Source organism: Marinilabilia salmonicolor (assembly GCF_003003035.1).
Taxonomy (GTDB): domain Bacteria; phylum Bacteroidota; class Bacteroidia; order Bacteroidales; family Marinilabiliaceae; genus Marinilabilia; species Marinilabilia salmonicolor_A.
This window is the reverse complement of the sequence record NZ_PVTS01000014.1, coordinates 1-57,671: the sequence shown is the minus strand read 5'-3', so window position 1 is coordinate 57,671 and position 57,671 is coordinate 1. Positions and strand designations below refer to the sequence as shown.

The 57,671-nt window shown below is 42.1% G+C and carries 33 protein-coding genes and 1 CRISPR repeat array (1 of these 34 running past the window's edge); of the genes, 6 read left to right on the top strand and 27 right to left on the bottom strand.

Features of this window, described 5'->3' with window-relative positions:
- On the top strand, positions 1-700 hold the end of the coding sequence (locus BY457_RS13855; protein ID WP_258176739.1) for a glycoside hydrolase family 95 protein. It extends 1,784 nt beyond the left edge of the window; the window shows 700 of its 2,484 coding nt (coding positions 1,785-2,484); its start codon lies off the left edge, out of view; it ends in the stop codon at positions 698-700.
- A 205-nt stretch (positions 701-905) separates the two neighbouring features.
- Here BY457_RS13855 and BY457_RS13850 read toward each other — a convergent pair whose 3' ends face one another.
- The 15 genes from BY457_RS13850 to BY457_RS13770 all read right to left on the bottom strand — a co-directional run bounded on the left by BY457_RS13850 (position 906) and on the right by BY457_RS13770 (position 26,434).
- Complete coding sequence (locus BY457_RS13850) at positions 906-2,375, bottom strand: potassium/proton antiporter (RefSeq protein ID WP_106153925.1); 1,470 nt, start codon at positions 2,373-2,375, stop codon at positions 906-908.
- 404 nt (positions 2,376-2,779) lie between these two features.
- On the bottom strand, positions 2,780-3,865 hold the full coding sequence (locus BY457_RS13845) for a phosphotransferase enzyme family protein (protein WP_106153924.1): 1,086 nt from the start codon (positions 3,863-3,865) through the stop codon (positions 2,780-2,782).
- Between the two features lie 402 nt (positions 3,866-4,267).
- Complete coding sequence (locus BY457_RS13835; RefSeq protein WP_106153922.1) at positions 4,268-7,525, bottom strand: glycoside hydrolase family 2 TIM barrel-domain containing protein; 3,258 nt, start codon at positions 7,523-7,525, stop codon at positions 4,268-4,270.
- 104 nt (positions 7,526-7,629) lie between these two features.
- Complete coding sequence (locus BY457_RS13830) at positions 7,630-9,114, bottom strand: Gfo/Idh/MocA family protein (RefSeq protein WP_106153921.1); 1,485 nt, start codon at positions 9,112-9,114, stop codon at positions 7,630-7,632.
- A gap of 99 nt (positions 9,115-9,213) precedes the next feature.
- The gene (locus BY457_RS13825; RefSeq protein ID WP_106153920.1) at positions 9,214-10,806 is read right to left on the bottom strand and encodes a RagB/SusD family nutrient uptake outer membrane protein; all 1,593 of its coding nucleotides are present in this window, start codon (positions 10,804-10,806) and stop codon (positions 9,214-9,216) included.
- A gap of 12 nt (positions 10,807-10,818) precedes the next feature.
- The gene (locus BY457_RS13820) at positions 10,819-14,157 is read right to left on the bottom strand and encodes a TonB-dependent receptor (protein WP_106153919.1); all 3,339 of its coding nucleotides are present in this window, start codon (positions 14,155-14,157) and stop codon (positions 10,819-10,821) included.
- Positions 14,158-14,298: 141 nt separating this feature from the next.
- The gene (locus BY457_RS13815; protein ID WP_106153918.1) at positions 14,299-15,324 is read right to left on the bottom strand and encodes a FecR family protein; all 1,026 of its coding nucleotides are present in this window, start codon (positions 15,322-15,324) and stop codon (positions 14,299-14,301) included.
- Positions 15,325-15,763: 439 nt separating this feature from the next.
- The gene (locus BY457_RS13810; protein WP_106153917.1) at positions 15,764-16,333 is read right to left on the bottom strand and encodes an RNA polymerase sigma factor; all 570 of its coding nucleotides are present in this window, start codon (positions 16,331-16,333) and stop codon (positions 15,764-15,766) included.
- 306 nt (positions 16,334-16,639) lie between these two features.
- Entirely contained in the window at positions 16,640-18,184 is a 1,545-nt protein-coding gene (locus BY457_RS13805) for an alpha-N-arabinofuranosidase (RefSeq protein ID WP_106153916.1), read from the bottom strand.
- A 245-nt stretch (positions 18,185-18,429) separates the two neighbouring features.
- Positions 18,430-19,764: a family 43 glycosylhydrolase gene (locus BY457_RS13795; RefSeq protein ID WP_106153914.1), complete on the bottom strand. Its 1,335-nt coding sequence runs from the start codon at positions 19,762-19,764 to the stop codon at positions 18,430-18,432.
- Positions 19,765-19,843: 79 nt separating this feature from the next.
- Positions 19,844-21,514, bottom strand: coding sequence for a ribulokinase (locus BY457_RS13790; protein ID WP_106153913.1), 1,671 nt, complete (start codon positions 21,512-21,514; stop codon positions 19,844-19,846).
- 180 nt (positions 21,515-21,694) lie between these two features.
- Entirely contained in the window at positions 21,695-22,384 is a 690-nt protein-coding gene (gene araD / locus BY457_RS13785) for an L-ribulose-5-phosphate 4-epimerase (protein WP_106153912.1), read from the bottom strand.
- A 14-nt stretch (positions 22,385-22,398) separates the two neighbouring features.
- On the bottom strand, positions 22,399-24,189 hold the full coding sequence (locus BY457_RS13780; protein ID WP_106153911.1) for a sodium/sugar symporter: 1,791 nt from the start codon (positions 24,187-24,189) through the stop codon (positions 22,399-22,401).
- Positions 24,190-24,213: 24 nt separating this feature from the next.
- Entirely contained in the window at positions 24,214-25,716 is a 1,503-nt protein-coding gene (gene araA, locus BY457_RS13775) for an L-arabinose isomerase (RefSeq protein ID WP_106153910.1), read from the bottom strand.
- Positions 25,717-25,741: 25 nt separating this feature from the next.
- Positions 25,742-26,434 carry an NUDIX hydrolase gene (locus tag BY457_RS13770; RefSeq protein WP_106153909.1) on the bottom strand — a complete coding sequence of 231 codons (693 nt, stop codon included), beginning with the start codon at positions 26,432-26,434 and terminating at the stop codon, positions 25,742-25,744.
- 448 nt (positions 26,435-26,882) lie between these two features.
- On the opposite strand from BY457_RS13770, the gene BY457_RS13765 reads away from it, so the two are divergent.
- Positions 26,883-27,992, top strand: coding sequence for an aldose epimerase family protein (locus BY457_RS13765; protein WP_106153908.1), 1,110 nt, complete (start codon positions 26,883-26,885; stop codon positions 27,990-27,992).
- A gap of 102 nt (positions 27,993-28,094) precedes the next feature.
- On the opposite strand, the gene BY457_RS13760 is transcribed toward BY457_RS13765, so the two are convergent.
- From BY457_RS13760 to BY457_RS13750, 3 genes are all read right to left on the bottom strand, one after another.
- Positions 28,095-29,951, bottom strand: coding sequence for a right-handed parallel beta-helix repeat-containing protein (locus BY457_RS13760; RefSeq protein WP_106153907.1), 1,857 nt, complete (start codon positions 29,949-29,951; stop codon positions 28,095-28,097).
- A gap of 32 nt (positions 29,952-29,983) precedes the next feature.
- On the bottom strand, positions 29,984-31,849 hold the full coding sequence (locus BY457_RS13755; RefSeq protein ID WP_106153906.1) for a right-handed parallel beta-helix repeat-containing protein: 1,866 nt from the start codon (positions 31,847-31,849) through the stop codon (positions 29,984-29,986).
- A gap of 689 nt (positions 31,850-32,538) precedes the next feature.
- On the bottom strand, positions 32,539-34,170 hold the full coding sequence (locus BY457_RS13750) for a glycoside hydrolase (protein WP_106153905.1): 1,632 nt from the start codon (positions 34,168-34,170) through the stop codon (positions 32,539-32,541).
- 286 nt (positions 34,171-34,456) lie between these two features.
- Between BY457_RS13750 and BY457_RS13745 the strand changes: the two genes are divergently transcribed.
- Positions 34,457-37,336, top strand: a complete 2,880-nt coding sequence (locus tag BY457_RS13745; RefSeq protein ID WP_106153904.1) for a hypothetical protein — start codon at positions 34,457-34,459, stop codon at positions 37,334-37,336.
- Between the two features lie 82 nt (positions 37,337-37,418).
- Here BY457_RS13745 and BY457_RS13740 read toward each other — a convergent pair whose 3' ends face one another.
- The 7 genes from BY457_RS13740 to BY457_RS13710 form a co-directional block, all read right to left on the bottom strand.
- The gene (locus tag BY457_RS13740) at positions 37,419-38,741 is read right to left on the bottom strand and encodes a DUF5125 domain-containing protein (protein WP_106153903.1); all 1,323 of its coding nucleotides are present in this window, start codon (positions 38,739-38,741) and stop codon (positions 37,419-37,421) included.
- Positions 38,742-38,759: 18 nt separating this feature from the next.
- Positions 38,760-40,253 carry a glycoside hydrolase family 30 protein gene (locus BY457_RS13735; RefSeq protein ID WP_181256488.1) on the bottom strand — a complete coding sequence of 498 codons (1,494 nt, stop codon included), beginning with the start codon at positions 40,251-40,253 and terminating at the stop codon, positions 38,760-38,762.
- A gap of 187 nt (positions 40,254-40,440) precedes the next feature.
- On the bottom strand, positions 40,441-41,955 hold the full coding sequence (locus BY457_RS13730; RefSeq protein ID WP_106153902.1) for a RagB/SusD family nutrient uptake outer membrane protein: 1,515 nt from the start codon (positions 41,953-41,955) through the stop codon (positions 40,441-40,443).
- A gap of 12 nt (positions 41,956-41,967) precedes the next feature.
- Positions 41,968-44,955, bottom strand: coding sequence for a SusC/RagA family TonB-linked outer membrane protein (locus tag BY457_RS13725; protein WP_106153901.1), 2,988 nt, complete (start codon positions 44,953-44,955; stop codon positions 41,968-41,970).
- Positions 44,956-46,013: 1,058 nt separating this feature from the next.
- Positions 46,014-46,397, bottom strand: a complete 384-nt coding sequence (locus BY457_RS13720; RefSeq protein WP_106153900.1) for a response regulator — start codon at positions 46,395-46,397, stop codon at positions 46,014-46,016.
- 36 nt (positions 46,398-46,433) lie between these two features.
- Entirely contained in the window at positions 46,434-48,386 is a 1,953-nt protein-coding gene (locus tag BY457_RS13715) for a sensor histidine kinase (RefSeq protein ID WP_106153899.1), read from the bottom strand.
- A gap of 449 nt (positions 48,387-48,835) precedes the next feature.
- Complete coding sequence (locus BY457_RS13710) at positions 48,836-49,642, bottom strand: M48 family metalloprotease (RefSeq protein WP_106153898.1); 807 nt, start codon at positions 49,640-49,642, stop codon at positions 48,836-48,838.
- A gap of 224 nt (positions 49,643-49,866) precedes the next feature.
- Between BY457_RS13710 and larE the strand changes: the two genes are divergently transcribed.
- Entirely contained in the window at positions 49,867-50,715 is an 849-nt protein-coding gene (gene larE / locus BY457_RS13705) for an ATP-dependent sacrificial sulfur transferase LarE (protein WP_106153897.1), read from the top strand.
- A gap of 50 nt (positions 50,716-50,765) precedes the next feature.
- Here the strand turns inward: larE and BY457_RS13700 are convergent, their stop codons facing one another.
- The gene (locus BY457_RS13700; RefSeq protein WP_181256487.1) at positions 50,766-51,599 is read right to left on the bottom strand and encodes a T9SS type A sorting domain-containing protein; all 834 of its coding nucleotides are present in this window, start codon (positions 51,597-51,599) and stop codon (positions 50,766-50,768) included.
- Between the two features lie 452 nt (positions 51,600-52,051).
- On the opposite strand from BY457_RS13700, the gene BY457_RS13695 reads away from it, so the two are divergent.
- A complete protein-coding gene (locus BY457_RS13695; protein ID WP_106153895.1) occupies positions 52,052-53,218 on the top strand; it encodes an ATP-grasp domain-containing protein in 1,167 nt (388 codons plus the stop codon).
- Positions 53,219-53,234: 16 nt separating this feature from the next.
- Here the strand turns inward: BY457_RS13695 and BY457_RS13690 are convergent, their stop codons facing one another.
- Positions 53,235-53,723 carry a hypothetical protein gene (locus BY457_RS13690; RefSeq protein WP_146130990.1) on the bottom strand — a complete coding sequence of 163 codons (489 nt, stop codon included), beginning with the start codon at positions 53,721-53,723 and terminating at the stop codon, positions 53,235-53,237.
- Positions 53,724-54,413: 690 nt separating this feature from the next.
- On the opposite strand from BY457_RS13690, the gene BY457_RS13685 reads away from it, so the two are divergent.
- Positions 54,414-55,475, top strand: coding sequence for an endo-1,4-beta-xylanase (locus tag BY457_RS13685; protein ID WP_258176738.1), 1,062 nt, complete (start codon positions 54,414-54,416; stop codon positions 55,473-55,475).
- Positions 55,476-55,587: 112 nt separating this feature from the next.
- Positions 55,588-57,528: direct repeats of the CRISPR family, unit length 46 nt; unit sequence GTTGTGAATTGCTTTCAAAATGTATCTTTGCAGTAGCGCTGACAGC.
- Positions 57,529-57,671: the final 143 nt, after the last annotated feature.

The following is a 57,671-nucleotide window of genomic DNA, read 5'->3' as shown; positions in this document are numbered from 1 at the left end:
TTCACACCTTTACGGATTGCATCCCTCCAACCAAATTTCACCCTATTCCTCCCCTGAGTTATTTGAAGCAGCCCGCACAACCCTGAAACATCGTGGTGATGTATCCACCGGATGGTCCATGGGCTGGAAAGTAAACTTCTGGGCCCGCATGCTCGATGGTAATCATGCAATGAAGCTGATTCAAGACCAGCTCACGCTTGTTGGAACTGACAACAACTCCGGTGAAGGTGGTGGTACCTATCCCAACCTGCTGGATGCCCACCCTCCTTTCCAGATTGACGGAAACTTCGGATGTGCAGTCGGTATTGCGGAAATGTTGTTGCAAAGTCACGACGGCGCCATTCACTTTCTGCCGGCCCTGCCCGATGACTGGCAAAACGGGGAAATTACCGGTTTGAGAACACCCGGCGGTTTCGAAGTCAGTTTCAAATGGTCAAATGGTCACCTAATTAAAGCAGAAATCAAATCTACACTGGGTGGTAATTGCAGAATCCGGGTCCCCAATGAAATGAAAATTTCCGGTAACATTACTTTAGAAGGAGCAAAAGAAGAGAATCCCAATCCGTTCTTTGAAAAACCGCAAATAAAAACACCTCTTATCTCAGAAAAAGCTCCTCAAAAAGCTGTCTCATTGCCTGAAACCTTTTTATACGATTTTAAAACAGAGAAGAATCAGGTTTATTCACTTAGAATTAAGTAAAAGAGAAAAAAGCAATAATTTAAGGATACATTTCTGTCATTTGAGGTTTCTTCGTGCATAGCCCCCGCAACAACCGAATCTCCGAATGAGAGAGTGAAGATTGGCGGATTGCAGAACGGCTCAACGGTCCTGCAATCTGCCAATCCCATTCCATTAAAATAAAGTGCGTCATTGTTGGCAAAGCAATCTTTTGTTAAGAAATCACTTACTTCCCGGGTTTTGTCAGATAATCCTGAATATTTCTCAGGCTCTTTTCGTCATCCGACAAGATCAATAACGTATCATTTGGTTCGATAACCGTTGAGCCACTCGGAGTGATATACCTGCCTCCCCGTTTTATCATAGCAATAATAGTGCTTTTAGGGAAGCCCAAATCCACAATACGCCGGTCAACAGCATAACAGGCAGGCGCCACGGAAATTTCTTTCATGGCCGATTTTGGTATTTCTGAAATAAATTTTTCTGTTTCGGAGATGGGCTTTACCCGTTCGGGCAGGGCGACACCCAACCATTTGGCAACCACCGTCAGGGTAGTGCCCTGAATCATCACAGAGGTAACAGAAATAAAAAATACGATATTAAAAATCATTTCAGCCTGATCGATACCTGCAAGCAGTGGATAGGTAGCAAAAACAATAGGTACAGCTCCTCTGAATCCTACCCACGAGATATATAAGCGTCTTCGGATCTTCATTTTAAAAAACATCAGGCTGATGAACACACTTACAGGACGAGCAACAATAATTAAAAAAAGAGAAACCAGCAATCCGATCCCCATCACTGGAAAAACATGGGATGGATAGACAAGCAATCCTAATGTCAGGAAGAGTATTATTTGCATCAACCAGGCCAAGCCATCATACATCTTCATTATGGTTTTTTTATGTATAAGATCCTGATTGCCCAAATAAACAGCACTGATATAAATAGCTAAAAACCCGTTACCTCCCAAGGCATCAGTGGTGGAGAAGGTAATAAACATCAAAGCAATCATCAGCACCGGATATAATCCTTCAAAAACAAGCTTGATCTTATTGATCACAAACTTGCTTATCCGGCCAAACAAAAAACCGGCGATAGCACCCAGTATCATTTGCTGAAAAAACATGGGGATTATGGAAATCAGACTTTTATCCTGATTTACCACCAGGGACAAAAAGGCAATGGTCAGAACATATGCCATTGGATCGTTACTTCCGCTTTCAAGCTCCAGGGTGGGACGCAACTTAGCTTTAAGGGCCAGGCTTTTGGATCGTAAAATAGAAAATACAGCAGCTGCATCGGTCGAAGAAACAATGGAACCAAGCAAAAGACTCTCATAAATGGAAAAATCGGTCAGGAACCAAACAAATGTCCCCAACAACAACGCTGTCAGCAACACCCCCAACGTGGACAGAGCAATTCCCTGCCCTAATATGGGTTTTACCGACTTCCAGTTGGTGTCCAACCCTCCCGAAAACAATATGAAGTTAAGAGAAACAACGCCAATAAACTGAGCAATTTGAGGATTGTCGAAATGAATCCGACCAATCCCGTCGGAACCGGCAAGCATCCCGATGGCCAGGAAAAGCAACAGTGTAGGGATGCCAAACCGGTAGGAGGTTTTTCCGGCAATAATGCTCACAAAAAGCATCAAAGACCCTATTAGCAGTATATTCTCTATTGTCAAAAGCATCTGAGTTCCCTTTCCGTCCTGGTTATTAACTACATATAAATGGAGACCCTTTATTCCCCCGGGAAGAGCTTGGCAGGCCTCTGCTAAATTAACCGTAAAATAAACTTTTTGTTAAACTCCTCACAGAATTTTTGTTCTTTTTTGATTGTTTTATTTCGGAACAACAATTAATGGCATACAACCATCATAAACCATTTCATGGATCAGGGTATTCTGAAAAACACTATCCTTCAATGCTTTTACATCCTGCTGTATAACAATATTTGAGGTTTCCTCAAAATACTAAAAAAGAAATGCACTTCAAATAACAATTCGGACAATTGGATAAAAAAACCTCCCCGGATAATCCGAAGAGGCTTTTCTTACGTTTCTAAGGTATATAAATCAATCTCAGCCGGGCTGAATCATTGTTCCTCTACAATACGCTGCATAGCATTCCAGTTCTCCTCCATTGTTTGCAGAAGCTTCATTTGAGCTCTGGCTCTGACCAGGTTATGATTCGCATATTCAATCTTATAATATTTATCGCCATTCAGGTAATCATCCAGAAACCGTACTGTCTGCTCATAAGTTAGCAGTTTTGCTCCAAAGGCCAGGGTTGCTTTCTCCTCAGCAGATAAAATATCCCGAGTCTCCTGAAGAAAACCTTTAATAAAACCTTCGAAAAGCTCCATATCAATCCCCACATTGTCCAGATTGGGATCATCCTCCTTGCCCGTATTGGCACCATTACGAATGGCATCACCTATGTCATAACAAACATAACCGGGCATTACTGTATCCAGGTCAATCACGCAAAGAACCTCATCATTTTCATCCAGCAGCACATTATTAAACTTTGTATCCTGATGAACAATGCGTTGCGGAATTTTCCCTTCACGACCCATCTGAATTATTTTCTTGTATTCGTCTGACCGTTCAAGTAAGAAATTCACGTCTTGTTGAACTTCCTCCAATCTTCCAACCGGATTTTCATTCACACGCTCTTTAAAATTTTTTATGCGCATCTCGGTGTCATGAAATCCGGGAATAACAGGGTAAAGAGGGTCTCCCGGCAAGTCAGAAACCAGCTTTTGAAATTGGCCAAAGGCTCTACCTCCCGCCTCAGCCTGTTTGACATTGGTAAGTTGGTCGTAAGAATGGGCTCCTTCAATAAAAAGAAACATACGCCAGTAATTGCCCTCATCATCTTTATAGAACCCCTCGCCATCATTGGTCTTAACAGGAGTTAAAACGCGTCGGTCAATATCACCGGCACCCTGCGCTTCAAGTTTTTCCCGAATGTGACTGGTAACCCGCTCTATATTGCGGGTCAGTTCAGGAACATTTTGAAAAATATGATGATTGATAATTTGCAAAAGATAGTTTGGGGCATCACTCTCACTTGTCCGAACTTTATAGGTTGTATTGATAAGACCATTGCCAAATGGTTTGATGGTAGCAACCGTACCATCTATAGAAAACTGGTTGGTTATTTGTTCTGGTGTCATAGCGATTATAATTTGGTAATACGAATTCAATAGATCGTTAGATTTTAGAAGTTAGAGATTAGAGAAAATCGTAAAATATTGACATTCTTGATTTTACTAAAATATTTATTTAAGCTTAAAGATTTAATTTCCAGAGCTTTGAAAAAGCTTAACGGACTATTGGGAATTAAAACTTTTCCAAAATTCAGTACATCGATTGGTTTTTTTCTCCAAAGAAGTAAAAAAACCGCTCCCCTCAGGCAGGTATCCATCCTTTACTCCTATGCATTCATGGAAAATTAAAAAATGCAAGCTTTCCAATCATCTACCCATATTCTTATATTAAAACTTCCATGGCCATAAGAAAAAGATTTATGGCCATGGAAAATACATATTAATAGGTTATGTTATAATTTACCTTCATCATTTTGCAACAGAAATCTGCTTGCTTTTTCCTGTCAGATAGTCGGTATTATTTTCAGTAACCGGAATCAGGGTAAAACTCCAGGTATAATTTTCCGTTGCAGGAATTTGATATTCTTTTAAAGGTTGTGCTCCCCAGCTGTTGACACCTGCCACTCCCCGTTGTCCGTAATCAATATTCCAGCGTACCAGATTGCGTTCCTTTACCTGAGCAATATGTTTTTGCTCTTCATGCACCGGCCCGTACTCATATCCTTCGCGGGCATCAAAATCCGCAGTCAGGTATGGCATTGCAGTCATTTCGAATCCATCGGCAGGATGCTCCTTACTAACAGCCAACAATCCAACCCCCTTTGAATTGGTAACTGCTGCCCAGCGAATTCCGGTTTTATTTCCGTTTTCCTGTGGGCGCTCGTAAGGAACCATTTGATCAGCAACATCAGATGTATAAAGCCCGATAAACGATGAAACATTACGATCCACATAGTTCTCCCATTTTCCCCGACCGAACCAGGTAAGTTGATCAAATTCACGGGGCATGGTAAGTACCATCCCAAGGCGTGGCAAATCACTCTTTTCAGAATCTGAGGCTTCCATTTTGTTTTCCAGGGTCACACTGCCATTTCCATGAATGGTGTAAATAGTGTGAAACCGGGTTCCCACATCAGGAAGGTTCCAGATTGCTGTTACCTGATACTCTCCATTTTCCAGGGAGCTGAGATCAACTGATTCTGTTTGCTGATTGCGGGTAGCCTTTTTCCAGTTGATGTTACGTTGTGGCATTCGGGCCCCGAAATCGTTATCGGTAGGTGCTCTCCAGAAATCTGGCCTCGGACCGCCTTCCGCTGTCAAAAGGTTGGTTTTTTTGAAGCGATAGCTTACAATAGTTCCTGTTTCTTTTCCAATGGATAATTGAGCTTCTCCTGCCTTAAAAACAAACGCATCCCCGGTTTCTTCCATATCAACGGTACCATTGGAGAAATTCGCTGGTTCATGGTCAGATTTCCACGGCAATTTAATCTGTTCGCGTGCCACAACATGCCCCCGGCCAATCAAACCATTCTTCTGCCGGTTGGTTACCTGAATCTCAAGAAAATACTCTGTCCCCGGTTCTACATCGACACCCGAAATATCGAAGGTCACGGTTTCTCCTTCATGAGGAGGGGTTTCCAGAAGCGGCAGATCTATTGTTTTTAATGTCTTTCCATCTGCTTTGACCATGGCCTGAAAAGCAAATGCTCTAAGATTGGTAAAGTCGTAACGGTTTTCCACGAGCAATTTGGCAACATCCTGATTCAATCGCAAGGCATGAAATTTCACCCACTCGTGCGCCTTTTTGGCTTCAAAAAGACCAGGCTGTGGGGTTCTGTCAGAATCAACAATACCATTGAGCAGGAAATTTCCGTCGCTGGGCATATTCTCTCCATAATCGCCGCCATAAGCAAAAATTTCATTCCCCTCACTGTCGGTGGAACGAATGCCCTGGTCAACCCAGTCCCAGATAAAGCCACCCTGAAGTTGCGGATAGCGATTAATTATGTCCCAGTAGTCCTGAAAATTTCCCATACTGTTCCCCATTGCATGGGCATATTCGGTAGGTATAAAAGGACGGTCGAGCAGTTTCTTCCCAAACCATTCGAATGTTGCCGGATCGGGATATTGTGGCACAATAATGTCTGTATTCCACTCAAAATCAAGAGCAAACCTACTACCCACCTCCGTCCGCTCATACTGAACGGGGCGCATACTGCGATCCAGTTCCTTTATGGCCTTGTAGCCGGCATAGAAATTAACACCATTTCCGGCTTCATTTCCCATAGACCAGATGATAACCGACGGATGATTCTTGTCGCGTTCCACCATACGAGTCATACGCTCCACATGGGCCTTTTCCCAAAGGGGTTTCTTTGCCAGAGAGTTTTCTCCGTAATAAAGACCGTGTGATTCGATGTTAGCCTCATCCACGATGTATAAACCATATTGATCACAAAGCTCATACCACCGCTCCGCCTGTGGATAATGAGCCAAACGAACTGCATTAAAGTTGTTTCGTTTCATGAGTTCAATATCCCGCATCCACATATCTTCATCCATCACATGTCCTGTTTCGGGATGATGCTCATGCAGGTTAGCCCCTTTGAGAGTTACAGGGACACCGTTCACAAGAAGCTGACCACGCTTGATCTCCACGGAACGAAATCCTACTTTTCGGGATGTCGCTTCAAGAACCGTCCCATCTTCATCGATCAACTGAATGGTGAGGTGATATAAATTTGGATGTTCAGCACTCCATGCTTTCACGTTTTCGATGGCGGCATTCAGATTAACAGTTACCTCGCTCATTTTTGGAACGGCTACCAAAGATTCTTTTGCAACTACAGTCCCCTGATCTTCTGCCACTTCAAAAGCTACGGTGATGTTTTGGTTGGCTGACAAATGGTTCTCCACATCAACAAAAAGATCCAATTCTCCTGTTTTGTAACTGTCGTCCAACGTTGAAACCACCTCAAAATCGCGAATACGGGTTTTGGGCTGACTGTAAATGGCCACATCGCGCTCGATCCCCGAGATACGCCAAAAATCCTGACATTCCAGATAACTGGCATCACTCCAACGATACACTTCCATTGCAACGGTATTTTGTTTTCCTGCCTTCACATAAGATGTGATGTCAAATTCTGAAGGTAACTTACTGCCCTGGCTGTATCCTACTTTTTCTCCATTTATCCAGATATAGAATGCTGATTTTACAGCACCAAATTCGATAAAAACCTGACGCCCGTCCCAATCTTGGGGGATCTCAAATGTGCGACGGTACGAACCCACCGGATTGTAATCGTGGGGTATTCTCGGAGGCTCAGGACCATTTTGTAATTCGGTTATGGGAGTTCGGGCATCTGCAAACTCATAGGGATGATTGACATAAATCGGAATGCCAAATCCTTCCACCTCCCAGTTTCCGGGAACCTGAATATTGTCCCATTTGCTTACATCAAACGACTGTTCATAAAAATCGGATGGACGCTCAGCTGGATTTTTAGAAAAATGAAATTTCCAGGTTCCGTTCAGCGATTTATAAAAAGGTGATTGTCCTCCTTCCAAAGCTTCCTCTGCTGTTGGATAGGAGGTAAATGTCGCCCTTCCGGGTTCCTTATTTCGCTCAACCACCAATGGGTTTTCCCAGTCAGGAAGTTCCTGACCATAAGAAACGCCTCCGAAAAAAGCGAATAATAATATACTTAACAACGAATTTCTCATCAACTTAAAACATTAATTTTCAACAACAATCTAACCTGATCTATTCCCCAATCATCAATAACGATTATTCATGAATCAAAGATTGACAAAGTCAAGAAACCAGGCTAATGCACATTTAACTGGCTCTTGGAATCCGCCGAAACAACATTTCGAACCCGGGTATTGCCTCCTTCTTTCATTGAAAGGTCAATCGGTTTATTGGTCTTCCACGCTCCTCTTGTAAAATCAGGAATATCGATGGGTTTAGAACCATTAAGAATAGACCACTCACTCAAAGGAGTAATACAACTCCAGGCAGCAGCATCATAAACATCCATATCCACCGGCAAGCCATTTCGGAGACAATCGATCAGGCGCCAATCCATAATAAAATCCATTCCACCATGGCCACCTACTTTTTTAGCCATTTCACCCACACGTCTGACTATTTCAGGAGTATATTTTTCCTGTAGTTCTTTCATTTTTGCTTCGTCGGCCACATTATGTCCAAAGGCAATGTGCTGAAGCGGCCATTTTTGGGCAAAACATTTTGTTCCGCTCAACATATGAATACGAGAATATGGACGTGGCGAACTGATATCATGCTGAATCATGATGGTACGTCCTTTCACGGTGCGAATCATCTGCATGTCCATATTACCCCGCATTTCTTTACCAACAAATTGTCGTAAGTCGGGGCGATCGGGAGCCAATTCTTTAATGCGATTGGCCAGGGTAAAATCATCCGACATCATTGCAGTCAGATAATCCATCCGATCACCGCGATTAATGTCCATGGCCTGACAAATAGGGCCTAAACCATGAGTTGGATAAACATTAGCCATCCGTGTATTTTCGTGCAGGCGCCACAACTTGTCATAAGCTCCATCGCCTCCGGGCTTATTATCCTGAGGCTTATTAAAATGCCAATAATCCAAATCATGAATGTAAGCACCTTCCCCATGAATCAAATCTCCAAATACGCCCTGACGCACCATGTTTAATGTCAGTAATTCAAAAAAATCATAACAACAATTTTCAAGAATAACGCAATGCTTTCTGGTTTGCTCGGAAACTTCAACCATTTCCCAGCACTCATCCATGGTTTTAGCTGTGGACACTTCAACGGCAGTATGTTTATCCCCTTTCATGGCAGCAATGGCTACCGGAACATGCCATTCCCAGGGAGTTGCAATATATACAAGATCAACAATATTACTATCGCACAACTCTTTAAAAGCAGTATCACTTCCGGTAAATTCTTTAGCTTTGGGCAACCCCGCTTTCACAAGCTTGGCCTGAGCTCCATCCATCGCAGCCTGTCGCGTATCACAAACAGCCGTTATTTCAACGCCCTCGATATGAGTCATTCGCTCTACGGCACCGATTCCTCTGTCACCAATTCCAACAAAACCAATGCGTACCGTGTCCAGCTTAGGAGCGCGGTAACCACACATGTTAAAATGCATTTTGGGCTTTCTCTCCGAAGCCCTTTTAATATGTGCTTTCTCACTTTGTTCTTTCGGTGTGCAGGCATTGATTACCGGAGATGCAGCAATAACCCCTGAACCTATTGCTATGTTCTTTAGAAATGATCTGCGATTGGTCATTTTTCTTTTGTTTTTATATCGTTCAACAATAAGATGATTAAAAGAAAAGAGCTCGTGAAGACTCATAAAGATCACGAGCTCTCTTATATCAACAAACTATTAGTAACCTGGATTATTGGGCTTTAATTCGGGGTTTTTATCGATAGCTGATTGGGGAATCGGCAACAGATAATGCTTCGGTGCTTCAAATTTTCTGGTTTCAACAAATATGGGATCTCCAGTCAATTGTACATTGTAATCGCCATTATCCTGTTCTGAATCCAGAACAGCCCCCAGTTTTGTCCCATACAATGGTCCATTCATCACCTCTTCTGCAATTTCCCAACGGATAATATCATCTCTTCTCAATCCCTCCATGGCAAATTCTACACGACGCTCATTGCGCACCAATGCTCTAAGGTTTTCGACAGTATTATATCTGGTCCTGTCCACAGCAGGCATTCCTGCGCGAAGTCTAACCGCATCCAAGGCAGCATATAATTCATCATCAATCTCCCCTAACTCCACTTTGGCTTCCGCAATGGTAAGTAAAACTTCGGCATAACGGAAAACGATGATATTCAACCCTGAATTCCAGTAAGGCTCATCCGGAAAAGCATCCAGATAATTTAAATATTTCCTGAAGTTGTATCCTGTTTTGGATGCATTATCAGCGGTTTGATAATAATTTGCATCTCCCTCCTCCACAGAACTATAGACATCTCCCTGCCATACCTGTCCCGGGTAAATAATGGAAGCACGCAAGCGGGGATCTCTGTTCACAAAGGGGTTTTGAGGATCATATTGCCCCAACTCTTCAGCTTCCTGAATAGTCAATCCACTCGCCATCTCATAACTATCAACCAACGATTGGGTGGGAACTACTGATGACCAACCTCCGGAACCATTGGGCAGGTAAGGTGTAAAGTCGATACTATACATATCCGGCGTGTGCTGAACGGATAATATAGCTTCGTCATTTTGCTCATTATCAGGACTAAAAACACCGGAAAAGGTCGAATTCAGACTATACCCCTCAATGCTTTGGGCCACTGTCAAAGCTTTCTCGTATTCTCCATAATAAAGATGAATTCTCATCAACAAGGTCTGGGCAGCTCCTTTGGTTGCTTTTCCAAAATCATCTGATGAATATGCTTCAGGCAGAACTTCAATAATATCTTTTAATTCATCCTGGATAAACGTCAAAACCTTTTCTCTGGAATCCCTGGGGATTTTAGCTTCTTCGGGAGAACCAAAATTCTCTGTAACAAGCGGCACATCACCATAATTAATTACAAGCTGGTAATATTTATACGCTCTGATAAAACGAGCCTGAGCCTCATATACCTCCAGGGTTGATGCCTCCAGATCCATAGTGCTTACATTGGCAATTAGTTCATTACAACGATAAATGGTGGTGTAACTAAAATAACTACTTCCGGGATCTGCAGCAGACAAGGTCCCATTCCCTATATTGGTCCAACCTTCCCAGGGGAAATTGTTGAATGCATTATCAGAACCACATTCACGATACATCAACCAGTCACCACTTTCAAAACCGGAATAGCAACCTGTAAGGGCAAGTTCAAGATCGCTTTCTGACTTCCAAAACGTAGCAGGAGATAAGGCATCCTTTGGTGCTAAATCCAGGAAAGATTCTCCACAGGATGCAGTTAAAAACCCAAATACTAAGATAATTATATATTTTCTCATCTCTTTTTCCTTTTAAAATGATACATTAACTCCGAAAGAATTTACCATAACAACAGGATAACCGCTTCCTCTTCCTGAAGGAGCTTCGGGATCCCATCCTTTCAGATAATCAGTAACCGTAAACAAATTCTGGCCGCTATAGTATATGCGTGCTTTTGAAACACCAAGTCTTGAAAGAACATTTTTAGGGATATTGTATCCAATTTGCAGGTTCTTAAGTCTCAGATAATTGGTACTTCTAAGCCAGTATTCGGTTGTTTGATTCTGGGGCATACTCGGTCCGTATAAGTTGGCGATGGCCCGAGGCACTGAAGTATTTGGTCTGTCAGAGGTCCAGCTATCGGCCCAAATTGCCGAAGGCTTGGATGCATCTCCGTTTACGGTACCAATAGCATCAAAATCCATATATCCATATCCACCCAGAGTTCCCTGGAAAATCGCGAGGAAATCAAAATTCTTATAATCTGCCCCCACATTAAAACCATAAACAAAATCAGGTGTCGAATTTCCCAGAATGGTACGATCGTCGCTGGTAACCTTATCATCTCCCGTAACATCAACATACCTGAGGTCTCCGGGTTTCAGCTCACTTCTGTTATATAAGGTATTTTCTGCCCAGTCATCAATTTCGCTTTCTGTTTGATAAAGCCCGTTGGTTTTATACCCGTAAAAAGAATCTACAGATTCTCCTATTCGCCGTATGGTTCTTCCACTGATAATCTGATCCTGTCCGGCAAGCTTTAACAATTCATTTTTATTGTAAGCGAAGTTACCTCCAAAGTTAAAACCTACATCTCCGAATTTATCATTGTACTGAAACGTAAATTCAATCCCTTTATTGGACATTTCTCCTACGTTATCATAAAACCCGGACAGTGCAAACGTTTCGGGAGAAGGAACTGCCATTATAATATCTGTGGTTTTCCTGTCGTAGTAATCAACAGTAAAATTCAATTTGTGAAAAAGAGTAAGATCGGCTCCAATTCCCCATGAAGTCGTTTTCTCCCACACCAGATCTTGGTTTTTAGCAGAAACAATTGCTGCTCCGGAGGTAATACTGCTGTTAAAAGGATAATCAAGTCCCAAAGACAAAGTTGGAACGGTAGGGTAATAGGAATTTAATGCAGCCTGATTTCCCAACATTCCCCATGATGCTCTTAACTTCAAATTATCTATTGATTCCAGGTCTTCCATAAAATCTTCTTCCGACAGCCGCCATCCCGTCGAGAAAGAGGGGAAGGCTCCCCATCTGTTATCTTCACTGAAACGGGAGGATGCATCGTACCGCAAATTAGCTTCAAACAGATATTTGCTTTGATAATCATAGTTTACACGTCCAAACCATGAAATCATGTTCAGCTCCCGGGTGTAACCTTCGCCAACCATTCCTTTGGATGAGCCGCCGTCAAGATCATCTAGCATGGTACTTGGAAAATTCTCCCGATAAGCACGTGTCCTTTTATAATCATATGCTTCGGCATGATATCCTGCCATTAAAGCAAAATTGTGTCCACCAACTGATTTGTCATAATTGGCAACTACATCGCCTGTAATTCGTTCGGTATTTACATGTAATTGCTCTATAGATGTGGGTCCATGGTACTTAGACTCATTATACTGAATCTCTTTGTTTTTAGAACTTTTATCTTCCTTGTAAGTACGCAACGAAGCAGTACCTTTAACCGTAAAGCCCTCAAAAATTTTAAAAGTAAGTGACCCTACTCCCAGAAAATAATTCTGTTTTGTATGGATTTGTTCCCCCTGATCAAGCCAGGCAATGGGGTTACCATCAGATATGGTAGCATATGTACCATCTTCATTTTTATAGGGAATCCAGGGAGCAATACGGTACGCCTGACGAATAATCTGATCCAGTCCTCCGCCAACATAAGCATTATTAGGCTGTGTCAAGGTCTGACGGGTATAAGAAAGATTGACATTTGTTGTCAGCCATTCATAAGGATCATTCTTCAAATTGGTACGGACATTATATCGTTCTTTTCCTGTATGTTCCACAATACCATCCTGCTTTTGATAATCAACGGAAGAACGATATTGAGATGTTTCTGAACCTCCGGAAACAGATACATTATGCGATGTCTGAAAGCCTGACCCGGCATAAAGTAAATCGAGCCAATCGGTATTTGGATGGCCGTAAGGATCCTGCCCGTTACGGAAAAGTTCAATATCTGCATCTGTAAACCGCGGATCTTTCCCTTCGACCTGCAAGGCCTGATTGTACAACGAAGCATATTCTGCAGACCCCAGATATTCAGGCAAATCGGTGGGAGCCTGCCAACCGAAGTCACCAGAGTATCGCACCATTGGCTCCCCGCTTTTTCCGGTTTTTGTCGTAATCAGGATAACTCCGTTGGCAGCTTTTGAACCATAAATAGCAGCAGATGCAGCATCTTTCAACACAGAAATGGAAGCAATATCTTCGGAAGAAAGCTCATCCATACTTGATTCCACCCCATCAACAATAACCATCGGGGCAGCATTGTTTAAGGTACCTACTCCACGCACCCGAATGGTCCCTCCGTCACCTCCGGGCATACCACTTCCCTGGTTCACATACACTCCCGGAAGCAAACCTGATAAACCGGAGGAGACATTACTCATGGGACGATTTTCCATCAACTTGCTATCAACACTGGCCACTGAACCAGTAAGGTTGACTTTCTTTTGTGTCCCGTATCCGACAACAACAACCTCATCCAGGCCAACCATGTCTTCTCTCAGGGAAACGTCGATCTGGCTTTTATCGCCTATGGCAACTTCTCTGGATTCCATACCAACAAAAGAAAACAACAAAACATCAGCATCACCAGGAATTTTAAGCGAATAATTCCCTTCTACATCAGTAATGGTACCCTGAGTAGTTCCTTTTACAGAAACGGTTGCTCCGGGAATCGGTTCCCCCTGACCATCAACCACTCTTCCGGTAATAATTTTCTCAGATTGCGGGACATCTTCCGAAGAATCTTTTCTCTTTGAAAGAATAATCTGGTTGTCGACTACTTTATATGAAATATCCCGACCATAAAAAAGAGCATCAAGAACTTCAAAGATATTCTCTTTTGAACACTTCACAGAAGTGTCAAAATCCATGTCAACAAATTTCTCATTATACAGAAAATAAAACTGACTTTGATTTTCAATCTCATCAAGAACCGTTTCGGCTTTTACATTCTCGAGATCAATAGTAAGCATTTTGACCTGAGCGTAAGATACCTCTGCAAACAACTGGGTAACACCGACTAGTAAAAAGAAGAGTGTGATTCGCATAATACGATAGGTTTTAGTAAGGGCACACCTGTTCCCTATTCCTCTCTTAGGAATTTTTTTCATAGCTTTGTAATGATTTTAAGTACAACATTGGGGATTTGGAAGTTGCCGCTTCCTTTTCCCCTTTTTTAAAAACAAATCTTTTAAAAGTTCACGAAACTAACTACTGTTTAACTTAGAAGTGACATTCATAAATTTTTCAATTTATTGATGTTGAATGATTACTTTCTTTCTCGAAAAATTGCCTGCACTATCTTGCTTATTATCCTCAATTACATAATCAATTGGAGAAGTCAGTTTTAACAATCTCAAAATTTCTTCAAGTTTTTCGTCTTTGAACGTCCCCCTGAAGGTGTAATCATAAATGGTGCTATCCTCCACAACCACATCCACATTAAACCAGCGTGACAATTCTCTGGCTGTTCGAACCATATTTTCTCCCCGAAGCAATAACTTTCCATCAATCCATGAGGAATATATTTCAGGCTCAACCTGTTTCCGGGTTAGCTTTCTTTTTTCATTATCAAAGACCAGTTGTTCACCTGGTGTCATTTGGAATGATTGTTCGCACCGATCTGGTTTAAATTCCACGACACCTTCTTCCAGAACTACCTCTACAATATCTTCTTCGGGCCACATTTCCACGTTGAAACGAGTCCCTAAAACTTTCACTTCAGCATTGTTTCCTCTGACTGTAAAGGGGTGTAACGAGTCACTTTTTACATCGAAAAAGGCATTGCCTTTTACTTGGACATTCCTGTTTTCAAAAGGGATATAGTAACTTAATTCAGAACCACTATTCAACCAGGTAATGGTTCCATCAGGCAATTCGGTTTTAACTCTGGCTCCCAATGGGGAAATAATTTCCACCAATGTCGGTTCCGATTCAGGCTTCTCAGCAAAGAAGAATAGCAAAGCATTTATGACCAAAAGTGGCAGAAGCAGAACGGCAGCTATTCTGGCAAATAATTTCAACGCCCTTGTCATTTTCTTTGGACCGGAGGCATTCTCCGAATCAGATCTAATCAAGAAATGAATTTTCTGCAGGATGGGAGATAAATCTTTATGAGAGTTCGTAAAGGAGATTGCATCCCAATCCTCTGCCATACGCTTCTTCAAATCAGAAATGCCTGACTCCTCCCTGAACAGCCGAAAAAACTTGCGCTTTGATGATCTGTCTCCTCTGCCAGCGAGATAATCATCAAATATTTGTTGTTGCTTTTTATTCATCAGTATATAATTAAACTAAATCATTGGTCTGATGGAACTCGCATGTAAGAACTTATACATATTCTCTTGTGGTAATCGTTGCCATGCTCGTTTCATCCGTATAAAATTTATTAATTAAGGTCGGATGGAACTCGCATGCAAGAACTTATACATATTCTTTTGAGGCAATCGTTGCCATGCTCGTTTCATTTGTATAAAATAAGACTAAGTTATTGGTCTGATAGAACTCGTCCCGAACATTTGGGACTCGTTTCATTCGGAAAATTGCCAGGCCTTTAAAAGTAATACCATTTTAAAACCAAAATCTCCCGAAAAAAAATCACATTTTTTTTATTCTTTTAAGAAATACATCAATCATGAAGAAGAATTGAAGCTGGCGCAACCTGGCTAAATGCCTGATAACAAAAAGCCTTACCAACATCCCTTGCTTAGAAGTACCCTAAAGCAGAAATAAATAGAAGAAAAGCAATGACAAAAAACCCGATTTCTTAAGATGAACTTTCAAAAATCCTATCACCTCAGAAATCTGATTATCCACGGTTTTGGAGGTAACACCAACAATCTCAGCGATTTCTTTAGCTGACTTACCTTCAAATCGGCTTAGATGAAAAATACGTTGCTTCTTCTCCGGAAGTCTTTGGAGTAGTTGAGTAATCTGGTCCAGAACTGAGCGAAAGGTAAGTGAAGCTTCCGTAGTATTATCCCGAGGTTCGAATTGTTGAAACTCCTCTACATCCACATAAACACTTTTATACTTAAAATAATCACGTATCTGGTTAAAGGCAATGGTAAAAAGGTAAGCACGAAAGTTTTCCTCCTCATTAATTTTCTCCCGGTTTTTCCAGATCTTAAGAAAGACGTCCTGAACCAGCTCTTCGGCATCAGAATCTGATTTCAGATATTTATAGCCAAAACCATACAACCGAGATGAATAAAGATAAAACAACTCATTGAAAGCCTGAATACTTCCTTGTTTGAGCTGTTTAATAAAAATCTGTTCCTGAGTCATTCATTCACCTATTTACACTACAAAAATGTAAATATAAATCAAAGAACCCAAAAAAAAATATTCCCTCTGAACTATGTTTAAGAGGAGACCGGAAGCCCCAACAACTGAACACACACCTAAGAGGCAGACACTTACATTAGAAAAAATCCTCCATTAAACAATCATTCAAAAACAATAATATTCCACAGGAGAAGAGTGACCGGGCGGAAACATATTACTTAATACAACTTTTCAGATAACTCTCCATACTAAAAAAAGCCTCCCCGGAAAATCCGAAGAGGCTTTTCTCACGTTTTACTAAAAATCTTATTGCAGTTGCAGGGTGGCAACCGAATGTGCAGGCAGTGTTACCGTCAACACACCTTTTTTAATTTTAAAATCAGAGAACTCAACAGGTTTTACCGTCTCCGGTTCGTCAAATGAGTTGTAAGAATTAAAGTCCGGAGCAGTCAACACAGAGGCGGACAATACCCTGGTGAGATTTCCGTCTTCCACATCTACTTCAATTACCTGCTCTTCTGTTGCATCCAGATTACTAAGACTGATGTTCACTTTTCCATCTTTCTTTGAGGCGGTTCCGCTTACAGCCGGAATTTCTTCTCCACCCACCTCATAGCTAACGGTTTGAAGCAACTCAGGAATATACGTTGCATCCTGATGCACCTTGTACATATTAAAAACATGGTAGGTTGGAGTCAGTACCATCTTATCGTCTTCAGTAAGGATCATGGCCTGCAAAACATTTACCACCTGGGCAATATTAGCCATCTGGACACGCTCTGCATGCTGATGGAAAATATTAAAAGTTACAGCAGCAATCAAGGCATCACGCATAGAGTTTTGCTGGAACAAATGACCGGGTTCGGTTCCGGGTTCCACATCGGTCCAGATCCCCCACTCATCAACCAAAAGCGGAAGATTTTTTTCGGGATCATACTTATCCATGACGTTGGAGTGCTTTGTAACCAACTCATCCATGAACAAGGCATTTTTCAGACCGCTAAAGTAGAGGTCCTCACCAAAACCGGTGGCAGCAGACTTATTATTCCAGTCTCCTGTTGCAATGGTATAGTAATGCACCGAAAGTGCATCCATATTTCTGGCAGCCCTCTCCATCAGCACATCTGTCCAGTTGTAGTCGCTGCCATTGGCTCCGCAACCGACACGCTCAAATTTACCTTCACCATAAAGTCGGGCATAGAGTGAATACTGACGCAACAGATCGCTGTAATACTCCGGACGCATATCGCCTCCACAGCCCCAGCTCTCGTTACCAATTCCAAGGAATTTAACATCCCAGGGCTCTTCACGACCATTTTCGCGACGCCAGTTGGCCATAGGAATATCCTCATCTGAAGTCATGTATTCTATCCACTCTACCATTTCGGTAACAGTTCCACTACCCACATTTGCAGAAATATATGGGTCGGCACCTATCATCTCACAAAGATTCAGAAATTCATGTGTACCAAAACTGTTGTCTTCAATGGAGCCACCCCAGAAATAGTTCTTAATTTTAGGACGCTCACTCTTCGGCCCTACGCCATCTTTCCAGTGATACGTATCGGCAAAACAACCTCCGGGCCAGCGAAGAACCGGAATGTTCAGTTCTTTCAAAGCATCCAGGATATCTTTACGATAACCGTTAACATTGGGAATGTCAGAATCGGGTCCCACCCAGATTCCATCATAGATACAACGGCCAAGGTGTTCGGCAAAATGACCATAAATATTTTTATTGATGGTCTGTTCTGCATTGTTAAAATCCAGATTCATTTTATTCTGGGCACCGGCAGGTAAAGCCAAAACAAAAGCGAAAAACAATGCAATGAGTAGATTCTTTCTGTTCATCTCGAATTGGTTTTAATTAGAAATATCTTGTTTTATGTTATTCTACTTAGTTTCTGTCCATAAACTAAGCGGTTTTGACGTGTTTGAACCAGAAAGTTCAAATTCAAGGCGTGTGAAAAATCTAAACCGCAGTCCCGAAGTAGCTTTTGTAAGATTTTTTGAACAAAAAACCAACAAAAAGCACAATCGGGATGAAAATTTAGATTTTGAGCAACAATGCAGAAGTTGAACTTTATAGACAAACACTACTTAAACTGAATCCAATCTAATACTAATTCCGAATCTCCGGCATTGAAAATATATAAATCATGAATCCCTTTCGGCAAGTCGGAAAGTGTTACCTTTTTTAACTGGTAATCACCCGCATTGTCAAACTCAACATCCGTCAAACGAGGACCATCCGGCGCATTCAATCGAATTTCAAAATCTCCGCCTTTTTCTGCATATCCTTTTACTATGAGTTCTTCAAATTCGCCTGTGCCAAAGTCCACTTTATTGTAACTAATCCAGTTACCTTCTTCAGGTAAATGCACCTGCCAACCCTGGTGAGGATCTGTATCATCAACAAACTCATAACTGACATTCTCTCCTTCAGCCAGGCTGTACCGGTCTGTCTGAATACGGGCGGAAGCAGGTGTGATCCCCACTCCACGTAATGTTGGTAAAACTTCCTGAATGGTTCCATCAGCATTAAAAAACAGACTATCTGCTTTGATCGAACGATTTTTATCAAAATCAGGAGACAAATCATTGTGATGATAAAACAAATACCATTGGTCACGATATTCAATAATGGAATGATGATTGGTCCAGCACTCAACAGGAGATTCTTTCATAATCACTCCCTTAAATTCAAAGGGCCCCATCGGGCTGTCTCCCATGGCATAAACCAGGCGTTCGGTTGTTTCGGGCACATGAGGAAAAGTAAAATAATACTTTCCGTTGCGCTCAAAGAGATACGGTCCCTCCTTAAATTTTGCAGGAAGATCCACCACTTCCTGTGGTTCGGTGGCCAATTCCAACATATTCTCCTTCAGCTTTGCCATGTACAGCTTTTCGCCACCTCCCCAATAAAGGTAGGCTTGACCATCTCTGTCGATAAATGGATTGGGATCAATGCCAAATACATCTTTCATTGGTTGCTCCTGAGGGATAAAAGGCCCCTCCGGGGAGTCAGCAACAGCCACCCCTACCCTTCGTCCTCTACCCTCTGACTTATCTTTGGCAGTAGAAGGAAAATAAAAATAATACTTCCCGTTTTTTTCAATGCAATCGGGAGCCCACATACTATAAGTTGACGGATCCACCCAAGACACATCATACTGACTAAGAATAACTCCGTGATCCTCCCATTGAGTCAGATTTTCGGAAGAATAAACATGGTAATCCTCCATACAAAACCAGTTGGCAAACCGTCCGGAATCAAGCCTGATATCATGTGAAGGATAAACATATACCTTATCATTGAATACCCGGGCTGAAGGGTCAGCAGTAAACTCATCCATTATCAGTGGATTTTGTGCCCACGAAACCGTTATTGATAAAACAATAAAAATCAGAAGAAGAGTTGCCTTTTTCATGATCAAAACAGTATTAAGTGAATATAGGGTGCGACCTGAGAAACAGGCCAACACCCTTATCAGTATATAAAGAAAGCTCTTACAATTCTTTCTCGGTAAATTCCCCGAGTTTCACATATTTACTGTAAATAGCTTCATACTTCTTCACATTCTCTGCGTTGGGAGTATATTCTTTCTCAAATCCCTGTCCCATCTGCTTTTGCGCTTCCTCCACATTATCGTAAATACCCGCCACAACAGCAGCAAACATACCTGCTCCCACAGCACAAGTCTGTTCGGTGGCAGCCACTTTGATAGGCATATTCAACACATCGGCAAGTGTCTGCATCACAAACGGAGATTTGCGAGCCACGCCTCCAAGACCAATCACAGCTTTGAGTTCAACACCTTCTTCCCTGAAACGGTCCACAATCGCTTTGGACCCAAAAGCCGTAGCTTCCACCAAAGCTCTGAAAATACGTGGTGCCGAGGATCCCAGTGTCAACCCGGAAATGGAACCTGTCACTTCCTGACTGGCATCGGGTGTGCGGCGTCCATTCATCCAATCTACAGCAAGAATGGTGGACTCATCAACCGAAATTTTCATGGCTTCCCGGCTTAACTCAGGTATAATCTTATCAATGGTTTCCTCAATCAGTTTTTCCCGGGTTCCGGCATCCACCAGTTCTGTTTTGCTCAGGATATTACTGAGCGGCCAGGCTACGACATTCTTAAACCAGGCATAGATGTCACCAAAACCGGACTGACCGGCCTCCAGACCTATATAACCGGGAACGACAGAACCATCTACCTGTCCGCAAATTCCTTTTACCAGTTTATCTCCCATTTGCTCGTAATCCGCAATCATAATATCGCAAGTAGAAGTACCAATGGCACGCGCCAACACATTAGATGTGGCACCACCTCCAACAGCACCCATGTGGCAGTCAAAGGCACTTACACCAACAACCACGTCGGTGGAAAGACCAAGTTTTTCTGCCCATTCGGGAGTAAGGGTTCCTACTTTAGTATCACTGGCATAAGTGTCTTTAAACAATCGATCGCGAAAACCCATCAACAAAGGATCCAGTTCAGTAAGAAATTCTTCAGGAGGAAGACCTCCCCAGCTTTCATGCCACATAGCTTTGTGTCCGGCAGCACAACGACTACGCACCACCTTGTCGGGCTGTTCTGTACCGGTTATTAGTGATGGCATCCAGTCGGCATGCTCAATCCATGAATAAGCAGCTTTTCGGATGGCCTCATCTTCGCGCAATACATGAAGCGCTTTTGCCCACACCCACTCGGAAGAATAAACACCGCCCTCAAACTGAGTATAATCCACGTCCCACTTACGGGCAAGCTGGTTAATTTCGGCAGCCTCTTTCACTGCTGTATGGTCTTTCCAGAGAATAAACATAGCATTGGGATTCTCTGCAAACTCAGGTTTCAGTGCCAGGGGAATCCCGTCTTCATCCACAAAGGCCGGAGTACTTCCGGTTGTATCGAAGGACATACCCACCACATTTTCAGCCACACCGGTTCCGGCTTCTTTAAGGGCCGTCTTTACGGTATATTCCAAAACCTCAATATAATCCAGAGGATGCTGACGATACCGATTGGCAGCAGGATCACAATATTTACCTTCAATCCACCGTGGATAATGTTTAACTGCCTGGGAGACTTCCTCTCCGGTTTGGGTATCCACCACCACGGCACGGGCAGAATCAGACCCGTAATCCAATCCTATAACATATTTTTTGGAGCTCATTGTATTCAGTTTTTGATCAGTAGTTTTTAGTCAGTAGTTTTAACAAGCAGGGTTCATCAATAAATTATTCCAATGCTCAACTATCTGCTTAAAACATCCTTGTGATAACTAAGTAATTTTTGGGAGATAAACCCGGGCCGGAAGCCGGCCCGGGTGAGAGAAATGATGCCTTTACATTATCTATTTCTGCCCGTAATAGGCATTGGCACCATGTTTACGATCGAAATGCTTTTTTGTAAGAAGCGGATTCATGGTAACATTGGGATTTACAGACTTACTAACAAAAGCCATTTTAGCAACAGCTTCCATTACCACGCTGTTGTGCACAGCCTCGTGTGCATCTTTCCCCCAGGTGAAAGGACCATGATTTTTCACAATTACCCCGGGAATATGATTGGGGTTTTTATCTGCAAAAGCTTCCACAATTACGGTACCTGTCTCCTTCTCATATTCTCCTTCCACCTCCTCTTTTGTCATATCGCGCGTACACGGGATATCACTGGCAAAATAGTCGGCATGTGTAGTTCCGATAATTGGAATATCCACACCCGCTTGTGCCCAGGCGGTAGCATAGGAAGAGTGGGTATGCACCACTCCTCCTATTTCCGGAAAATTCTTATACAATTCGATATGAGTTGGAGTATCCGAAGAAGGTTTCAGTTGACCTTCCACCACGTTGCCTTCCAGGTTCAAGACGACCATGTCATCGGCTGTCATGTCATCGTAAGCCACACCGCTGGGTTTGATTACCACCAAACCTCTTTCCCGGTCAATGGCACTCACATTCCCCCAGGTAAAAATTACCAGGTTGTGTTTTACCAGATCGAGATTGGCCTGGAAGACTTCTTCCTTTAACTTTTTTAAATCCATCTTCTGATCTTTTTTTACCAGAACACTCCGTAAAGCAATGCAAGAATAACGATAACTCCCACTGCACCAATATTAAAAGTTGTTCCGGTTTTGAAACTTTCGGGATTAATCTCAAGCGCTTTCTTGTCAGCTGCAATAATTTTCTCATTGGCAATCAAAATAATACCAACAAAAATAAAGGCTGCAGCAGTCATGAAAATACTCTCAATTCCCAAATTATTCAGGAAATAAATATTCACACCAACCGCGCCAATAATAGCAGCGACAATACCGATGGTCATCAGGATATACCCGGTGCGCATATAGGCTGGACGAACGGTGTGTTTGGTATCGGTAGTCCACGATTTTTTATCTACGAAAGTGACAATTGTAGCTACAAAGACCAGCACCACAAATACATATCCCATGCGCATCATCCAGGGCATCTCCGGGAATCCGAATTTGAAAGCAAATCCAAGAGGTAATGTCAGAATAGCAGTCCAGAGAGCAGCTCTGTTGGTTGCCTGACGCCAGAAAAGTCCCATAAAAAACACGATAACCACACCGGGATAGATAAATCCTGTGTATTCCTGAATATACTGGAATGCCTGCTCCAGGTTTTGTAACATAGGAGCAATAAATACGGCTATCGTCAAAGCCACTAAGGCAGTGATACGACCTACCAACACCTGAGATTTATCACTGGCATTCTTATTGAAATACGGCTTGTAAATATCTACCGTAAAAATAGTTGAGGTAGAGTTAATCATAGACGCCAGAGATGAAACAATGGCCGCAGAAAGAGCCGCAAATGCCAGACCGCGAACACCAACAGGCATATAATTGGCCAAAAGATATGGGTAAGCCTGATCGGCAATCTCCAGATCATTCTTCAGATAAAAGGCGGCGATACCAGGAATTACCACAATAAGCGGAATCAACATTTTCAGGTAAGCACCAAACAGCAATCCGCGCTTGGCTTCGGTAACAGATTTGGCTGCCAGACCTTTCTGGATAATATACTGGTTAAAGCCCCAGTAACCAAAGTTGGTCAGCCAGATACCTCCAAGAATAATACCCAGACCGGGCAAATCAAGAAATACATCCGGCCTTGTATCCTGCTCGGCTATCATATGGAAATGATCCCGGACACCTTCAAAAAGCGTACTGAACCCTTTTATTGGTCCGGAGCCAACTCCACCCACTGCATCAAGAGCAACATAGGTTGTTACCAGACCACCGACCACCAGGAAGAATACCTGTATGACATCGGTCCAGGCAACAGCCTTTAGTCCGCCATAAATGGAATATATTCCGGAAAAAACAGCAAGACCGATAATGCCATACATCAGGGGAATTCCCAGAATGGTCTCCATGGCAAGAGCACCCATATAGGTCACCGATGTCAGGTTTACAAACACATATACCAGCAACCAGAAAATTGCAAATGCCGTACTCACTCCACGTGAATAACGCTCTGCAAGAAACTGTGGCATGGTATAAATCTTCTTCTCAATAAAAATGGGAATAAAATACTTGGCGATTACAATCAGGGATGCTGCTGCAATCCACTCATAACAAGCAATCCCAATTCCCAAAGCATACCCGGAACCGGACATACCGATAAATTGCTCAGCCGAAATATTAGCGGCAATCAAGGATGCTCCAATAGCCCACCAGGTCAGTGATTTATTGGCAAGAAAGTAATCCTGAGCGGTTTTTTCCACTCCTTTTTTTCCTCTCGAAATAAAAAGCCCCATCCCCAGGATAACAATGGCATAGACTGCAAATATTATCCAGTCCAGTGTTGCGAAAGCTGATTCCATAATTTAATTTATTTAAAGTCGATTTTAGATTCCACGATTCAATTTGTAAAACATATCATTCCAACGCAATTCTTTCTTAAACTCAGGAATGGTCGTTTTTTCATCAATCAGCAAGAATTCAATTCCGGCGATTTCAGCAAAATCTTCCAGATATTCAGCCGTTAAATCATATGAAAAACTGGTGTGATGAGTTCCTCCTGCCAGAATCCAGGCTGCCGCGCCAACTTCGAAATTGGGCTTTGGAACCCACAACGCACTGGCAACAGGCAACTTGGGAAGTGGCTTTGATTCAACACACTCCACCTTATTGACAATCATCCGGAAACGATTACCCATATCCACAACAGTTGCTGCCACACCTTCACCGGGCTTACTGGTAAAGACCAGACGGGCAGGATCATTCTTACCTCCAATACCCAATGGGTGCACCTGCAATTTGGGCTTGTGGTCGGCAATCAAAGGACAAACCTCCAGCATATGTGCCTGAAGAATGGTACTGTTCTCTCCGTCAAAATTAAGAGTATAATCTTCAAGAAACGAGCAGCCTTTAGGCAGTCCCTGCCCCATAAACCACATAGTGCGGTAAAGAGCAGCCGTTTTCCAGTCGCCTTCGGCACCAAAACCGTATCCGTCCGCCATCAAACGCTGAGAAGCAAGACCGGGCAACTGATCAACCTCATTCAAATCATCGAAATTGGAAGTAAATGCTTTTGCTCCTTTTTCTTCCAAAAAGCGGCGCAAAGCAATTTCAATGCGGGCAGCGTGTTCTACCTGACCTCTGTTGGCACCTCCTGCTTTGCAATCATCAGCAAAATCATAATCATTTTCATAAACCTTCACCAATTCTGCCACTTCGGCATCGGTAACTTTATCTTTAACGGCTACCAGATCAGCAATGGGATAATAATCCACATGGTACCCCATAACCATTTCGGCATCCACTTTATCTCCATCAGTTACGGCCACATTGTTCATCTGGTCGCCAAAACGAATAATGCGAAGATCCTGTGCATCGGCCCAGGCAGCAGAAACACGCATCCATACAGCAATACGCTCCTGAGCCTGGGGATCCTGCCAGTGCCCAACCACAACTTTCCGGGGTTTCTTCAAACGAGCCATGATATGTCCGAACTCACGGTCTCCATGAGCACTTTGATTAAGGTTCATAAAGTCCATGTCGATATCGTTCCATGGAATCTCCTTATTAAACTGAGTATGAAAATGGAGAATAGGTTTACGCAGCTCCTGCAAGCCATGAATCCACATCTTGGAAGGAGAGAAAGTATGCATCCAGGTGATTACCCCCACACATTTTTCATCATTGTTGGCCGCTTTCATGGTTGCGGTAACCTCTTTGGCAGAATTTACAGTTCCTTTGTAAACAATCTTTACAGGCAAATTGCCTGAAGCATTCATCCCTTTCACCATCTCAGTGGAATGTCCGTCCACTGCCACAACAGCATCACCTCCGTACAATAACTGCGCGCCGGTAACAAACCAAACTTCATAATCTTTAAAATTTTCCATCGTCAAATTCCTTTTAAGTATTTGTTCAGATTTTAATAATTCGCTCATGCCCGTTCAACTCCTCCGAATTGGGTCTGAAGCGATAATTAAAGGCTCCTTTTTTTGATTCTTCAGTATTCTTGGTATTCAATCGTTCCAAAACATTAAGTCCCAATACCTTTTTCCTAAAATTGCCGGGATCCAGTTCTCTTTGATAAATGGCCTCATAGAGTCTCCTCAGTTGGGTAAGCGTAAATTCATCAGGTAACAACTCCTTGCCAACCAACTCGAGGCTGGCTTTCATCTGCAACCTTTCTTTGGCTTTTTCCACAATATCAGAATGATCAAAAATCAACTCCGGAACCTCATCCAGAGAGCACCACCGGGCTCCCATTTCATCCACTTTACCTGCATCATGCTTATCTATGCGAATCAGGGCATAAAATGCCACAGAGATTACGCGTGCTGCCGGATCCCTGTCTGGTTCAGAGAAAGCCTGAACCTGTTCCAGATAAATATCTTTCAGTCCGGTACTCTGACGCAACACCCTGTTGGCAGCAGTCTCCAGCGCCTCTTTCTCACCACAAAAACCTCCCATTAATGACCATCCGCCAATTTGAGGTTGTATGGGCCTTTTGTGCAAAAGAAGTTTCAGTTCATAGTTTTCATAACCAAAAATCACACAATCCACAGCCAGATAATGTTTCGGAGCATTTTTATAGTGTCCCTGATACTGCATTTTATTTTTATTTTAGGATAATACGGGCAAGGAAGTACATCTCCTTAGTTTATTTACGCTACAATCTTTTCTAAAAAAAAATTCAGTTTTATGCTTCAAAATTAAAAAGTAATTTCTACTTTTAAAATGTTTTTAGAGATTTTTTTTAATAAATTTCAAAAATACATTAATTTACAGGTAATCCGTAAAGAACAAATCATCATTGGATTCTGAAGAAAACAAATACCAGAGAAGCCCGTTAAGGCATAAACAACCTAACCCTGCAACCGGTTAGTCTCTTTGATATTAAGGCACTTTTGCCATACATTTGGCAATTTACAAAAAAAGCATTACAAATGTTTAATATACTCTTATTGTGAATCCGAAAAAATAAGAAAGAAAAAACGTTTAAACAGTATAAAAAAGCAGTACACTATAGCTCTAATAAACAATTAAAATTAAACAATTTATGAGAAAAAAATCATTACATTCTCTGTTTGCAGGCATTTTAGGATTGAGTATCCTCAGTTGCAATGTGCCGGCCGAAGAAGCCATCAAAAAAGAATCCTGGGGTCAGACTCCGGATGGAAAGGCTGTTAACCTCTACACGCTAAAAAGCAGTTCCGGTCTGGAAGTAAAAATAACTGATTTTGGAGGGGTAATCACGACTGTGAATGCACCCGACAAAGCAGGAAACATTGAAAACGTAGTACTCGGTTTTGATGACTTGTCCAGCTATCTGGAAAAAAGAAGCTTTTTTGGTGCCATCATCGGTCGATACGGAAACCGGATTGACAAAGGACAGTTCACCCTCAATGACAGTACCTATCAGCTTTCTTTGAACGATGGGCCCAACCACCTGCATGGCGGCACCAACGGCTTTGACCAGAAAGTATGGGAGGCGACCCCCGTTGAGACAGCCAAAGGGCCTGCTTTGAAACTTACCTACTTTAGTAAAGATGGTGAGGAAGGATACCCCGGAAATCTGGAAGTCACTGTTACTTACACGCTCCAGGGAGATAGTCTGATTGTGGATTACCTTGCCAACACAGACAAAGCCACACCGGTAAATCTGACAAATCACTCTTTTTTCAATCTGGCAGGCGAAGGAAGCATTCTTAATCATGAACTTACCATCGATGCAGACGCATATACCCCGGTAAATGAGACACTGATACCTACCGGAGAAATAAAACCGGTAGAAGGAACTCCTTTCGATTTTACGACCCCTCATCCCATTGGTGAACGCATAGACCAGGTTCCGGGAGGATATGACCACAACTATGCCTTGAATAAAACCGAAAAGGGTGCAATGACATTTGCCTCTAAGTTGAAAGATCCGGAATCAGGACGTACAATGGAAATATATACTGAAGAACCCGGTTTGCAGTTTTATTCCGGTAATTTCCTTGATGGCTCACAAAAATCAGGAGATTGGGTATTTGAGCAGTACAACGGACTCTGTCTGGAGACTCAGCACTTTCCTGACTCGCCTAACCATGAGAATTTTCCGTCAACGATATTGAATCCTGACGAAACCTACCAAACCAGGACCATTATGGTTTTTGGTGTGGAGTAATAAAACAGGCTCAATCAATACAAAAGGCCTGTCGGAATAGTTTCCGACAGGCCTTTTTCCATTTTTATCAATAACTAATAAGGTTTGAAGCCCTAAAAAATGTTACCTGGCTCCAATAAAATTAATTTGAGCATTGCTCCAACCGGCAACTTTCTTTATGTTATCAGGAATATCGGATGCCACCTGGTGTCCCTCAAATCCGGGAACAATCTGTGCATCTCCTGAAAACAAAGCGCCATCAAAGCCATTATAGAACTTACTGTTGGTCTCAAACGTTTCATACAACGCATTCAAATCCGCCGGATCTGAAATGCGCGCCTGGCATTCCTCATTTTGTGCAGGACTCCACAAAGCCAACAGTGGCGACTCCTCTTTATTCATCTTCACATATACATTATTGTCAACGGCTTTTAGCGTGGATTCACTGAGTCGCTCACACATCTCGGCCGGTTGCCACACATAAAGCATAGGGGTTTCCATACCCACTGTATCTATCAACAGATTATTCACAAACACATGATTTTCGCGTTCCTCAACACCCGGTCCGCTGGTAACATGCCATCCAAAGTGATCGGCACCATCGCCACGCGCTGTACGCCCAAAACTTGCACGGCTGTTAATAAATGTATTGTTGTACATTTCAGAGCCCGCAGCATTAAGAATCAGAATGCCCTGATTGTTATTGACAAATTCATTTCCGGCCACAATAACTCCTACCGAAATCTCAAAGAAAAAGCCACTGCGTCCAACCCAAACTTTATCACCAAGAGCTGCCTGATCAACCTGACCAACATTTTCAACACGATTATTAACAAAAACCCCATCTACATTACCTACATCATACCAGATTCCGTTAGAATTAGGCTGATTGGTTACCAGATTCTCCCGGCAAACAACACGATGACTCTGATTAAAGATTTTAACGGCAGCAGGAAAATATCCCCGCCAGTTTTCGATGTTGTTATGTGCAAAGATATTTCGTTCGAGCAGCACATCATCCGAAGCAACAATATAAAGTCCTTCAGTGTTGGTATCTTCAATTTTACAGTTTCGCATCACCATGCTGTCGCCATGAGCAAAGACAGCCACCCGCAAAGCCTTGGTAAAAGAACAATTTTCAAAAACAGTCCCAACAGCATCATTACCATGTGCCTCCTCCGGAGATATTTCCTCAGGGAAAAGCCCGTCAATCAAAACACTGATATCGGCATACTGAGTAACCTCCAGACCTTTGATAACCGGCCCTCGCTTGTCTGTTGTTTTACCATGTACATCTTCAGGTGTCCTGATAATTGCATTATTGAATGCGGTAATCTCAACCAACTGCCCGGAAGGATCTGTTCCCAGATAAATTTTCTTTGCGTCATAATCCACAAAGAAAGTACCTTCTTCCAACTCGTCCTTACTTCCAACCGATTGCAAATAATCTCCATTTACAAAAACGCAATCGTTATTGAATCGATGCATAGGCGTACTTTCGATGTTTCGCTCTTTGTTCCACCATGACTGAGGCTCACCGGGGAAAAAGCGTTCCCAATCAGTAACCCATACACCGTCTGAGTCCTGTTGCCAATTATCTGCAACAAAAGTACCGTTCAATACCGGCTTTTCGTCCTGATAAGGTTGAATGGTAATTCCCTGATTAAAGGTAAGACCACCTGTACGGTAGGTCCCACCCCGCATTACAATAGCATCATTGGTTACCACACGAGAAATGGCAGCCTCAATGGTTGTGGGCGTCTCGAGGGTAGTTCCCTCAGCACTGGCATCTCCGTCAGGAGCCACATAATAGATGGTTCCTGATACGTCCGGAAGTTCATAAGTCGTTTCATAAGGTCCGTAAACGACCTCTTCATTTTCTGCAGTTCTATCAGCAGGGGCAGGTGCCTGACATGCAAACAAACCTGCAACTGCCATAGCTGCGAAACCCAATGGAGTAATAAATGAACGTGTCTTCATTACTATAAATTTTTAAAATTTGAGAATCCTTCCTATCTGGCTCCAACAAAAGGAGCATCTTCGCCTGACCATCCGGCAGCTGCCTTAATATTCTCAGGAATTTCGGAAGCCTGAATATGTCCTTCAAAAGAAGAATTCACTTCAAGATTCTCAGGATTCACATTCGTAAAAAGAGCTCCGTCATAACCATTGAAAAACTTACTATTGGCCTCAAAATGGCCATACAGCTCATTAAGTTCAGCCGGATCACTGATTTTGGTCTGACATTTCTCATTATCGGCCGGACTCCACAGAGCAATAGCAGCATTTTCTTCTTTGGTCATCTTTACATAGACATTGTTATCAAACTTTTGCAGTGTGGACTCATTCAGGCGTTCACACATTTCGGAGGGTTGCCAAACATACAACAATGGAAATTCCAGCCCCATTGTATCCACCATCAGGTTGTTTACAAACTCATGGTTCTCGCGCTCATCCACACCCGGACCCGTATTGATGTGCCATCCAAAATGGTCGGGATCTGAACCGCGCTCGTCCCTGCCGAAACTGGCACGACTGTTCACAAAAGTATTGTTGTAAACCTTAGCTCCGGAGCTGTTCAAGATGAGCATCCCCTGATTGTTGTTCACGAAATCATTACCTGCCACGGTAACGCCTTTGGATATTTCAAAAAAGAAACCATTACTACTGGGCCACACCTGATCATCACGAAAAGGGCCTTCAGGGCTTCCAACACTTTCCACCCGGTTGTTCACAAAAACCCCGTCCACATTACCTACATCGTACCAAAGGCCATTGGAATGAGGGTGATTGATTATCAGGTTTTCGCTGCAAACGACCCGGTGTGACTGGTTAAAGATTTTAACCGCTGCAGGATAAAAGCCGGTCCACTTTTCAATATTGTTATTTTCGAAAATATTACCTTCCAGCAGAACGTCGTCAGACGCCACAACATAAAGGCCTTCTGTATTGGTATCTGTAATTTTACAATTACGCATCACCATGCTGTCTCCAATGGCAAAAACACCAATACGTAAACTTTTGGAGAAAGTACAGTCCTCAAATACAGTTCCGACCACATCATTTCCATGCGCCTCATCGGCAGAATGCCCCTGAGGATAAAAACCATCGATGTGGACCATTGTGTCCGGATATTGAGTAACAGTTAAGCCACGAATAACAGGCCCCTTGCCATCATTCTCCTTACCATGAGCCTCTCCGCTGGTACGGAAAATAGCTTTACGGAAAGCAGTTATCTCCATCTTTTTGCCGGCAGGATCCTGACCGATATAAATCTCCTGAGCATCGTAGTCCACAAAAAAAGTACCTTCATCCAGTTCATCTTTACTACCTGCTGACTGAAGGATATTTCCATCAACAAACACCATATCGTTGTTGAAACGATGAAGTGGTGTGAACTCCAGATTACGCTCCGGTCTCCACCATGATTCAGGTTCCCCGGGGAAAAGACGATCCCATCTGGTAAACCAAAGACCGTTTTCATCCTGCTCCCACTCAGTAGCCTCAAGTGTACCGTTTAGTACAGGTTTTTCATCCTGATATGGCTGAATAGTAATCCCCTGATTAAAGATAAGATTACCACTACGATAGGTGCCGCCCCGCATAACTACTGCATCACCTGTAACCACACGCGACAAAGCAGATTCAATAGAAGTTGGAGCCTCCAAAGCGGTTCCATCCGCCTCCGCATTTCCATCGGGAGACACATAATAAATGGTACCTGAAACTTCAGGCAAATCATACGTCTTTTCAACCGGTCCGTAAACCGATTCATTGCCGGCTGAGTCCTCAATTGACTGAGGCGGCTGACAGGCTACCAACCCAAAGGCAACCATCAGAGCAGGTACAAATAGTAAGTTTAAGTGCTTGTTTTTCATTGGTTTAAAATTTAATAATTATCTGATAAATATTCAACTAATCAAATGAAGCGTATTTAAGTCAGTATTAAAATCGGAGTCGGGGTTGAACGTTTACAGGGAAGGTGAATCTAATTGCATCTTCAAAAAAATTTTCTCCTCCCTTTATTAAAAACAACAATCTCGTTTTTAACCAGTTCCACTCACTGGTTTTGAATAGAAAGCAAGAGCGGAACAGACCAAAACAGAAGCCTTTCAAAACACTAATATATAAATAAATGAATAAGAAAAACTCATCTGACCTCAATTATTCGTAAATAGTGCTTGCAAGAAAACTATTTTTTTTTCAGACTCTGATAAGAAAGCCCCAAATGCGAGGTTTTCGTCCTGGTTCATCGGGATGACACTAAGGATTTTACTTATTGAGAATAACGAAATTGGGTTGTTTTCCTTCAGAGACGAAATAGAGTCTGTCTATAAACTAAGCGTTTTTTGCGTGTTTGAGATAGAAAGTTCAAATTCAAGGCGTGTGAAAAAATCTAAACCGCAGTCCCGAAGTAGCATTTGTAAGGTTTTTTAAACAAAAAACCAACAAAAAGCACAATCGGGATGAGGATTTAAATTTTGAGCAACAACGCAGAAGTTGGACTTTATAGACAAACACTAAATAATCAATCAAAATCCTTTTCTCCGTAAAATGAAGTTAAATGTCAGTTTAAAACAATGGTGGTTACACTCTCACGGGGAAGAGTAACCCGAACCTTACCTTCAGACACTATTTCTACATCCTTATTTCTGTTCAGCATTGAAGATGTGGTAAAGGCAATTGCTGAATTTGCTCCGGCAGGCATATCCATCTCAATGGTTTTTTCAGAATATTCTGAAGAGTTAAGAATCACAATCACGGTATTGCCATCTCCACGGAAAGCAGTCATTTTCAGAGTCGAAACCCCAGCCGTGCCCACATCAATGCGCTGATAGCCCGGTCGTATAAATTTTGAATAGTGCGAAAAAGCATAACCACGCTTCAATATTTTGCCCCTTTGTGTGCCATTGTTACCGTCACCCAGGAAACTGTAGTACCTTCGGATGTACCACCATATGTAGGCATTCCAGTCATAAGTCATAGCCGAATGAATGCCATCAAGCATCTCCATGGTTTCATCCCAGATCGTTTCAGTATCGGTATGCTCCGTCCAGTTGCCCGGAACATTTCCACTGTTCAGGTTCAGCAAATATTCAGTCATCCAAATTTCTTTCCCTTTTTCGCGGGCCAGCGGATAAGGAGCCAGGCCGCCCCCGTACAAATGTCCCCCTACGATATCCAGATTATCCGCAGCAGTTGGATCATTAAGAATATCTCTGGTATAGGCCTGATTAGAGTTCAGCGATTCTGCAGCTACAACTTTGGCATTCTGAATCACCCCTGCATAATTCTTCACAAAATCATACATCTCGGCAACAGTATATTCGCATCCCTCATAATCAACTTCCCAGTCGGGCTCATTCTGGATAGAAACGGCATCAACCACGGCACCATTATCAGCCATAAACTGAATGAATTCGTTGATATATCCGGCAAAATCGGCATAATGTTCTTTCAAAAGATACCCTCCACCATTTATACTGTTGTTGCTTTTCCACTCTGCGGGAGGCGACCATGGACTGGCCAGCACCTTTGCGCCACGGTCATTGGCCATCTTCACAGAGTTGACCAACGCTGCCCAGTCACTGCGATTGGACGACAACCGAACCCGGTAAATAGAAAGTCCCAATTGTTCTTCATCTGTACCAAAAGCCAGATCCATCTCAGCTTCGGTCAGGTAGTCGGTTCCCCAAATCATATTGGCACCACCAAAACCGGTTATAGTCTGATGCACAATATCCGGGTCAATCACGACCCTGGTAACCGGCAATTCCTGCCGGCCTACCTGAGTCAGGATAATCTCTTCAGACAAATCATTCGTGACAGAAGAAAGAATAATCTTCTGGCGGTTTTGAGAAGTAAGATCATTGGCTTCATATTCAATTTCCACATGAGTGGTACTTTCCCCCTCCTTGATACTTCCACCACCGGCAGGAAGAATTGTTGAAATAAAAGCTTCTCCTTCAACAACTTCCGAAGTAATATCCCATTGATTCCAGGCCCATTCAACCGTCAGAACCACTTTACCCCCCGAAGCTTCCAGATCTCCGGGCAAAGCAGTCTCATCAAAATTCAAAATGGCTGTTTTTTCAGGCTCCTCCGTATTTTTATCATCACTGCAGGAAGAACCAAAGAGCAGAAGACCTAAAATAAGACCTAAAAAAACCACTCTATTATCAGACGTTACACCGAACATGTTTTTTACTGATTAAAATTTAAAACTCAAAACAGAGCAATAAAAGGTTTAACAACAAAATTTAACTTCTCAAAACTAAGCAACATTCCGCTGCCAAACGTGGACGTATTCGTGTATTAAGGGGATATTTTTTCATTGTTAACGGGCAGCACCAACAGGCAACCCGGTGATGTCACCACAGCAAATTACGGTAAGGCTCGGAAAGCAGAGGTTCCGCATTGGAAAAACTTCAAATAATTCTTAATTTTGCTACACCAACAGTTCCCATTTTTGATTTCAATATCTTATGGTAAAAAAGGCTCTATTCTTTTCAACCAAAATCACAAAGCACCTGCTGATATTTTGTTTCCTGCTTGCTTTTTTTTCCAATTTATCCGCCCAGATAATCGGCAACCCTCCGGTAACTCACTACAGCCATAAGGACTTTAACAGCGATGCCCAATTCTGGGATGCCTGTCAGGACACCCTTGGCGTCATGTACTTTGGTAACAACTATGGGGTTCTGAGATTTGACGGAGAAAGGTGGGATAAAATTTCTCTGCCAAACAACAGCGCTGTGAGAAGTCTGCACTGTTCGAAGGATGGAATTATTTATGCCGGAGGCTTTAACGAATTCGGTACAATCAGAACAAATGCAAACGGTAGTTTTTCTTACCATTCCCTGCGCGAAATATTACCGCCAAAATATTCGGAAATAGGAAATGTGTGGCAAATTCTGGAGGTAAACAACACGCTGGTATTACGTACATATAATTATTTGATTTTGTTGAATAAAAGTAATGTTGAAATCATCGAGGCATCAGATGCATTCAATTTTGCAGAAGTAGTAAACAATAAATTGTTTGTACTGGATCAGAATATGCTCTTCGATTTTAACATCAGCACTTCACAATTTACAGAAGTTATAGCAACCGGGGATATTTACAATGAAAGTTTACTCAAAATCCTTCGGGGAGAAACAAAAGAAGCCGTTTTTTTATTAACCAAAGAAGGTTCAATCTATGAAATTTCTTTACAAAACAACTCTGTCCGAAGGCTACAACGGCTGATTCCCAGGGAATCGGAACAATTATTTACCTCTGCCATTCAATCACGGTCGGGTAGAATATACATTGGCACCCTGAGCAACAAACTATCCTCATGGAAATTACAGGACAATAAATTCATTAGAATACGATCTTTCAATAACCTACAGGACCAGACGGTTCTCAACCTGTACGAATCAAAAGAAGGAGTCATCTGGACATTACTCAATAAAGGATTGGACTATTTCGACCCCAACGCCCATCTGACCAATATTTTCCAGGGCTCTTCAATTTATGATGCAGTACTCTTCGAAAACAGAATATATATTGCCACCAATCAGGGCGTTTTTAGTTCCACGAACCATTACTCTGACAGCATTATATATCAGGACGAATTTCAAAAAATTCCGGCACTTGACGGACAAGCATGGTCTCTAAAGGTTATCGACGACCAATTATTCTGCGCCCATGACCAGGGATTGTTTGAAATAAAAAACAACAAAACTGTACCAATCAAGGGATTCCAGGGTGTCTGGAAGTTGTTTCCCGTTTCAGGAAAAAGCAATCAATTCTTTGTGTGTACCTATAATGGGTTAGGATTGCTACAAATCCAGGATGGTAGTCACACAGTGCTATCAGCCTCTGTTCCGGGTTTTGAGGACTCCACCCGTGACTTAATTGATATTCCGGGAGAAAATGATTCATATTGGGTCTGTCATGGATACAAAGGGGTATTCAAAATAAAAACAAATAAAGATTGCTCTCGTGTGGTTTCCACAGAACATTTCAATGAGCAAAACGGACTCCCCTCCCCTTTCAACATTAATGTTCATCGCTGGAAAGGGCAAAACATTTTTTCCACCAACCAGGGGCTATTTGAATTTGATAAAGAGAGACAAACGTTTTTGCCACATAGAGCATTAAACACTTTGCTTGGGCGGAAAAAAAACATCAGACAGCTTGAACAGCAGGGAGACACTACCTGGTGTGTAATAGATGACCAGGTCGCCTATTTTACCCATAAAATGGACACCGTCATCACCAATCCATTTCTATCTCTGAAGGGTACACTTAACAGAGGAATGGAATGCATTGTTCCGCTTAGAAACACCAATGAAGTATTACTGGGAACTACCAACGGCCTGTTTGCATTTCACCCGGATGCAAGATCTCAGATGAATGCAAAAAAAGTACAAACCCGTCTCTGCAGAGCATCTTATTCCATAAATGATTCAACCATTTCTTTTGCGGTCACAGACTCCATGAATCATCTGACGTTTCCAAACAATGTCCATAATATAACCTTCTGGTTGTCGGCGCCCTACATTCGCGATAAAGCAAATATCCGTTACAGCTTTCTTTTAGTAAATAAAATGGCAGAATGGTCTGAATGGCAGGAAGAGCCATTAATTAACTTATCTTTTCTTAAAAGCGGAGATTACCTTATTAAAGTTAAGGCACAAAGTTTATCGGGAGAGGTTGCCCGGACAACCCGTTTGTCTTTTAACATTGAGTCTGCCTGGTATGCTACCTGGCCATGGATCCTGTTTTGGAGCCTAATTTCCGTGGGACTGATTATTGCCGGAATCAGACAAATACAGGTTATCATTGTCCGGGAAAAGGAAAAAACCCGTTTAGAAGAACAAAAACGCCAGGAACTTCGGGAAATGGAGCGTGACACTCAGCTGATACTAAAAGAGAAAGAGCGTGTGGAGGCTGACATCATCGAGAAAAGCAAAGATTTGGCCAACAACGCAGTATTAATCGCAAAAAAAAGAGAACTCTTAATTGAAATTCAAAATAAGCTCAATGAACTTAGACGAAATGCGAAAAATGATTATACCCGCACCGGAATATTAAATATCGTTCGAAGTATTGAAGTCAACCTGAATGATGAACAACAATACCAGCTTTTTGACACCAATCTGGAAAGAGTTCACCAGGAGTTGTTTGACGAATTAAAGAGACGACACCCCAGTATTACGAATAAAGAGCTAAGAATTTGTGCATTCATAAAAATGGAACTGACCAATAAGGAGATGGCCAGCATCTTCAACATCTCGGTTCGCGGAGTGGAAACCGCCAGGTATCGCCTGAGGAAAAAATATCCTGATATTGATGACTTGATTGGTCAGGTTTAAAAAAACCCATTCAAAAAAAAGCCGGCTGAAAAAATAAATTTCCAGCCGGCCAATCTTCATTCAAAAAAACTGTTTTACCCAATTATTCCTGAGTAACAGACAGCACCGCATTTTCCAATCCGGCGGTGATATCTACCTCAAATACATAGGTAGCACCCTGAGTCAACGTAACCCCTTCGACCAAACCAAGGTTTCCGGGATCGCGACCATTTTCGCCATCACCTACCAGCACAATATCACTCGTAGTAGAAAGGGCGGCATTGGTATATTCACCCCCCCATCCTTTCTGATGGAAAAACTTAAAATTGATGGAGTTGGCATCAATAGACTCACCACCAACCACTGTAACGCGGTAAACTTTTTCAGAAATGGGAGCCATACACAAAGCCTTATCAGTATTCCAGCCAACCTGATTGTCTAATGACGGCTTCCCTATTCCGTCGCCAATAATCCAAAGGGCTCCTGAACCATCCGACTGAAGAGTTGCAAGATCATTGCCACTCATAGCCTCAACAACAAAATACTCATGGGTAAAGTTTGCAATCACCCGGTATTTTCCACTGATTGCTTTAAACGTAAGTGTGCCATCTCCGTTGTTCGCGAAGAAATCCTCATCAATCCACCACTCATCAAGGTTGGCAATTCCATCAACCTCGATTACCTGTTCCTTTTCAAGATCGGCCTCTACCTTAAAGTTCTCATCATCAATCATTGTCATTTCATGGCCTGCAAACTCAAGTGAAATAAAGGGGCCTGCCTGATAGGTCAGTGTATTGAAGAAAATCTCGTACTCCCCTGCAGCATAACTGGAAAAAGTGATTTCTGCATAAGTTCCTTCCGTGATTTCACCGGATGCCCAGCCAAAAATCATTTCGTTTCCATCCTCTGTAATTGCCGGTGCTTTAATATATCCCTTAACTTTCTGCGGGAAATTGGCTGTTACAGCATAACGATGCGCATCAACCTTCTCCATTAAATAATCACCTTCAGCGGTAACCAGGGTAACAGAGGGATAATCGGGACGTGAAAGCGCCACCTCGAAGGTCTCCTCTTCAATGGCAAACTCAATATTCTGAACTATAAATTTCAGCCTTCCTGTCCCATTGGGGATATCTTTGTGAAAAGGAACATAAATCTTCCCACTGTATTCGCCATTGGTTTTTGTTCTGATTACAGTTTCTTCCACCATCTCATCCCCGAAAAACAATTGTGCCTTAAGAGTAGAGAGAGGCACCTCATCATCGCTTACAGCAGCGGCAAAAGGTATGCTGTCGCCAAAATGTGCTGCAGTAATATTGGTTTGTACTGTCAGTTCGGGATCACCCACAACTGTCTCATCGTCTTCACAGGCAACAAAGCCCAGAAAAACAAACAAGATACTGAAAAATAAATATTTCCGTTTCATAGCATTTTAGATTTAAGATTACTTATTCCAGCGGTACGAAACCACTGCATTTGTCGGAACTGTGTAAGAGAAGTGGTTCTCCTCGTCGCTGATGGTGATTAATTTCGACTCTCCTGTATTATTCATCAACACTAAAGCATATGATCCATCGGCATTTTCGAATGCACTGTAAATAACACCATCAGCAGAATAACCTCCGGCACCAATCCTGGTTGCCCCGGGCTTAACCACTGAGGATAAATGGCCAATAATGTAATAATGTGAATTGCGCGTGATGCTTCTATAATTGTTGACATCAATATCAACAGCCCCGTAACAGGTCTCACAGCCACCGGGACGATTGGGTCCGCGGTTGGAGTCCAGCATCAGGTTCCATACAATAACAGCCCGGCTCCAGTTGTTCACGGAACCAAAAGCCACATGCTCCATGTCGTCCATCAAACGTTTGGAAAGGTTCTGTCCGTCATTCCAGGTTCCAATAGAAGTTTCCGTAAAGATCAGTTCCTTTTCAGGAGCCTTCTGATGAATGTCTTCCAATTCACTGAAATGGCCACCATAATTGTGATAAGCAGCTCCGGCAATATATTGGCTTGCTTCTTCATCCTCATAGATTTTCACAGGATAATCTTCCTGATCACTCATGTTATCATAATTGTAATTGTGGTCGAACACATATAATTTCGTTCCCAGTCCGGCTTCCTCAAGGGCAGGCCCCAGGAACTTCACAAATTCTTTTTGTTCGTCCCATCCCATAAAAAGCGAGGCAGAATTTCCGCGATTCAATGGCTCATTCTGAGGTGTGACTGCATCCACCTGAATTCCAAATCCTGCGAGTGCCTGAATCCATTTCACAAAGTAAGTGGCATAATCCTCATAATAAGCAGGATTCAAATGTCCGCTGGTCCATGAATTATACGGCTGAAGATCGGTCAGATTATTCACCTTCATCCATCTCGGCGGAGTCCATGGAGAACCCAGAATCTTCAAATCGGGATTAATGGCAAGAATCTCCTTCAATACCGGAATTACATAATCCAGTTCCTCCGACTGAAGGCTGAAATTCTCAATTCCCGGGGTATCACAAAGGGTATATTCACTTAAAGAGAAATCTGAACATCCTATGGCAATTCGCACGTAGCTATAGCCCATACCCTCTTCGTTGGAAAAGGTCTTTTTCAGGAATTCCTCTCTGTCACCGGAACTCATCTTCAGCAGGTTGTAACAGGAAGATCCGGTAATGGCAGCACCAAAACCATCCATTTCCTGATATGTCACAGACGGATTGATTTTAATCGTTGTGGGTGACATATTTGAAGTTTCACTATAATCAACCGCACTCTTCTGAAAGTCATAAGCCCGGTTTCCGGTGGTTGTAAAAACTGTCACATCGCCCACTGGTGTTTCCGTCTGATTACCTTCTCCGGCATCATCAACCTCATCATTCTCTTTGGAACATGAGCCACAAGAGATAAACATCAGACTGAAAAGCAGTGTATATAATATTTTACTCATAAATATGTTTTTATCAAATTATCAGCCTTATGAAACCGAAACAACTACAATTCTCATTGATCATGCAACTTCGTATTATTTGCGTTTTATAAAAGCTGAACATTTTAAATTTCAGGATTATTTCCGGAGCTCTCCCCTGCCGCCAATCTCCATGAGACTTTCGACAAGGGAAAAGCTGAAATGGATATTAATATCCGGGATTTTGTTCCAGATTGGAATTCACATCCAACACCGATTGAGGAATCGGGAACAGTTCTGACTCTTCGGTAAAGGAACGCGCCTGAGGCAAACGTCCGATGTCACGGTTATTAATGCCATTCATTACCTCCTGAAGTTTGTCGTTTCTGATAAGGTCAAACAACCGATGTCCTTCAAAGGCCAGCTCCAGACGGCGTTCTTTCAACACAGCCTCTTTCATATCTGCTGCAGACGCTTTCACGGATTCGTCCAGGCCCGGAAGATTCACCCTGGCTCTGATTTGATCCACAATAGCAGCCGCTCCGTCAAGGTCTCCTTTTCCTACAAGGGCTTCCGCTTTCAAAAGAAGGATATCCGCCAGTCTTAACTTTATAATGCTGTTGTTTTCGGAACGGAGTTTATACATAAAAGGATAATTTTCCGACGGGTAATACAAACTCCATCCTGCTTCATAAAAAACAACTGATTCACCGAGTCTTACATCATCACCTTCTGCCTCAAAGGCAGCAATCAGATCACGTGAAGGAGTCACCCACTTAGCCCAGCTGAAATTCTGATCCCAGTTAATCAGGTTTCGACCAAACATCCAGGTCACCCAGTTGCCACCTCCGGAATAATAATGGACTTCCAAAATTGCCTCAGAAGTATTACGTGCAGCCACATCTGTTCCGGCTTCATTCATCCCAAAAAGCAGAGAATAGTCATCAACCAGGGAATAACCTGCATTAATCACTTTATCGCTGTATTCGATTACCTTATCATAGTCCCTGATGGTCTCTTCAGCATAAGCTTTTGCCAGCAGTGACCAGGCCACTCCTTTTGTCAGGATGGTTTTATCACCTCCAACAGCCGGTGCATCGGGCACAGCTTCAGTCAGATCTTTGATGATTTGCTGATAGGCTTCATCAGGCGTGTTTTGTGGAGGAAAATAAACAGGATAAACCTCTTCAATATTATCAGCGGTAATATCTGTTGCTTCCTTGGTAATTACCGGAATATTTCCCCAGATCCGAACCATATCCAGCAAAACCATAGCCCTGAATATTTTAGCCTCAGCTTTCCATTGTGCTCTTTCACTATCTGAAAAAGAAGCATCAGGTACCAGGTCTATATTTTCAATAATGGAGTTCACATAGGCAATGTCCTCCAGATATCTGTTCCAGTCGCGTGCCAACACACTGTTGCTTCCATCCAGTGAATTATCTTCGACAGGCATTACTTCAGCACCGGTAGTCCCTGCGTAAGCATTATCAGCGCGAACTTCTGTAAGCAAAAGATAGTCAAGGTACCAGTGTTCCTGACGATCTTTAAGGATGTTGTACATCCCTTCGTACTGGCTGAGCATTTCGCTCCGGTCTTCAAACTTAATACGATCTCCTGATTCATCCACAACCCCCATAGTAACTTCCGAAAACTCAGAAATCGGGTCTTTATCCAGTGAGCAGGATGCTGCCAATAACAGCAACAGCATTCCCATACCGGTTGTTAATATATTTATCTTCATAGCTCTTTTCGATTAAAATTCAACATTTACTCCAAACACAAATGATCTGGTTTGAGGGTAAGATCCCCAGTCAATTCCCTGGACGGCACCACTGTTTCCCCATTGGTTTACTTCCGGATCCATCCCTGAATAATCTGTAATGGTCAACAGATTGGAAGCAGACACATAAGGTTGAAGGCGTGAAATCCCCCATCGCTCAATAACTCCTCCATCAAACTCATACGAGAGGGTTACATCTTTTATTCTCAGATAACTTCCGTCTTCAACAAAATAGGATGAGTTTTTAATGTTATATCCGGCTCTGGGCATATCGGTAATCTGTCCGGGAATTCTCCAGCGATCCAACACTGCAGTGGATTGATTTTTGGCATCAAACATCCCTTCAGTCTCCATTCTGGATGCATTGAAAATATCGTTTCCATAGCTTCCCTGAAGCAGGATATTCAATGACAATCCTTTATACGAAACAGTGTTGGTCATACCGTAGGTGAAATCAGGATTGGGATCTCCGATGTAAGTCCGGTCTGATGAATTCACAACGCCATCACCGGTTAAGTCGCGATAAATCATATCCCCGGTTTCAGGATCCACTCCATCGCTGATGTAACCATAGAAACCTCCGAGGGGACGTCCGGGCTCGTTTCGAACAACTTGTTCATCAATGTGGTCACTGGTTTTGGCATAAGTATAAACCTTTGTCAACTCCAGCGCTGTCAGCTCATTCCGGTTAAAAGAGATATTAAAATCCGTATCCCACGAAAAATCGCCTCGTCTAATGTTACGTGAGCTCAGTGTAAACTCAAACCCTGTATTGGTCATTTCCCCCTCATTGCGCATAATGGTACTGGCTGCAGCAGAACCGGCCGGCAGACTAACAGTCATTAACATGTCAGTGGTTTTTTTGTGATACCAGTCCATATTCAAAGTCAGACGACTTCTTAATACTGTAAGATCCAAACCAACGTTTGTTTGAGTGGTAGTTTCCCAGGTAAGATCGGTATTTCTCAGATTAGACTGACGCAAAGTAACCAAAGCATTAGGATCAGCATCCTCACCCCACCAGTTCTGACGATTAATGTTGTAACGCTGTAAGTAAGCATAATCGCCCAAACCGGACTGGTTACCCGTTTGACCCCAGCCACCACGGATTTTAAAGTCATCCAGCCAGCTGACATCATCCATAAAAGATTCGGAAGAGACTCTCCATGCACCGGATACAGATGGGAAATACCCCCAGCGGTGATCGGGGTGCAGTTTGGAAGAACCATCTGCACGCATATTCATGGTCATAAGATATTTATCATCAAAATTGTATCCAAGGCGGCCAAAATAAGACATAATAGCCCAATCGGCGGCCACAGTTCCATTGCCTTGCAAAACTTTATTTCCGGCATTCAGGGTTTTTATGCTGCCATCACGAAAATGCGAAACGGTCTGATAGCTTTGTGACCACATAGAAGTGGTTCCCGAGCTACCGAGCATAAGGTCAAAATCATGCCTGTTCAAAGATTTGTTATAGTTCAGCACATTATCAAAAACCATAACAGTTCCCAGTGAACGATTATCACCGGCTTCACCATGCTGAGACCTTCCCCAGGCTGTTTTCAAAGGATCCAGAAAAGAGACCTGATGCGTGTAGGTGCGATCCAGTGTCACGGTTGATTTAAAGTTCAAATCATCAGTGAAGGTAATCATTGCATTACCGGTAGCAATCAGACGCTGAGTGTTGGTCTGATTATCTTCACTTCGGGACATATTGTTCACAGGGTGGGTGATGTTGGCACCGTAAAAGTTATTGTAATACTGCCCGGGATTTTCTTCACTCCAAACCGGCGCATATGTGGGAGTATTAATCACTGACAAAACCACTCCGGCCCGATTGGAACCTGCTCCGGAAATGATGCCGTTTCCTGTATAATCGGAATAGGAAACATTTGCTCCCACTTTTAACCAGGAACGAATTTCATTTTCAATGTTGGCTTTAAAATTATATCTCTCGAAAAAGGAAACTTCAATAACACCGTCTTCCTTACTATATCCACCTGAGAGGTAATAGTTCATTTTCTCATCTCCATTGGTTACTGACATCTGATAGTTTTGAGTCAGTGCCGTCTGGTAGGTCTCATCATACCAGTCGGTACGATCAGTGAGATTTTCAGGAAGATTCATATTTAAACCAATATCTTCAATCAACTCACGATACTGATCAACATTCAATGGGTCGATTGTATTGGTCAGATCGGTAACACCCACGTGTCCGTTGAAAGTAATTTTAGCTACACCTTCTTTACCTGACTTGGTGCTGATCATTACAACACCATTTGCGGCTCTTGACCCGTAAATAGCTGCAGATGAAGCATCCTTCAGAATCTGCATGCTCTCAATATCATTGGGGTTTAGATAAGCAATGTCTGTCATGGGCACTCCATCCACCACGTACAACGGATCGTTGTTTCCGTTAAGAGAGGTCGTACCACGAACCCGCACCACCATTCCGGCATCGGGAGATCCGCTGGGTTTCATCACGGAAACCCCGGCAGCACGCCCCTGGATTGCCTGTGCAACATTGGTAATAGGCTTTTTCTCTAATTCTTTTGTTGAAACACTGGAAATGGAAGTGGTTACGTCTTTTCTTTTAACAGAACCATAACCAATAACTACCAACTCATCAAGGGTGGCAATATTCTCCTTCATCTGAATATCAATGACGCTTTGGCCATCAACATTAACTTCAGTAGTCTTCATCCCTATAAAAGAATAAACAAGAACGGCATCTGACGGCACTTCCAATGAGTAGTTACCATCAATGTCGGTAATAGTTCCGCTGGTAGTTCCCTTAATGACTACTGATGCACCCGGCAATGGATCTCCCATTCCGTCGGTAATTGTTCCCGTGACAGGCAATTCCTGTGCAGTTAACTGTTGCAGGGAAAAGAAAAGACAACTCAACAGGAGAAAACTCCGGAATAAATTACCTTTAAATAACTTCGCTTTTTTCATGGTTAAATAGTTAATGTAACACAAACCTTTATTTACAAATGAATAATTGTTGCTCCCTCAATTGTGAACAACTCTTAAAATTGTAAAAGCGAAGTAAAATCATCTCGCCTCCCCTTAAAAGAAAAGCGTTACATCTTAGTTACATCAAACACAGGTAGAGGAGACTTCTTTAATACGTCACACAATAACAAATACCTGATAATCAAGCAATAAGTAGCTTTATCCGGAAACAATATTTCATTCGTTTAAAATTTTGTAATCATCTGATAAAAAACTAATTAAAAATTTGAGAACGAATGGAACCGCTTCGCTCTCGCATAATATTTTTTAAACATATTCTTTTGTGATATTTATGCTTAAAAAATATCATGCTCGTTTCATTCGTTTAAAATTAACTTTTCAAGGTCGGATGAAACTCGAATGCAGAAACTTATACATATTATCTTGTGGAATCCCTTGCCATGCTTGTTTCAATAGAATAAAAGCCGGGATTTTAAATTAATCACAACTCATATTGAATAACAAAACACAAAGAGTGGACAAAAAAATAAAAACACGGAAGGGATGCCCGGAACGAAATAGAACCTGTCTATAAACTTAACAAAGTTTATTTTTAGATATATGTCGGATCAGAAGATGCCAATTGTAAAGCCTGCCACTATTTTTCTCCGGTGGGGCCAAAGGCCCATTTCACCAAGGCAAATACCTGTTTGACGGCAAGCGTAACGTGTTACATTGAGCCAGTCGAAATGCAGCAAGTGGAACATTCCCTACAGACACTAAATAGTGCCCGTCAATAAAGTCGGGAAAAATGGCAATTGGAGCTGTGTCGGTTCAGAATGTTGGGTTTGCAAGGCCTGGCATCCCCAAAAATGCGGAGTTTCCCATAGTAAATGAGTACTTTTCGGGAATGGCATAACAACCTGCCCCGAGCCCTCGGGGAAACAAACGTGACTTAATGGACAGACTCAAAATAGCCGAGCGGCTCAGCAATTGAAATTTCAACACAAAGTTTGAAAGATCTTTCCGGTTTCGAAGAGAAAACACCAATTACTTTATTATAAAAATCGTTTCACCATATCTAATAGATCTTCCCGACTGACAGGTTTGGTTATGTAGGCATTAAATCCCGCACCCAAAATGGTTTCTTTATCACCTGCCAAAGCAAAAGCAGTTTGGGCAATGAGCGGAAGGGCGGTATTGAAGCTGCGAATTTCCCTGGCGGCTTCAACTCCGCTTTTTTGGGGCATTTTTATATCCATAAGCACCAGACTCAGCTCAGGGTTGCTGCGTACTTTCTCAACAGCATCAATCCCATTGTCCACATGAATGACGTCAAACCCTTCACTGGAAAGGACTGCTTTAAAATAGGATACGCTCAGTTTGTCATCCTCTGCAAGAAGAATGATTCCCGATGATTTTTTTCTTGTTGAAGTGTGCATTTGTCTATCATTTATTTGTTAAGGTTTGATTAATCTTTATTTCATACCGCTTTGGGGAGACCGACAAGGAATAGAAAAATAAAAGACACTTCCTTTTCCCACTTCTGATTCCACCCATATTTTCCCCTTCAGGTGAGTAATATAACCCCTTATGATGGACAATCCCAGTCCTGTTCCCTGGTAAGGTTTGGTCATATTCAAATCGGCCTGCACAAAACGGTCAAATACGGCGTCCATTTGATCCGGAGCAATTCCCACACCGGTATCCTTCACGTAAAAGACCATATTTTCAGCGTCCATATAACTGCCAAAAATAACCTCCCCGCAATTGGTAAATTTTATCGCATTGAAGATTAAGTTCGAAAGAGCAGCCTCCACCTTTGTTCGATCGGTAAAAACCATATTCTTAGGGGGCTCCGGCATTTCGGAAATTCTTAATCCCAGCTTTTTATCCTGTGCCTGAGGAGTAAAGAACCGAAGGGCATAATTCATTATTTCCCGTATATCTACCTGCGAATATTCCGCACAAACTTGTCCTGACTCAATTTTTGAAATCTCTATCAGATCATTGATCGTTTTTAAAAGCCGATCACCACTACTATTCACCATATCAATGTAGGAATCCTTTTCCTCATCGCCGAGTCCTGGCATTTTAAGCAACTCCATAAAGCCCAGAATACCATTCATCGGAGTACGAATTTCATGACTGACATTGGCAAGAAAAGCTGTTTTTAAACGGTCACTCTCCTCAGCTTTTTCTTTGGCAATTATCAGGTCATCAATCATCTTTTTCTTTTCAGTGATATCCTCTCTGATGGATACCACATGAGTGATTTCGCCTGAGGCCTGGCGAACGGGAGAAATCTTGATATATTCCCAGTACAACTCACCGGTTTTTCGTTTATTCTTCAACTCCCCTGTCCATTCATTCCCGTCCAGCACCGATTGCCACGATTCATCCAGAAAGTGAGGACACTGCAAACCTGAATCCACAATACTCATGGTTTGTCCCAATGCTTCCTCCTTTTCAAAACCTGTTATTTTTGTAAAAGCTTTATTGACATATTTTATTTCTCCCTGAAGGTCTGTTATCACGATGCTCAAAGGGCTCTGCTCGACAGAATGTCCCAAAAGCAATAATTGCGATTCGATCTTTTTCTGATGCGTTACATCACGGATAATCATACTGCTTCTGGGTTCCCCATGCTCATTCAGGAAAACCGATGAGGACAAATCTCCTTCAAATCGTGAGCCATCCTTACGCAAAAAGAACAATTCTCCCTTTACATTTCCCTTTTTATCTCTTCTTTCCAACATTTCAGCCAACCTCGGGTCACCGGGGTCAACCAATCCACTTCTGCCTCGGGAGATAATCTCTGCTTCTGTCATTCCAAACAAGTGGCATGCACTATTATTAGCAGAAAAAATTTCTCCCGACGGACTGGTCAGCAAGATCGCATCCATGCTGTTATCCAGAATCATAACATTTCGTTTCTCACTCTCCTCCAATCTCGTCTCATATCTCTTTCGTCGCTTGATTTCTTTTTGCAACTGCTGAACTGTTTCATTTGATTTCTCTGAAGCGTAATCAATATCATTAGGAGATTCTACTTTTTGCTTCATAGCTAAAACAGTGGAGATGGTATCAACCGATAATTGAATTAAGCATTTTTTCTTGTCAGAAAGAGCAGTTGAGACCCCAAGATGTATGAAGTTTCCATCCTGAAAATTAAAATAATAATTGGTAAGGTTGCTTCCCTTGTTAAGTCTGCCAATATTATTCTCACCTCCGGCCCTGCCATTCTCCTGATCACTTTGATGAAAGTTCATTTCTTCGAGTGTCACTAAAGAACAACTCCAACAATTTTTCTTTCCGACCAAATCTTCAAGACCATTGAGCAAACCGTCAACAATTTCGTCTCCGGATTCCAATTGCACCAGAGCATTTACCAAAGACATTAATGAAACAGAAAAACCTGTATAACCCATTCTAAAAAATTATATGCTAAGACCGGTCAAGGCCGGATTCTCTTTTTTTTTTACATGAAAACTCACAAAACTAACAATGAAAATTGTTTGAAAAAGATAAATCACAGAGAATCTAAAAACAATATTACGCAGTAAAATTAATTTAGATTCAAAAAAACACACAATTAAGCAGTTAACACCTTCCTCCTTTGATGAGCAACTTTTTTTTGCAAAAAAAACATGAAATATTTTGCACGATCTCTAACAATGACTTATATTTGTATCGGGTTAGGGTTAAGGTTAAAGGGTTGTCGGTTCTACCGGCAGCCCTTTTTTAATGTCCGATTTCTCCGCCCCTTCCTATTACAATACACTGACTACAAACAAAAAAGACCAATAATGCAATAAATACACCAATGGTCTTTCCGCAATGCAAACGTATGCACAATTAAAAAAAACAAGCTATTGTATTAAGGCAAACTGTTCTTCAGCTCCTGATATCTGCTCCCAAAGAGATCACCGTCCTTGCCTCCCAAATTCTCATGATGTTCATAAATTTTCTGTACACGGTCTTCGGGATTGGGGTGCGTCTGAAAATAGACCATCCAATCGGAATTGTCGGCTTCGGTTCCTATCTTTTCGAAAAAATGAGCCACACCTCTGGCATCCCACGTGGTTTTATAAAGATACCTGACTGCTGACTCATCGGCCTCATATTCATCATCACGACTGAAAAACAATTCTGTACCCTTTCCGCCCAACTGAAGAAGTAAATTCTCCACCACAGTAGTCTCCTCCCCGGCAATCACCGACAACAATGTTTGAACTCCGTACATTTTGGTCATCCTGTTGGTGGAATGCCGCTTATCGGCATGGGCAAATTCATGAGCCATCACTCCGGCCAGGGAAGCTTCGTCCTCCAGAAACTTAATCAATCCGGTATAATAAAAAGTAGTGCCACCTGGAACGGCAAATGCATTTAGAACATTCTGGTCAATAATATAAATATCCCAGGCAAATTCATCAGCATATTTAATTTCTCCGGTAGCAAGCAGTTTATCACGCATGCCTTCGAGATAGTCATAAGCTTCAGGATATTCCTGTCTGCTCAAAATCGGATATTCGGAAGGACTGGATAGAATCTCCTGAGTCATCTGCTCCCCAAATTCCACATCCTGACTTACGGTAAACAAATTGATTTTTCCCTCTTCACAGGAAAGTGTTAATGCTGATAAAATCAGGGTCGCAGTAAATAGTTTAAAATTTCTGATATTCATCCTATTAAGATTTATTTAATATTCTGTTTGATTAAAATTTATAACACTTTTTCTAATTTCCTCTTGCGGGCATATCCGGCCATTTCAAATATCCTACCTACTCATATAATACCATAAAAAAGGCCAAAATAAAAACAATTAATAAACCAATCCCATGGAACTTTGATATTTTTCCTTTACTTTTCCTACCGGTTTAATAGCATAACTAAAAAATACAACGAGCTATGGCAAACTCTCTCAATACAGAGCTATACGAAAAAACAAAGAAATGGTTTACACATCATCAGGGAGCTCTGGTTGCCCTGTCAGGTGGGGTTGACTCTTGCCTTGCGGCATTTCTTAGTCGTCATTTTCTGGGAAAGGAAAAAACTATGGCAGTTATCGGAGACTCACCGGCACTTAAGCGCAGAGATCTGCAGCAGGCAATTGACTTTTGTACCGTGCATGATATCAATTATCAAATTATAAAGCCAGGAGAAATAAATGACCCCCGATACAATTCAAACCCGGAGGACAGATGTTTTTGGTGCAAAAACTCTCTTTACACGGCAATGAAGAGCCTAAAAGAAGACCAGTTTCCCGACTATACAATTATTAATGGAAGCAACAAAAGTGATTTAGGAGATTACCGACCGGGGCTGAAAGCTGCTGACCAATATCGTGTGCTTAGTCCACTTGCAGATTGTGGCTTTGAAAAAGAGGATATCAGGGCAATGGCAAAACACTTCAATCTGAAGGAATGGAGCAAACCAGCCAGTCCATGCTTGAGCAGCCGATTTCCTTACGGCGAAAGCATTTCCATAAAAAAACTGAAAATGGTTGAAAATGCTGAAGCACTAATCAACCAACATGGTTTTTCTGACGTGAGAGCACGATACCGCACAGGAGAAGTCAGTATTGAAGTGCCTGCAAATGAAATTACCAGATTAAAAGAGATTTTACCAAAACTCACGCCATCGTTACAAAAAATAGGATTCTCTGACGCCCTGGCCGATGAAGAAGGTCTTGTTTCAGGCAAACTGAACAGAGTGCTCTTCAAAGATCAAAACAACTCAGAAGAAAGGACACAGTAAAAATATTCCCGGGCAAATTTCAAGGATTTTACCCGGGAATACCTCATCTGTTAATGCAGGATAAAAACCCGGGTACATGTTTTCCTTCCGGCAATATCTGTCATCCTAACAAAGTAAACTCCATCTTTAAGGTCATCTACAGCGATAGAAAATCCTTTATCCCCGGACAGTTGTTTTTCCTTTACTTTTGTTCCTGCCATATTTATCAGCTCCACAAATTCCAGTCTTTCCTCTCCCTCTCCATAGATCATCTCAGAGGCAGGATTAGGCCATAATTGCAAACGCATAGCATCGGGAGAGTTATGGCTATTGGCCACATAGGAAGTCCACTCAAAATCATCAACCATGATACGTTCCGTTCCCTGAGTGGGTGTCAGTCTGATGGTTATGTTATCGTTACTGCTGTTGATGGTTCCACCAAATGCCTTCCATTCGCTCAAATTATCAAGTGTTTCATTGGTTACCTGAGCCACCTCTTCCCACGTACTACCTCCGTCGGTGGAATACGCCAACTGGTAATGTGGTTCGGGATCTTCATCCCAGCGTCTGATTTTCATACTGAAATTTCCCACACCTCCTGACGCAATCGTAATCCGCCAGTCAACAGCTGTCACATCTTTAAGTTTCCAGGCATAATTTCCCAGTGCTCCTGGCACACCATCCTGATCACTTGCAGTAATTCGGCATGCCTCGCCACCGGTTGCACGAAAAAGACCATCCTCATAAGCGTGATCAGTGGCATAACCGGTAATGGTACTAGATCCGCGTATCCATTTCGCATCGTCATCAAAATCAATTAAAGTCTGAGAAAAAGAGGGAGAAAAAATTACAAACAGTGAAAAACACAAGGAGATAATTCGACAAGTCGGGTAAGAAAAATTCATAACTTTGGGTTTTTGGGTTAAAATTTCCGGCAATATTTGCCTCTCGTTTTGTTTTACCACCATAAAACTAAACATTCCAATCTGAAATGTCAATTAATCAAACACATAACAACATAAAAAAAGTAACAACAATCCTCCTCAATCCGGGAAAAAACTTAAGATAAGAGAATAAAAAAATATTAAACAATTTTATGTTCCATTTTCTCTAACGAGAAATAAACAACATTATCCCCAATAATCCATTTTTCCTACCTTTATTCACAGATTTTCGTTGTGGAATGGTCATAAATACCCAAAGATCCAAGAAACTGCAAGCAAACTTGAAAAAGAAAATAGTAATCTATTTTCACTGAGGATTAGTAAATTATGACGGCAATAGAGTATCGCAATAGATAATTTATGAATTAATCAGGTTAGCATCTATCTTTGACTCACGATAAAAAAATACAAAGATGATTATACTCGACCATCCATATGTTTCTCAAATACTTGAGGACACCATCGCTCAAAACAACTATGGGGTGCTAAACAACATTGCAGCCGAAGAGCTAACGAGCAGAAAAGATCTTCAACTTCTGAACGACGAAGCTTTCACAAAAGCCATTAGAAACCAAAAGGTCCCTTTGCTTTATACCAACTCAGAGAACTCAATCGAATGGATAACTCAAAATCTGGGTTTCACACGACTTCCTGAACTTATTTTGATTTTTAAAAACAAAGCACGTTTCAGAGAACGCATTAAGTCTATGTATCCTGATTTTTTCTTTAAAGAAGTCTCATTCGATCAATTAGACCAGTTATCTTCACAGGCACTTCCCTTCCCTTTCATCATCAAACCTTCTGTTGGTTTCTTCAGCATTGGAGTGCATGTGGTAAACAATCCTGAAGAATGGGGGAAAGTGGTGGCTAAGCTGAAAGCTGAAATCGGTTCCCTGGGACACAATTTCCCGGGCGAAGTGATCAATGTCTCCAATTTCATACTTGAAGAAATTATCCCGGGAGATGAATTTGCCGTAGATGTCTATTACGACAGAAACGGAGAACCTGTTGTTCTGAACATCCTGAAGCATCTTTTCTCTTCTGCAGAGGACGTAAGCGACAGGGTTTACATTACCTCCAAACAAATTATTGAGGAGCACCTTGAATCATTCACACAGTTTCTGAGCAAAATGGGAGACCTCATTGAGTTACGTGGTTTCCCCATGCACATTGAGTTCAGAGTAGATTCAAACAATCATATAATTCCTATTGAAGTAAACCCCATGCGTTTTGCCGGATGGTGCGTCACCGACATTGCCTGGTACGCCTTCGGAATAAATGTCTATGAATATTTCTTTGAGCAAAAACAGCCCGACTGGGAAGCCATTTTGAAAGATAAAAACGATGATATCTACAGCATGGTGGTTGCGGATTTACCTAAGGACATACCTGCTGATAATATAAAAGAGATAGATTACGAGAAGTTCCGTACATACTTTGAAGATCCACTGGAACTGCGTAAGATTGATTACAAAAAACATGGAGTTTTTGCGTTTCAATTTGCGAGGACAAGTTACAAAAACAGGAAACTGCTGGAAGATATTTTGCAATCGGATCTTAAAGAGTTTCTGATATTGTAGAAAATGTGTAATAAAATTACTCCATCTTGTCTTTGAAAAAAGCCAGTATTTCATCTTTTATCTCCGGAGTTTGTTCATGCCCGATGCCCTGGTAAGTTTTAAAAACAGCATTCACTCCCTGTTGTTGGTATATTTCAATACAGTTCTCCCATCTGTCCGGCATCATTTGTTTGCCCAGCAACTGAAAGACCTGCTCTCTTTCCTGAATGCTATACCCGTCTTCATAGGGGATAGCATCGTTGTCATCCAATGCTCCCATAAAAAGAAATTGTGGTGTGACTGCAAAAGCAGATTTCTGGAAACCCACATCTATCAGAAACTCCATATCACTGACGCCCAATGGATAAGGAAGTGCAACATTCTGCAGTGAGTCGCAAGGTAAGATCAGAAGTCCGTTAATACCCCCCGCAGCTACAGCCTTTACTTTATCCGGATGCAATGCCGTAAACCTGTTGGCAAAGGTTCCTGATGCAGAAAACCCTGAATTGTTGGGTTCTAAAATCAATGTCAACTGCTTTTCAGCAGATATCCCATCAGGAAGAAACAAGAAAAAGGGATAATTATAACCATCTTCCGCACTTGCATCATAAAAGCTAAGATGTCCGTTACTTGTTCTGCTACAGGAGAAAAAAAAGAAGAGCTAAACCAAGGAAAACCAGAATTCTCATAATCGCAAATATTGTTTTAATTCAGGATATAATAAACAAAGCAGACTGGGAATTAGGTAAACCGAAAATAGCAAATTAGTATCACTTAAATAATTACTTCGTAAAAAAATCCTGACGAAGTCAAATGTATTTTCAAAAACCCAACTCACCAGGAAGGCAATTTTCCACCGACATTTGAATAAGATCCCGGACTTCAAAACAAAAGCGCCGAAAATCTCTTAACAATAATAAAAAATAGAAAACCCATTTGCTTTTTTTCCGTACTAAATGTACGCACTTTACCCTTCCGCCAAAAAATCTAATTCTTACCAATGCGATTATTGATGAATCAAACCCAAATTTTCAACATAAACTACACCACACCAACAACTTAGATAAACCATAAACTAATGAAACGAGCATGATATTTTTTAAAAATAAATCACAAGAGAACCTGTTTAAAAAATATTATGCGAGAGCGAAGCGGTTCCATTCGTTCTCAAATTTTTAATTAGTTCTTTATCACATAATTACAAAATTTTAAACGGATGAAAAAACTTTTGCTTCTTCTGCCCGCATTTATTCTAATGGGCTGTCAAACACCCCACCCCTCCTCAAACCTGAAAGACAGTGCTTCATTCCCGATTGGAACAGCTATCAGGGCTCACCAACTGGTTAAAGACAGTTCCATACAAGCAATTGTTAAAAAGGATTTTAACAGCATCACCCTCGAAAATGGCATGAAAATGTATGCTGTTCATCACTCAGAAAATGAATACAACTGGAAACATGTGGATGATGTGGTCCATTATGCACAACAAAACAACATCCGACTTCACGGACATGCTTTCATCTGGCATTCAGGAACTCCCCGATGGATCAATGAGATGGAACCGGATAGTACTGCCCTCGACAAAATCATGGAAGATTACATTCTCACCTACGGCAAACGATACCAGGGGAAAGTGGCCGGCTGGGATGTCGTCAATGAAGCGCTGCTCGACAGCACAGGAGAATTCAGAAAATCTATTTGGTACAAAACCATGGGTGAAGGTTACATTGCCCGGGCCTTTGAACTGGCACATAAGGCAGACCCTGGGGCAGTCCTTTTTTACAATGATTTCAATATTGAGCGGGACACTGTGAAACTGCACTCTATGCTGCGCATGATAGAAAAACTAAGAGCTCAGAATGTACCCATCTCCGGAATCGGCTTCCAAATGCATATCCGCATGGATACAGACGAAAAAACCATCGAATACGCACTCAAAAAAGCAGCAGAAACCGGCTTGCAGATTCATCTTTCCGAGATTGACATTATTTTCAATAAACATGACGACACCCCCGGTGGCGGAATACAAATTTACGACGAACTGACCGAAGAAATGCTTCAGGCTCAGGCTGACAAATACCAATGGCTGGCAGAAGCATACATTCGGAATGTCCCGAAACAACAACGTTATGGAATGACCGTGTGGGGATTTAGCGACAAACACTCCTGGATTCCGTCATTCTTTGACCTGAATGACTGGCCATGTATCTATGACGAAAACATGAATCCCAAACCGGCCTATTACGGATTTATAAAAGGCCTGAAAACATCGAAATAAAAATAAGGAAAGTAACATCAAAAAGGCTTCACGCAAGTGGAGCCTTTTTTTGTGGTCTGCGATGAAACAGCCTTGAAGTAAGGTGGAAACGGTTTCACTACTAATTTTAACCTGTGTGAATTGCTTTCAAAATGTATCTTTGTAGTAGCGCTGACAGCTATTCTCGTGCTGCATCTCTCCCGTCTCGCGTTGTGAATTGCTTTCAAAATGTATCTTTGCAGTAGCGCTGACAGCTGTCGCACCGTCACATACTGATTGGCTTTGGTTGTGAATTGCTTTCAAAATGTATCTTTGCAGTAGCGCTGACAGCGCACACTCATGCAAAACTCACGGAATTGGTGTTGTGAATTGCTTTCAAAATGTATCTTTGCAGTAGCGCTGACAGCCGCCACGGTTCAGGATAAAGATGCCGACCTGTTGTGAATTGCTTTCAAAATGTATCTTTGCAGTAGCGCTGACAGCTTCTTTCCCTTATGCCCTTAACCGGTCATGGTTGTGAATTGCTTTCAAAATGTATCTTTGCAGTAGCGCTGACAGCTCAAGTCCTTGAGAGTCTTTTCAAGTTCTTGTTGTGAATTGCTTTCAAAATGTATCTTTGCAGTAGCGCTGACAGCCAATTATTCATTGGCGTGTTTGCAATGTGTGTTGTGAATTGCTTTCAAAATGTATCTTTGCAGTAGCGCTGACAGCCACGCATAATAATAAAGTCATTTGCAGTAGTTGTGAATTGCTTTCAAAATGTATCTTTGCAGTAGCGCTGACAGCAAGAAGTTTTTGCAAGTGGCCCAAAGCCTGTTGTGAATTGCTTTCAAAATGTATCTTTGCAGTAGCGCTGACAGCCTTTTGTTTTTTATACCGCTGCCTGTGCCGGTTGTGAATTGCTTTCAAAATGTATCTTTGCAGTAGCGCTGACAGCCATCTTTTTTTATGGCACTGGCAACGGCCCGTTGTGAATTGCTTTCAAAATGTATCTTTGCAGTAGCGCTGACAGCCCCTGGGGTATCCGGTTGCCAAATGTGTGCGTTGTGAATTGCTTTCAAAATGTATCTTTGCAGTAGCGCTGACAGCAGTTGCGAGCTTCTTTGTCGGCTATTAATTGTTGTGAATTGCTTTCAAAATGTATCTTTGCAGTAGCGCTGACAGCAAGTTGCCGGACGCAATGCATCGCCCATGAGTTGTGAATTGCTTTCAAAATGTATCTTTGCAGTAGCGCTGACAGCATCAAATCTTCAGCCCACAGATATGAGTTGGTTGTGAATTGCTTTCAAAATGTATCTTTGCAGTAGCGCTGACAGCCAGGACTTTAAAATTAGCCTTAATGATGTAGTTGTGAATTGCTTTCAAAATGTATCTTTGCAGTAGCGCTGACAGCGCTGGAACGTTGACCGCAATACCCAAGTTGTTGTGAATTGCTTTCAAAATGTATCTTTGCAGTAGCGCTGACAGCTTAAACACTGAAAGTGCATCAACCGTATTAGTTGTGAATTGCTTTCAAAATGTATCTTTGCAGTAGCGCTGACAGCGAGCTTCAGGAGAATTTAGCGCGATTAGGTGTTGTGAATTGCTTTCAAAATGTATCTTTGCAGTAGCGCTGACAGCTTCAAATCACGAAACATCAGTTTACTGGTGGTTGTGAATTGCTTTCAAAATGTATCTTTGCAGTAGCGCTGACAGCCCAATATTCAAGCAGCCCTAACGACTTTTGTTGTGAATTGCTTTCAAAATGTATCTTTGCAGTAGCGCTGACAGCTTTACAAATGAATTAGTTCAGTTCCTTTAGTTGTGAATTGCTTTCAAAATGTATCTTTGCAGTAGCGCTGACAGCCTCTATCTACATTGGAGAAATAGATGTTTTGTTGTGAATTGCTTTCAAAATGTATCTTTGCAGTAGCGCTGACAGCATTGTTACTCCTGTTGTTTTACCGTTGATTGTTGTGAATTGCTTTCAAAATGTATCTTTGCAGTAGCGCTGACAGCTCTGTTCGCCGTTTCTCAACACAATTACACGTTGTGAATTGCTTTCAAAATGTATCTTTGCAGTAGCGCTGACAGCCGGCGAGAAATGAGGCTAAAACGGTACTGTTGTGAATTGCTTTCAAAAGTATCCACCCCAGCAAAACCTTATTCCTGGAGTAATTTTTTATCAATAAATTGCGGCAAAAGTTCTTTGAAATTTTCGGCAGGTGTGATGTGGAT

Coding starts and splice junctions, on each gene's coding strand:
- BY457_RS13850 (WP_106153925.1), bottom strand. CDS start 2,375: ATGCTTTTGACAATAGAGAATATACTGCTAATAGGGTCTTTGATGCTT.
- BY457_RS13845 (WP_106153924.1), bottom strand. CDS start 3,865: ATGACACCAGAACAAATAACCAACCAGTTTTCTATAGATGGTACGGTT.
- BY457_RS13835 (WP_106153922.1), bottom strand. CDS start 7,525: ATGAGAAATTCGTTGTTAAGTATATTATTATTCGCTTTTTTCGGAGGC.
- BY457_RS13830 (WP_106153921.1), bottom strand. CDS start 9,114: ATGACCAATCGCAGATCATTTCTAAAGAACATAGCAATAGGTTCAGGG.
- BY457_RS13825 (WP_106153920.1), bottom strand. CDS start 10,806: ATGAGAAAATATATAATTATCTTAGTATTTGGGTTTTTAACTGCATCC.
- BY457_RS13820 (WP_106153919.1), bottom strand. CDS start 14,157: ATGAAAAAAATTCCTAAGAGAGGAATAGGGAACAGGTGTGCCCTTACT.
- BY457_RS13815 (WP_106153918.1), bottom strand. CDS start 15,324: ATGAATAAAAAGCAACAACAAATATTTGATGATTATCTCGCTGGCAGA.
- BY457_RS13810 (WP_106153917.1), bottom strand. CDS start 16,333: ATGACTCAGGAACAGATTTTTATTAAACAGCTCAAACAAGGAAGTATT.
- BY457_RS13805 (WP_106153916.1), bottom strand. CDS start 18,184: ATGAACAGAAAGAATCTACTCATTGCATTGTTTTTCGCTTTTGTTTTG.
- BY457_RS13795 (WP_106153914.1), bottom strand. CDS start 19,764: ATGAAAAAGGCAACTCTTCTTCTGATTTTTATTGTTTTATCAATAACG.
- BY457_RS13790 (WP_106153913.1), bottom strand. CDS start 21,514: ATGAGCTCCAAAAAATATGTTATAGGATTGGATTACGGGTCTGATTCT.
- araD (WP_106153912.1), bottom strand. CDS start 22,384: ATGGATTTAAAAAAGTTAAAGGAAGAAGTCTTCCAGGCCAATCTCGAT.
- BY457_RS13780 (WP_106153911.1), bottom strand. CDS start 24,189: ATGGAATCAGCTTTCGCAACACTGGACTGGATAATATTTGCAGTCTAT.
- araA (WP_106153910.1), bottom strand. CDS start 25,716: ATGGAAAATTTTAAAGATTATGAAGTTTGGTTTGTTACCGGCGCGCAG.
- BY457_RS13770 (WP_106153909.1), bottom strand. CDS start 26,434: ATGCAGTATCAGGGACACTATAAAAATGCTCCGAAACATTATCTGGCT.
- BY457_RS13765 (WP_106153908.1), top strand. CDS start 26,883: ATGAGAAAAAAATCATTACATTCTCTGTTTGCAGGCATTTTAGGATTG.
- BY457_RS13760 (WP_106153907.1), bottom strand. CDS start 29,951: ATGAAGACACGTTCATTTATTACTCCATTGGGTTTCGCAGCTATGGCA.
- BY457_RS13755 (WP_106153906.1), bottom strand. CDS start 31,849: ATGAAAAACAAGCACTTAAACTTACTATTTGTACCTGCTCTGATGGTT.
- BY457_RS13750 (WP_106153905.1), bottom strand. CDS start 34,170: ATGTTCGGTGTAACGTCTGATAATAGAGTGGTTTTTTTAGGTCTTATT.
- BY457_RS13745 (WP_106153904.1), top strand. CDS start 34,457: ATGGTAAAAAAGGCTCTATTCTTTTCAACCAAAATCACAAAGCACCTG.
- BY457_RS13740 (WP_106153903.1), bottom strand. CDS start 38,741: ATGAAACGGAAATATTTATTTTTCAGTATCTTGTTTGTTTTTCTGGGC.
- BY457_RS13735 (WP_181256488.1), bottom strand. CDS start 40,253: ATGAGTAAAATATTATATACACTGCTTTTCAGTCTGATGTTTATCTCT.
- BY457_RS13730 (WP_106153902.1), bottom strand. CDS start 41,955: ATGAAGATAAATATATTAACAACCGGTATGGGAATGCTGTTGCTGTTA.
- BY457_RS13725 (WP_106153901.1), bottom strand. CDS start 44,955: ATGAAAAAAGCGAAGTTATTTAAAGGTAATTTATTCCGGAGTTTTCTC.
- BY457_RS13720 (WP_106153900.1), bottom strand. CDS start 46,397: ATGCACACTTCAACAAGAAAAAAATCATCGGGAATCATTCTTCTTGCA.
- BY457_RS13715 (WP_106153899.1), bottom strand. CDS start 48,386: ATGGGTTATACAGGTTTTTCTGTTTCATTAATGTCTTTGGTAAATGCT.
- BY457_RS13710 (WP_106153898.1), bottom strand. CDS start 49,642: ATGAATATCAGAAATTTTAAACTATTTACTGCGACCCTGATTTTATCA.
- larE (WP_106153897.1), top strand. CDS start 49,867: ATGGCAAACTCTCTCAATACAGAGCTATACGAAAAAACAAAGAAATGG.
- BY457_RS13700 (WP_181256487.1), bottom strand. CDS start 51,599: ATGAATTTTTCTTACCCGACTTGTCGAATTATCTCCTTGTGTTTTTCA.
- BY457_RS13695 (WP_106153895.1), top strand. CDS start 52,052: ATGATTATACTCGACCATCCATATGTTTCTCAAATACTTGAGGACACC.
- BY457_RS13685 (WP_258176738.1), top strand. CDS start 54,414: ATGAAAAAACTTTTGCTTCTTCTGCCCGCATTTATTCTAATGGGCTGT.